50 protein-coding genes, 1 tRNA gene, 3 rRNA genes and 2 pseudogenes (2 of these 56 running past the window's edge) are annotated in these 57,671 nt (G+C 51.9%); 24 read left to right on the top strand and 32 right to left on the bottom strand.

Annotation, left to right across the window (positions count from 1 at the left end; all coding sequences use genetic code 11):
• From glmS to asnC, 15 genes are all read right to left on the bottom strand, one after another.
• Positions 1-395 carry the start of a glutamine--fructose-6-phosphate transaminase (isomerizing) gene (gene glmS / locus C5523_RS27095; RefSeq protein ID WP_039080009.1) on the bottom strand. It extends 1,435 nt beyond the left edge of the window, so 395 of the gene's 1,830 nt are visible here — the first part of the coding sequence; it begins with the start codon at positions 393-395; its stop codon lies off the left edge, out of view.
• Positions 396-566: 171 nt separating this feature from the next.
• Entirely contained in the window at positions 567-1,937 is a 1,371-nt protein-coding gene (gene glmU / locus C5523_RS27090; RefSeq protein ID WP_108702266.1) for a bifunctional UDP-N-acetylglucosamine diphosphorylase/glucosamine-1-phosphate N-acetyltransferase GlmU, read from the bottom strand.
• A 331-nt stretch (positions 1,938-2,268) separates the two neighbouring features.
• A complete protein-coding gene (locus tag C5523_RS27085; RefSeq protein WP_039080007.1) occupies positions 2,269-2,688 on the bottom strand; it encodes a F0F1 ATP synthase subunit epsilon in 420 nt (139 codons plus the stop codon).
• A gap of 20 nt (positions 2,689-2,708) precedes the next feature.
• Complete coding sequence (gene atpD, locus C5523_RS27080; RefSeq protein ID WP_039080006.1) at positions 2,709-4,091, bottom strand: F0F1 ATP synthase subunit beta; 1,383 nt, start codon at positions 4,089-4,091, stop codon at positions 2,709-2,711.
• Between the two features lie 31 nt (positions 4,092-4,122).
• A complete protein-coding gene (atpG, locus tag C5523_RS27075; protein ID WP_039080005.1) occupies positions 4,123-4,986 on the bottom strand; it encodes a F0F1 ATP synthase subunit gamma in 864 nt (287 codons plus the stop codon).
• A gap of 50 nt (positions 4,987-5,036) precedes the next feature.
• Positions 5,037-6,578, bottom strand: a complete 1,542-nt coding sequence (gene atpA / locus C5523_RS27070) for a F0F1 ATP synthase subunit alpha (protein ID WP_039080004.1) — start codon at positions 6,576-6,578, stop codon at positions 5,037-5,039.
• A gap of 12 nt (positions 6,579-6,590) precedes the next feature.
• Positions 6,591-7,124 carry a F0F1 ATP synthase subunit delta gene (atpH, locus tag C5523_RS27065; protein ID WP_039080003.1) on the bottom strand — a complete coding sequence of 178 codons (534 nt, stop codon included), beginning with the start codon at positions 7,122-7,124 and terminating at the stop codon, positions 6,591-6,593.
• A 14-nt stretch (positions 7,125-7,138) separates the two neighbouring features.
• Positions 7,139-7,609 carry a F0F1 ATP synthase subunit B gene (gene atpF / locus C5523_RS27060; protein WP_007369369.1) on the bottom strand — a complete coding sequence of 157 codons (471 nt, stop codon included), beginning with the start codon at positions 7,607-7,609 and terminating at the stop codon, positions 7,139-7,141.
• A gap of 59 nt (positions 7,610-7,668) precedes the next feature.
• Complete coding sequence (gene atpE / locus C5523_RS27055; RefSeq protein ID WP_004393045.1) at positions 7,669-7,908, bottom strand: F0F1 ATP synthase subunit C; 240 nt, start codon at positions 7,906-7,908, stop codon at positions 7,669-7,671.
• Positions 7,909-7,956: 48 nt separating this feature from the next.
• Entirely contained in the window at positions 7,957-8,775 is an 819-nt protein-coding gene (gene atpB, locus C5523_RS27050) for a F0F1 ATP synthase subunit A (protein ID WP_039080002.1), read from the bottom strand.
• A gap of 8 nt (positions 8,776-8,783) precedes the next feature.
• Complete coding sequence (gene atpI / locus C5523_RS27045; protein WP_108702265.1) at positions 8,784-9,164, bottom strand: F0F1 ATP synthase subunit I; 381 nt, start codon at positions 9,162-9,164, stop codon at positions 8,784-8,786.
• A 614-nt stretch (positions 9,165-9,778) separates the two neighbouring features.
• Positions 9,779-10,402, bottom strand: a complete 624-nt coding sequence (gene rsmG / locus C5523_RS27040; RefSeq protein ID WP_108702264.1) for a 16S rRNA (guanine(527)-N(7))-methyltransferase RsmG — start codon at positions 10,400-10,402, stop codon at positions 9,779-9,781.
• A gap of 112 nt (positions 10,403-10,514) precedes the next feature.
• The gene (gene mnmG, locus C5523_RS27035; RefSeq protein ID WP_039079999.1) at positions 10,515-12,404 is read right to left on the bottom strand and encodes a tRNA uridine-5-carboxymethylaminomethyl(34) synthesis enzyme MnmG; all 1,890 of its coding nucleotides are present in this window, start codon (positions 12,402-12,404) and stop codon (positions 10,515-10,517) included.
• A 373-nt stretch (positions 12,405-12,777) separates the two neighbouring features.
• Positions 12,778-13,227, bottom strand: a complete 450-nt coding sequence (mioC, locus tag C5523_RS27030; protein WP_039079998.1) for an FMN-binding protein MioC — start codon at positions 13,225-13,227, stop codon at positions 12,778-12,780.
• 99 nt (positions 13,228-13,326) lie between these two features.
• Positions 13,327-13,785, bottom strand: coding sequence for a transcriptional regulator AsnC (gene asnC, locus C5523_RS27025; protein WP_039079997.1), 459 nt, complete (start codon positions 13,783-13,785; stop codon positions 13,327-13,329).
• Between the two features lie 150 nt (positions 13,786-13,935).
• Between asnC and asnA the strand changes: the two genes are divergently transcribed.
• Positions 13,936-14,928 carry an aspartate--ammonia ligase gene (gene asnA / locus C5523_RS27020; RefSeq protein ID WP_108702263.1) on the top strand — a complete coding sequence of 331 codons (993 nt, stop codon included), beginning with the start codon at positions 13,936-13,938 and terminating at the stop codon, positions 14,926-14,928.
• On the opposite strand, the gene viaA is transcribed toward asnA, so the two are convergent.
• Positions 14,929-16,380 carry an ATPase RavA stimulator ViaA gene (gene viaA / locus C5523_RS27015; RefSeq protein ID WP_108702262.1) on the bottom strand — a complete coding sequence of 484 codons (1,452 nt, stop codon included), beginning with the start codon at positions 16,378-16,380 and terminating at the stop codon, positions 14,929-14,931.
• Positions 16,374-17,870, bottom strand: coding sequence for an ATPase RavA (gene ravA, locus C5523_RS27010; protein WP_108702261.1), 1,497 nt, complete (start codon positions 17,868-17,870; stop codon positions 16,374-16,376). The genes viaA and ravA overlap by 7 nt, the downstream gene beginning before the upstream one ends.
• Before the next feature lie 222 nt (positions 17,871-18,092).
• Here ravA and kup point away from each other — a divergent pair, with 222 nt between their 5' ends.
• The 7 genes from kup (at position 18,093) to rbsR (ending at position 26,016) form a co-directional block, all read left to right on the top strand.
• The gene (gene kup, locus C5523_RS27005) at positions 18,093-19,961 is read left to right on the top strand and encodes a low affinity potassium transporter Kup (RefSeq protein ID WP_039079993.1); all 1,869 of its coding nucleotides are present in this window, start codon (positions 18,093-18,095) and stop codon (positions 19,959-19,961) included.
• Positions 19,962-20,164: 203 nt separating this feature from the next.
• Entirely contained in the window at positions 20,165-20,584 is a 420-nt protein-coding gene (gene rbsD, locus C5523_RS27000; protein WP_039079992.1) for a D-ribose pyranase, read from the top strand.
• A 7-nt stretch (positions 20,585-20,591) separates the two neighbouring features.
• Positions 20,592-22,097, top strand: a complete 1,506-nt coding sequence (rbsA, locus tag C5523_RS26995; RefSeq protein ID WP_039079991.1) for a ribose ABC transporter ATP-binding protein RbsA — start codon at positions 20,592-20,594, stop codon at positions 22,095-22,097.
• A 5-nt stretch (positions 22,098-22,102) separates the two neighbouring features.
• The gene (gene rbsC / locus C5523_RS26990) at positions 22,103-23,068 is read left to right on the top strand and encodes a ribose ABC transporter permease (protein ID WP_039079990.1); all 966 of its coding nucleotides are present in this window, start codon (positions 22,103-22,105) and stop codon (positions 23,066-23,068) included.
• A 26-nt stretch (positions 23,069-23,094) separates the two neighbouring features.
• Positions 23,095-23,985 (top strand): ribose ABC transporter substrate-binding protein RbsB, encoded by an 891-nt coding sequence (gene rbsB / locus C5523_RS26985; RefSeq protein ID WP_039079989.1) that lies wholly within the window; start codon positions 23,095-23,097, stop codon positions 23,983-23,985.
• A 105-nt stretch (positions 23,986-24,090) separates the two neighbouring features.
• Positions 24,091-25,020 (top strand): ribokinase, encoded by a 930-nt coding sequence (gene rbsK / locus C5523_RS26980; RefSeq protein ID WP_071195161.1) that lies wholly within the window; start codon positions 24,091-24,093, stop codon positions 25,018-25,020.
• Positions 25,021-25,023: 3 nt separating this feature from the next.
• Positions 25,024-26,016: a ribose operon transcriptional repressor RbsR gene (rbsR, locus tag C5523_RS26975; RefSeq protein ID WP_108702260.1), complete on the top strand. Its 993-nt coding sequence runs from the start codon at positions 25,024-25,026 to the stop codon at positions 26,014-26,016.
• Here the strand turns inward: rbsR and mdtD are convergent.
• Positions 25,982-27,410, bottom strand: a pseudogene (gene mdtD, locus C5523_RS26970) (multidrug transporter subunit MdtD). The gene rbsR and the pseudogene mdtD sit on opposite strands and share 35 nt — an antisense overlap.
• An 11-nt stretch (positions 27,411-27,421) precedes the next feature.
• Positions 27,422-28,126, bottom strand: a complete 705-nt coding sequence (locus C5523_RS26965) for a FadR/GntR family transcriptional regulator (protein WP_039079986.1) — start codon at positions 28,124-28,126, stop codon at positions 27,422-27,424.
• A gap of 483 nt (positions 28,127-28,609) precedes the next feature.
• Between C5523_RS26965 and C5523_RS26955 the strand changes: the two genes are divergently transcribed.
• The 4 genes from C5523_RS26955 to rrf all read left to right on the top strand — a co-directional run bounded on the left by C5523_RS26955 (position 28,610) and on the right by rrf (position 33,581).
• Positions 28,610-30,149 (top strand): 16S ribosomal RNA (locus C5523_RS26955).
• 85 nt (positions 30,150-30,234) lie between these two features.
• A tRNA-Glu gene (locus C5523_RS26950) sits at positions 30,235-30,310 on the top strand.
• Positions 30,311-30,497: 187 nt separating this feature from the next.
• Positions 30,498-33,399: ribosomal RNA gene (locus tag C5523_RS26945) — 23S ribosomal RNA — on the top strand.
• A gap of 66 nt (positions 33,400-33,465) precedes the next feature.
• A 5S ribosomal RNA gene (gene rrf / locus C5523_RS26940) occupies positions 33,466-33,581 on the top strand.
• Together the 16S, 23S and 5S rRNA genes with 1 tRNA gene alongside form the textbook arrangement of a ribosomal RNA operon.
• A gap of 97 nt (positions 33,582-33,678) precedes the next feature.
• Here the strand turns inward: rrf and mobB are convergent.
• On the bottom strand, positions 33,679-34,182 hold the full coding sequence (gene mobB, locus C5523_RS26935; RefSeq protein ID WP_108702258.1) for a molybdopterin-guanine dinucleotide biosynthesis protein MobB: 504 nt from the start codon (positions 34,180-34,182) through the stop codon (positions 33,679-33,681).
• Positions 34,179-34,706 (bottom strand): molybdenum cofactor guanylyltransferase MobA, encoded by a 528-nt coding sequence (mobA, locus tag C5523_RS26930; protein WP_052249196.1) that lies wholly within the window; start codon positions 34,704-34,706, stop codon positions 34,179-34,181. The genes mobB and mobA overlap by 4 nt, the downstream gene beginning before the upstream one ends.
• 126 nt (positions 34,707-34,832) lie before the next feature.
• On the opposite strand from mobA, the gene C5523_RS26925 reads away from it, so the two are divergent.
• The 3 genes from C5523_RS26925 to dsbA all read left to right on the top strand — a co-directional run bounded on the left by C5523_RS26925 (position 34,833) and on the right by dsbA (position 36,818).
• Positions 34,833-35,102 carry a YihD family protein gene (locus C5523_RS26925; RefSeq protein WP_039077379.1) on the top strand — a complete coding sequence of 90 codons (270 nt, stop codon included), beginning with the start codon at positions 34,833-34,835 and terminating at the stop codon, positions 35,100-35,102.
• Positions 35,103-35,178: 76 nt separating this feature from the next.
• Entirely contained in the window at positions 35,179-36,165 is a 987-nt protein-coding gene (locus tag C5523_RS26920) for a serine/threonine protein kinase (protein WP_108702257.1), read from the top strand.
• A 29-nt stretch (positions 36,166-36,194) separates the two neighbouring features.
• Entirely contained in the window at positions 36,195-36,818 is a 624-nt protein-coding gene (dsbA, locus tag C5523_RS26915; RefSeq protein WP_039077377.1) for a thiol:disulfide interchange protein DsbA, read from the top strand.
• Between the two features lie 15 nt (positions 36,819-36,833).
• Here the strand turns inward: dsbA and C5523_RS26910 are convergent, their stop codons facing one another.
• Complete coding sequence (locus C5523_RS26910) at positions 36,834-37,742, bottom strand: acyltransferase (protein ID WP_039077390.1); 909 nt, start codon at positions 37,740-37,742, stop codon at positions 36,834-36,836.
• Between the two features lie 424 nt (positions 37,743-38,166).
• Between C5523_RS26910 and polA the strand changes: the two genes are divergently transcribed.
• A complete protein-coding gene (gene polA, locus C5523_RS26905; protein WP_108702256.1) occupies positions 38,167-40,953 on the top strand; it encodes a DNA polymerase I in 2,787 nt (928 codons plus the stop codon).
• A gap of 301 nt (positions 40,954-41,254) precedes the next feature.
• Here polA and yihA read toward each other — a convergent pair whose 3' ends face one another.
• On the bottom strand, positions 41,255-41,887 hold the full coding sequence (gene yihA / locus C5523_RS26900; RefSeq protein ID WP_103245895.1) for a ribosome biogenesis GTP-binding protein YihA/YsxC: 633 nt from the start codon (positions 41,885-41,887) through the stop codon (positions 41,255-41,257).
• A gap of 574 nt (positions 41,888-42,461) precedes the next feature.
• On the opposite strand from yihA, the gene yihI reads away from it, so the two are divergent.
• Both yihI and hemN read left to right on the top strand, forming a co-directional pair.
• Complete coding sequence (yihI, locus tag C5523_RS26895) at positions 42,462-42,974, top strand: Der GTPase-activating protein YihI (RefSeq protein WP_039077374.1); 513 nt, start codon at positions 42,462-42,464, stop codon at positions 42,972-42,974.
• Between the two features lie 185 nt (positions 42,975-43,159).
• A complete protein-coding gene (gene hemN, locus C5523_RS26890; protein ID WP_079498717.1) occupies positions 43,160-44,533 on the top strand; it encodes an oxygen-independent coproporphyrinogen III oxidase in 1,374 nt (457 codons plus the stop codon).
• Positions 44,534-44,608: 75 nt separating this feature from the next.
• Here hemN and C5523_RS27340 read toward each other — a convergent pair whose 3' ends face one another.
• The 4 genes from C5523_RS27340 to glnA all read right to left on the bottom strand — a co-directional run bounded on the left by C5523_RS27340 (position 44,609) and on the right by glnA (position 48,983).
• A complete protein-coding gene (locus C5523_RS27340; RefSeq protein WP_139153727.1) occupies positions 44,609-44,731 on the bottom strand; it encodes a YshB family small membrane protein in 123 nt (40 codons plus the stop codon).
• Positions 44,732-44,840: 109 nt separating this feature from the next.
• Positions 44,841-46,253, bottom strand: a complete 1,413-nt coding sequence (gene glnG, locus C5523_RS26885; protein WP_039077372.1) for a nitrogen regulation protein NR(I) — start codon at positions 46,251-46,253, stop codon at positions 44,841-44,843.
• Between the two features lie 8 nt (positions 46,254-46,261).
• Positions 46,262-47,311: a nitrogen regulation protein NR(II) gene (gene glnL, locus C5523_RS26880; RefSeq protein WP_071194771.1), complete on the bottom strand. Its 1,050-nt coding sequence runs from the start codon at positions 47,309-47,311 to the stop codon at positions 46,262-46,264.
• A 262-nt stretch (positions 47,312-47,573) separates the two neighbouring features.
• Positions 47,574-48,983, bottom strand: a complete 1,410-nt coding sequence (glnA, locus tag C5523_RS26875) for a glutamate--ammonia ligase (RefSeq protein ID WP_039077370.1) — start codon at positions 48,981-48,983, stop codon at positions 47,574-47,576.
• Between the two features lie 380 nt (positions 48,984-49,363).
• On the opposite strand from glnA, the gene typA reads away from it, so the two are divergent.
• From typA to fabY, 5 genes are all read left to right on the top strand, one after another.
• Positions 49,364-51,187 carry a ribosome-dependent GTPase TypA gene (gene typA / locus C5523_RS26865; protein ID WP_039077369.1) on the top strand — a complete coding sequence of 608 codons (1,824 nt, stop codon included), beginning with the start codon at positions 49,364-49,366 and terminating at the stop codon, positions 51,185-51,187.
• Positions 51,188-51,434: 247 nt separating this feature from the next.
• The gene (gene yihX / locus C5523_RS26860; RefSeq protein ID WP_039077368.1) at positions 51,435-52,034 is read left to right on the top strand and encodes a glucose-1-phosphatase; all 600 of its coding nucleotides are present in this window, start codon (positions 51,435-51,437) and stop codon (positions 52,032-52,034) included.
• Positions 52,028-52,897, top strand: coding sequence for a virulence factor BrkB family protein (locus C5523_RS26855; RefSeq protein ID WP_039077367.1), 870 nt, complete (start codon positions 52,028-52,030; stop codon positions 52,895-52,897). Before yihX ends, C5523_RS26855 begins: the two co-directional genes overlap by 7 nt.
• A complete protein-coding gene (gene dtd / locus C5523_RS26850; protein WP_071194773.1) occupies positions 52,894-53,331 on the top strand; it encodes a D-aminoacyl-tRNA deacylase in 438 nt (145 codons plus the stop codon). Before C5523_RS26855 ends, dtd begins: the two co-directional genes overlap by 4 nt.
• A 44-nt stretch (positions 53,332-53,375) precedes the next feature.
• Positions 53,376-54,317, top strand: coding sequence for a fatty acid biosynthesis protein FabY (gene fabY / locus C5523_RS26845; RefSeq protein WP_039077365.1), 942 nt, complete (start codon positions 53,376-53,378; stop codon positions 54,315-54,317).
• Positions 54,318-54,364: 47 nt separating this feature from the next.
• Here the strand turns inward: fabY and C5523_RS26840 are convergent, their stop codons facing one another.
• Both C5523_RS26840 and C5523_RS26835 read right to left on the bottom strand, forming a co-directional pair.
• Complete coding sequence (locus C5523_RS26840) at positions 54,365-54,703, bottom strand: nuclear transport factor 2 family protein (RefSeq protein WP_108702255.1); 339 nt, start codon at positions 54,701-54,703, stop codon at positions 54,365-54,367.
• 96 nt (positions 54,704-54,799) lie between these two features.
• On the bottom strand, positions 54,800-55,717 hold the full coding sequence (locus tag C5523_RS26835; RefSeq protein WP_079498722.1) for an alpha/beta hydrolase: 918 nt from the start codon (positions 55,715-55,717) through the stop codon (positions 54,800-54,802).
• Between the two features lie 150 nt (positions 55,718-55,867).
• Between C5523_RS26835 and C5523_RS26830 the strand changes: the two are divergent.
• Positions 55,868-56,026 (top strand): annotated as a pseudogene (locus C5523_RS26830) (PIN domain-containing protein); the annotation flags it as partial.
• A 36-nt stretch (positions 56,027-56,062) separates the two neighbouring features.
• On the opposite strand, the gene fdhE reads toward C5523_RS26830, so the two are convergent.
• The 3 genes in view from fdhE to fdxH are tightly spaced (each overlapping or abutting the next) and all read right to left on the bottom strand, a layout consistent with a single transcriptional unit that may run on beyond the window.
• A complete protein-coding gene (fdhE, locus tag C5523_RS26825; RefSeq protein WP_039077362.1) occupies positions 56,063-56,992 on the bottom strand; it encodes a formate dehydrogenase accessory protein FdhE in 930 nt (309 codons plus the stop codon).
• Positions 56,989-57,624: a formate dehydrogenase cytochrome b556 subunit gene (gene fdoI, locus C5523_RS26820; RefSeq protein ID WP_039077361.1), complete on the bottom strand. Its 636-nt coding sequence runs from the start codon at positions 57,622-57,624 to the stop codon at positions 56,989-56,991. Before fdoI ends, fdhE begins: the two co-directional genes overlap by 4 nt.
• Positions 57,621-57,671, bottom strand: the end of a protein-coding gene (gene fdxH / locus C5523_RS26815; protein ID WP_108702253.1) for a formate dehydrogenase subunit beta. 852 nt of this gene lie beyond the right edge of the window; only the last 51 of its 903 coding nucleotides appear in the window; its start codon lies off the right edge, out of view; it ends in the stop codon at positions 57,621-57,623. Before fdxH ends, fdoI begins: the two co-directional genes overlap by 4 nt.

The following is a 57,671-nucleotide window of genomic DNA, read 5'->3' as shown; positions in this document are numbered from 1 at the left end:
ACTAAGTGAGCAATCACTTCTGTATCGGTCTCAGACACAAAAGTGTAGCCACGCGCTTTCAGTTCTTCGCGCAGCGGTTCGTGGTTTTCGATAATGCCGTTGTGTACTACGACGATGTGTTCAGACACATGCGGGTGTGCGTTGCCTTCTGAAGGTTCCCCGTGGGTCGCCCAACGGGTGTGAGCAATACCGGTACCACCGTGTAACGGATGCTCTTCCGCAGCCTGAGCCAGCATCTGTACTTTACCGAGACGACGCAGACGGGTCATATGACCTTCTGCATCAACCACTGCCAGACCGGCAGAGTCATAACCACGGTATTCCAGACGACGTAAGCCTTCCAGAAGGATTTCAGCAATATCACGCTGCGCAACTGCGCCAACAATTCCACACATAGTTAGATTTCCTGATTATGGCATTGTGCCATGCGTTGTCGCTGACCTGTTTGCCCTTTACGGGCGCCCCGAGCCTTGTAGAGAGTGGGGTTATTTTTATAGTACTGCTTGTCGGGCGGGGGATTATGTTATCCCCTCATCCCTGGTTGCCGGATTACTCCGGCATGAAAATTACTTTTTCTTCACCGGGCGCTGCCAGCCTTTTTTATGGACCTGCGGCACACGGGTTAAGACCAGTTCGTTATCGGCGACATTGCGGGTAACCGTCGTACCTGCCGCAATGGTTGCCCCTTTACCCACGCTCACCGGCGCCACCAGTTGGGTATCGGATCCAACAAACACATCATCACCAATAATGGTCTTGTGTTTATTGGCGCCATCGTAGTTGCAGGTTATGGTTCCCGCGCCGATATTGACGTTGTCGCCAATTTCCGCGTCGCCAAGGTAAGTCAGATGACCCGCTTTCGAGCCTTTGCCCAGACGCGCTTTTTTCATCTCAACGAAGTTGCCTACGTGCGCGCCTTCCTGCAACTCAGCCCCCGGACGCAGGCGGGCAAACGGGCCAATCGTACAGGCGGCTTCAAGCGTGGCATCTTCCAGCACGCTATAAGGACTGATTTCACAGTCATCGCCAATGACGCTATTTTTGATGACACAGCCTGCGCCAATTTTCACGCGGTTGCCGAGTTTGACGTCACCTTCAATAATCACGTTAGCATCAATCTCAACATCCCGCCCATGCGTCAGCGTTCCACGCAGATCGAAGCGGGCCGGGTCGCGCAGCATCACGCCTGAGAGAAGTAATTTTTCAGCCTGTTCAGTTTGATATACACGTTCGAGGCGGGAGAGCTGGAGGCGGTTGTTCACGCCTTCCACTTCGCTCAGGCGCTGCGGATGGACGGCTGCGATTTCATGGCCTTCCTGATAAGCAAGAGCAATAATATCGGTGATGTAATATTCACCCTGCGCATTATTATTGGTGAGCTGACTCAGCCAGCGTTTCATATCGCCGCCGTTAGCTATCAAAATACCGGTGTTGATTTCCTGAATCTGGCGCTGCTGCTCAGTCGCATCTTTATGTTCAACAATGCCGGTTACTTTACCGTTCTCACGCGTGATACGGCCGTATCCACTTGGATCATCTAGCTTCACGGTGAGCAGACCAATGCCACCCTGCGGCTTCGCTTCACGCAGACGGGTAAGGGTATCGATCGATATCAGCGGCACATCGCCATACAGCATCAGGATATCTTCGTCGTCGGCGAAGAATGGCGCAGCCTGCTGCATTGCATGCCCGGTGCCCAGTTGTTCAGCCTGTAACACCCAGTTAAGTTTTTCGTCAGGCAGCGTTTGTTTTAACAGATCGCCGCCGTGCCCATAGACAAGGTGTACATGATCGGCGCCTAGATTATTCGCCACATCAATGACATGCTGAACCATCGCTTTCCCTGCAAGGGTATGCAGCACTTTCGGAAGATCGGAATACATGCGTGTGCCTTTGCCAGCGGCAAGGATCACCACACTCATTTTCGTGTTCAACATACGCGTCCTGACTTTAATTTGAGTGGAAGTTTTACTGTTTCACCTTGAAAATTCTACATTTTTTTCAACGCAAAATGGCAAGAAAGTAAAATGCACAACCTGCCTTACCAGATCGTAATTTAGGGCATTTTTTTGGCTTTTACATGGTACTTTATATTCAAAAATGGTGCTTCCTGCATGGGTATCGTGAGCAGGACAATGTTTTTGCTATTTTTTTTAGCCATGAATAAAGTCCTGAGCAAAACATTCATGTATCCAATAAAAGTACAGAATTTGCCCATAAAAAAAGCCAGCCTGATAATCAGACTGGCTTTTTGACTTTAAGCCGGTGTTACATCGCTTTTTTGGTCAACTCGATAACGCGCAGTTTCGCAATAGCTTTCGCCAGTTCGGCAGACGCCTGAGCGTAATCCACGTCGCCGTGCGAGCTCTTAATGTGCTCTTCGGCTTTACGTTTCGATTCCAGCGCTCGTGCTTCGTCGAGATCCTGGCCACGAATAGCGGTATCAGCCAGTACGGTCACGTTGCCAGGCTGCACTTCAAGAATGCCGCCGGACAGATAGATAAACTCTTCATGACCGTGCTGTTTCACGATGCGGATCATACCAGGCTTAATGGCGGTGAGCAGCGGCGCGTGACCAGGGTAAATCCCCAGCTCACCTTCGCTACCCGTTACCTGGATTTTCTCGACCAGACCAGAGAACATTTGTTGCTCTGCACTGACGACGTCCAGGTGGTAAGTCATTGCCATATCACCCTCCGATTAAGGCGTTAAAGTTTTTTGGCTTTTTCCACGGCTTCGTCAATGGAACCGACCATGTAGAACGCCTGCTCCGGCAGGTGATCGTATTCGCCTTCCATGATGCCTTTAAAGCCACGGATGGTGTCTTTCAGGGAGACGTATTTGCCCGGAGAACCGGTAAATACTTCTGCCACGAAGAACGGCTGGGACAGGAAGCGCTGGATCTTACGCGCACGTGCTACCACCAGTTTGTCTTCTTCTGACAGCTCATCCATACCCAGGATGGCGATGATGTCTTTCAGTTCCTGGTAACGCTGCAGGATAGACTGTACGCCACGCGCAGTGTCGTAGTGCTCCTGACCAACAACCAGAGGATCCAGCTGACGGCTGGTGGAGTCCAGCGGGTCAACGGCCGGGTAAATACCCAGAGACGCGATCTGACGGCTCAGTACCACGGTTGCATCTAAGTGAGCAAAGGTGGTGGCTGGTGACGGGTCAGTCAAGTCATCCGCAGGTACGTATACCGCCTGTACGGAGGTGATAGAACCGGTTTTGGTGGAGGTGATACGTTCTTGCAGAACACCCATCTCTTCCGCCAGAGTCGGCTGATAACCTACCGCTGAAGGCATACGACCCAGCAGTGCAGATACTTCTGTACCGGCCAGGGTGTAACGATAGATGTTATCGACGAACAACAGTACGTCACGACCTTCGTCACGGAATTTCTCTGCCATGGTCAGACCGGTCAGTGCAACGCGCAGACGGTTTCCCGGCGGCTCGTTCATCTGGCCATACACCAGGGATACTTTGTCGATAACGTTGGAGTCGGTCATTTCGTGGTAGAAGTCGTTACCCTCACGAGTACGTTCACCTACGCCCGCAAATACGGAGTAACCGGAGTGCTCGATCGCGATGTTACGGATCAGCTCCATCATGTTTACGGTTTTACCTACACCCGCACCACCGAACAGACCTACTTTACCGCCCTTAGCGAACGGACACATCAGGTCGATTACTTTGATACCGGTTTCCAGCAGTTCCTGAGAGTTTGACAACTCTTCGTAGGAAGGTGCTGCGCGGTGGATCGCCCAACGCTCTTCTTCACCGATGTCGCCTTTCATGTCTACTGGTTCGCCCAGTACGTTCATGATACGACCCAGTGTTGCTTTACCTACCGGGACTTCGATCGGGTGAGCCAGGTCTGTTACTTCCAGACCACGACGCAGACCATCAGAAGAACCCATTGCGATGGTACGTACAACGCCACCGCCGAGCTGCTGCTGAACTTCCAGCACCAGACGCTCTTCACCATTCTTTACCTCAAGTGCATCGTACACTCGTGGTACGGCATCCTGAGGGAACTCGACGTCCACCACGGCGCCGATTACCTGGATAATTTTTCCAGTAGCCATCTTGAATCCTCTACGAAATTCGTAAACCTGGTTAAACCGCGGCGGCCCCCGAGACGATCTCGGTGAGTTCCTGAGTAATGCTGGCCTGACGAGCTTTGTTGTAAACCAACTGCAGCTCTTTAATCAGGCTGCCGCCATTATCGGTCGCGGCTTTCATCGCCACCATACGTGCGGCCTGCTCGCTGGCCAGGTTTTCAACAACACCCTGATAAACCTGAGATTCCACATAACGACGCAGGAGAGTATCCAGCAGCGCCTTCGGATCAGGTTCATACAGATAATCCCAGGATTTACGCTTCAACTCTTCATCTTCTTCTGCCGGTAATGGCAGCAGTTGAGTGATGGTTGGAACCTGAGACATGGTGTTGATAAATTTGTTGCTGACAATATAAAGCTTGTCCAGACGACCTTCGTCGTAGGCCTGCAACATCACTTTAACCGAGCCGATCAGTTCGGACAGAGATGGGTTATCACCCATACCGGTCACCTGGGCGACAACGTTGCCACCAACGGAATTAAAGAAAGACACGCCTTTCGAGCCGATCATCGCGAGGTCGCTCTGAACGCCTTTATCGGACCATGCTTTCATATCCGCCAGTACTTTCTTGAACAGGTTAATGTTCAAGCCGCCACACAGACCACGGTCGGTCGACACCACCAGGTAGCCCACGCGCTTAACGTCGCGTTCTTCCAGGTAAGGGTGCTTATATTCCAGATTACCGTTCGCAAGGTGACCAATCACTTTGCGCATGGTATCTGCATAAGGACGGCTGGCCGCCATGCGATCCTGCGATTTACGCATTTTGGAAGCGGCGACCATTTCCATCGCTTTAGTGATCTTTTGCGTGTTCTGGACGCTTGCGATCTTACTACGTATCTCTTTTGCGCCGGCCATGAGCTTCTCCTCAATGCCTTGCGGCCTGCCCTAAGGCAGGCCACCAGACGTTACCAGGACTGGGTTGCTTTGAAGGAATCGAGGATGCCTTTCAGCTTGCCTTCGATTTCGTCGTTATAGCCACCGGACTGGTTGATCTCTTGCATCAACGGAGCGTGGTCACGGTCAACGTAAGCCAGCAGAGCGGCTTCGAAGCTACCGATTTTCGCCAGCTCTACATCCGCCAGATAACCACGTTCTGCTGCGAACAGAACCAGAGACTGCTGCGCAACGGACATCGGCGCATACTGTTTCTGTTTCAGCAGCTCGGTCACTTTCTGACCGTGGTCAAGCTGTTTACGGGTTGCATCGTCAAGGTCAGATGCAAACTGGGAGAACGCTGCCAGTTCACGATACTGCGCCAGCGCGGTACGGATACCACCGGACAGTTTCTTCATGATCTTGGTTTGCGCTGCGCCACCAACACGGGATACAGAGATACCCGGGTTAACCGCAGGACGAATACCGGCGTTAAACAGGTTGGTTTCCAGGAAGATCTGACCATCGGTAATCGAAATTACGTTGGTCGGAACGAACGCGGAAACGTCACCCGCCTGCGTTTCGATAATCGGCAGAGCGGTCAGAGAGCCGGTTTTCCCAGTCACTTCACCTTTGGTGAAGGCTTCAACGTATTCGGCGTTAACACGCGCAGCACGCTCCAGCAGACGAGAGTGGAGGTAGAATACGTCGCCCGGGAATGCTTCACGTCCTGGCGGACGACGGAGCAGCAGGGAAATCTGACGGTAAGCAACGGCCTGTTTAGACAGGTCATCATAAATGATCAGCGCATCTTCACCGCGGTCACGGAAGTATTCGCCCATTGCGCAGCCTGCATACGGAGCCAGGTATTGCAGTGCGGCAGATTCAGATGCGGTTGCAACCACAACGATGGTGTTAGCCAGCGCGCCGTGTTCTTCCAGTTTACGTACCACGTTAGAAATGGTGGACGCTTTCTGGCCGATGGCCACGTAGACGCACTTGATGCCGGAATCACGCTGGTTGATGATGGCGTCGATGGCCAGAGCGGTTTTACCGGTCTGACGGTCACCGATGATCAATTCACGCTGACCACGACCGATTGGGATCATGGCGTCAACGGATTTATAACCAGTCTGTACCGGCTGATCGACGGATTGACGTTCGATAACGCCCGGTGCGATAGCTTCAACAGCAGAGAAGCCGTCGTGCTCCAGCGGACCTTTACCATCAATCGGCGCACCCAGAGTGTTCACAACGCGGCCCAGCAGACCACGACCAACCGGAACTTCCAGGATACGACCCGTACATTTAACCTTCATGCCTTCGGCGAGGTCAGCATACGGACCCATCACAACTGCACCCACGGAGTCGCGCTCCAGGTTCAGTGCGATAGCGTAACGGTTACCCGGCAGGGAAATCATCTCACCCTGCATACAATCGGCCAGGCCGTGAATGCGGATAACACCGTCACTTACAGAAACAATAGTACCTTCGTTGTGAGCTTCACTCACAACACTGAACTGAGCAATGCGCTGCTTGATCAGTTCGCTGATTTCGGTGGAATTCAGTTGCATGCTCCAGTCCCCTTAAGACTGCAAGACGTCTGCGAGGCGTTCAAGACGGCCGCGTACGCTACCATCAATGACCATATCACCCGCACGGATGATAACACCTGCCATTACAGACTTATCGATTTTGCAATTCAGCTTAACTTTGCGTGACAGACGTTTTTCCATCGCGGCGCTGATTTTCGAAAGCTGTTCTTCACTCAGTGCGGTCGCAGAGGTCACTTCGACTTCTGCGATAGCCTCGCTGGCTGCACGCAATTGAACAAACTGCTCAAGAACATCAGGAAGCACTTTAAGACGACCATTTTCAGCCATCACCCGAATCAGGTTCTGACCGTTGTCGTCAAGTTGCTCCCCACAGACTGCGATAAACGACTCGGCAAGCGTTTCCGGCGCAATAGCACCGGAGAGAAGCTCTGCCATATGTTCGTTTTTCGTCACCTCGGCCGCGAACGCCAGCATATCCTGCCAGCGATCAACACCCTGGTGTTCGACAGCAAAGTCAAAAGCTGCTTTGGCGTAGGGGCGAGCTACCGTTACAAATTCAGACATCGGCCCCTCCCTCCTTACAGTTCAGCGACCAGTTTATTCACGATGTCGCTGTTAGCAGCTTCATCCACGGAACGCTCGATGATCTTCTCGGCGCCGGCAACAGCCAGCAGAGCCACTTGTTTACGCAGCTCTTCGCGAGCACGTTTACGCTCGGCGTCAATTTCCGCCTGAGCCTGCGCCACGATTTTGTTACGTTCCTGCTCGGCTTCTGCTTTCGCTTCGTCCAGGATCTGAGCGCGGCGTTTGTTCGCCTGCTCAATGATGACCTGAGCTTCTGCTTTCGCTTTTTTCAGCTGGTCGGTCGCATTGGCCTGTGCAAGGTCCAAATCCTTCTTAGCTCGTTCCGCAGAAGCCAAACCGTCAGCGATTTCTTTCTGACGTTTTTCAATGGCTGCCATTAATGGCGGCCATACATACTTCATGCAGAACAGAACGAACAGGACAAACGCGATGGCCTGGCCGAGGATTGTTGCGTTTAGATTCACAGCACAATGCCTCTTATCTGGTTAACGTTCTAAATACTTGCTGTAAAAAGCAACCCTTACTACGCGACAGCAAACATCACGTACAGACCCAGACCTACAGCGATCATCGGGATTGCGTCCACCAGACCCATAACGATAAAGAACTGAGTACGCAGAAGAGGAATCAGATCAGGTTGACGCGCTGCGCCTTCCAGGAATTTACCCCCGAGGATGCCGATACCGATCGCAGCACCGATTGCCGCCAGACCCATCATAATAGCGGCAGCCATGTACAGCAGATCCATATTCAGGTTTTCCATGACAGTCTCCAGATTGTTTCAGTTAAAACGTAGTAGTGTTGTTAAAAATCAATGCTCTTCAGACGCCATCGACAGATAGACGATCGTCAGAACCATGAAAATGAAGGCTTGCAGCGTAATAATCAGGATGTGGAAAATGGCCCATGGCACATTCAGGATCCACTGTGACCACCACGGCAACAGACCAGCAATCAGAATGAAAATCAACTCACCGGCATACATGTTGCCGAACAGTCGCAGACCGAGAGAAACCGGTTTGGACAGCAGGCTAACACCTTCCAGGATAAGGTTGACCGGGATAAACACCGGGTGGTTGAACGGCTGGAGTGTCAGCTCTTTAGCAAAACCACCCAGGCCTTTCATTTTGATGCTGTAGAACAGAATCAGGATAAATACGCCCAACGCCATCGACAGGGTGATGTTCACGTCCGCAGACGGCACCACGCGCAGCGCAGGCAGACCCAGTACATGCTCAGCAATGTACGGCAGCAGGTCGATAGGCAGCAAATCCATCAGGTTCATCAGGAATACCCAGACGAAAATCGTCAGGGCCAGTGGCGCGATAAGCTTGCTTTTGCCGTGGTACATGTCTTTCACGCTACCGTGGACAAAACCAATAACCAGCTCAATCGCGGTCTGGAATTTCCCCGGGACGCCGCTGGTGGCCTTTTTGGCTACGCTACGGAACATCACCAGGAACAACAGACCCAGAACCACCGAGAAAAACATGGAGTCAATGTTGAGAGTCCAGAAGGTGGCCGGGGGGTTATGCGGATCCACCAGCGAAAGCGTACGAAGGTCAATCTGAAGGTTATTCAGATGGTGGCCTATGTACTCTTGCGGTGTTGAGATTTCTCCTGCAGACATGATGCCTCTTACCCTTTGTTGTTAATTACAGCGGGTGCCAGTATCTGAACAACCAGCACCGAAACCCACGTGACTATCAGCGGTAAAAACACCGCCTTTAAAACTGCCAGCGCCACCACCAGCAACACGAATGTTGCTAACACCTTGAACACTTCGCCGAAGGCGAAGGACCTGGCCACTCGGCCTCTGGCTGGTGTATGCGCCTGATGACGCCAGGCAAAAATCATAAACAACATATTCGGCAGAAAGACTGCCATACCGCCGCACACGGCGGAAGTGCCCCAGAAGGGGTCTTTGAGGCTAAACAGCAATCCGCTTGCTATTACCGCCAGAAATTGAATAAGCAGAAGCCTGCGAGCAACATTTCGACCCAAGAGCGACACAGACATCACTTTTAACTCCTGCTCACTTCGAGGTAGGCCGCGTGTCGTATAAAACGTTCTTTAAGGCCCGGAGTCAAGCATCAAAAAGCGGTCAAATTATACGGTGCGGCCTCGTGATTTCAAACAATAAGTAGCGAAAAGGTGAATAAATGTTTAAATAATTTTCCCGAGGGCTATTTTTCAACTTTTAGCGAAACTGTGAACCATCAGACACAATGTTGAATAACGCGAAATACCTGTTGCTAAAGCGTGCACCAGATCACAAATTAAACATTTATGCGCTCGCCAAAATATTGCCATCAGGAATTTGCGCCTTTTCATCTTTTTGATATTACAGATGATTACTGACAACTCTTTTTAAAACAGCTCGGTATACAATAAAAACCTTTCATTGACATTTATAATAATTATTTAACATTCATCAATACGTGCGAATGTCGATTTTTAGCAGACTGATATTTTCGCTGTTGACTATTTTCATGGTTAAGCAAAATTACGGCGTTAAAACTTAGAAAAAACGAAGTGAAATATGCGTTAAATGTAACCGAACGTATCACTGTTTTTTACGCCGTTTTTTAACATTCAGAAAACAGCACGAATTCTACATTTTTTGATAAAAATTAAATTTTGTTTGCCTTAATGACCACGAGATGTCGGTCACCCTCAAGGTGAGGCACGTCTAATTTGACGATAGATTCTACTGAAAACTGAGCAGGCAGCGTGTCAATTTCATCATTTGGAATCAACCCTTTAAGGGCATAGAACTTGCCTTGTGTTCCAGGCAGATGCTGACACCAGTTCACCATGTCATTCAATGATGCGAATGCCCGGCTGATGACGCCATCAAAAGGCGGCTCGGCCGGAAAATCTTCGACGCGGCTCTGTACGGGAGTGACGTTCGGCAAATGAAGCTCATGCTGAACCTGGCGCAGAAAACGGACGCGTTTACCCAGGCTATCCAGCAGGGTGAAGTGTGCATCAGGAAGAACAATAGATAACGGGATTCCCGGCAGGCCTGGCCCCGTTCCTACATCGATAAACCGCTCCCCCAGCAAGTGCGGCGCAACCACGATGCTATCGAGGATATGGCGAATCAGCATCTCGTTCGGGTCACGTACGGAAGTCAGGTTGTAGGCTTTGTTCCATTTGTTGAGCATTTCGACATAGGCTACCAGCTGGTTTTTCTGGTGATCGGTGAGCGAAATACCTGCTTCATCGAGCAGACGAGAAAGTTTATTGAGCACGGTGATTACCTGTCTGAAAAATATACCCGGTGGCGTTAACGCTTACCGGGCTTTAAATCTGTTGTGCTGACAGACAACGCACTCTCTGTCAGCACATGTTGCGTGAAGAGTATCAGGCGCTACGGCGCAGCATACCCTGTTTTTTCAACCAGACCAGCAGAATGGAGATCGCGGCAGGTGTGATCCCGGAAATACGCGATGCCTGTCCGATGGAGGCCGGTTTGTGATCGTTTAGTTTCGCGATCACTTCATTCGACAGGCCGCTGACCTGACGGTAATCCAGCGATGCAGGTAACAGCGTATTCTCGTTACGCTGCTGTTTTTCAATTTCATCCTGCTGACGCGCGATATAACCCTCGTACTTCACCTGAATCTCAACCTGCTCAGCCGCCTGTTCGTCGCTCAGACCTGGAACGAACGGTGCCAGTTGTACCAGTTGGTCGTAAGTCATTTCCGGGCGACGCAACAGATCTTCACCGCTGGCTTCACGAGACAGCGGTGCCGTCAGGTTTTTATTCACTTCCGGCGCAGCTTCCGAGGTTGGGTTCACCCAGATAGATTTCAGACGCTGACGTTCACGTTCGATATTTTCGAGTTTCTCGTTGTAGCGCGCCCAGCGTTCGTCGTCCACGAGACCAAGCTCACGGCCAATTTCGGTCAGACGCAGATCGGCGTTATCTTCACGCAGCATCAGGCGATATTCGGCACGGGAGGTGAACATGCGGTACGGTTCTTTGGTACCCAGAGTGCAAAGATCGTCGACCAGTACGCCCAGATAAGCCTGAGAACGTGCCGGCGCCCAGCCCTCTTTCTCGGCAGAGAAGCGTGCTGCATTCAGACCAGCCAACAGCCCCTGGGCCGCTGCCTCTTCGTAGCCAGTGGTGCCGTTGATTTGGCCGGCAAAGAACAGTCCATGGATATATTTACTCTCCAGGGTCGGTTTCAGGTCACGCGGGTCGAAGAAATCGTACTCAATGGCATAGCCAGGGCGAACGATTTTGGCGTTTTCCATCCCCTCCATCGAGCGGACGATTTTCATCTGTACATCGAACGGCAGGCTGGTGGAGATACCGTTCGGGTAAATTTCGTTAGAGGTCAGCCCTTCCGGCTCCAGGAAGATCTGGTGCTGGTTACGATCGGCAAAGCGCATCACTTTGTCTTCGATCGACGGGCAGTAGCGTGGCCCGATCCCTTCGATCACGCCAGCATACATCGGGCTGCGATCGAGGTTATTGCGAATAACCTCATGGGTTTTCTCGTTGGTGTGGGTGATGTAGCACGGCACCTGACGCGGGTGTTGCGCGGCATTGCCCATAAACGAGAAGACCGGCATCGGATTATCGCCGTGCTGCTGCGCCAGGACGCTAAAATCAATGGTACGAGCGTCAATGCGCGGCGGCGTACCGGTTTTCAGGCGGCTTACGCGCAGCGGTAGTTCACGCAGACGACGAGAAAGGGGAATGGACGGCGGATCGCCTGCACGGCCACCGCTGTAGTTATCCAGCCCGATGTGAATCTTGCCGTCAAGGAATGTCCCGACGGTCAAAACGACCGCTTTAGCGCGGAATTTCAGGCCCATCTGGGTGACTGCACCCACCACTCGATCGTTTTCCACAATCAGATCTTCTACCGCCTGCTGGAAGATCATCAAATTTGGCTGGTTTTCCAGCGCGGTACGCACAGCCTGACGGTAAAGTACGCGATCTGCCTGTGCACGGGTCGCACGAACTGCCGGGCCTTTACTGCCGTTTAGTATCCTAAACTGGATACCCGCCTGATCGATCGCTTTTGCCATCAGACCGCCGAGTGCATCCACTTCTTTTACCAGGTGTCCTTTCCCAATACCGCCAATGGCCGGGTTGCAACTCATTTGCCCCAGCGTGTCGATATTGTGTGTCAAAAGCAGAGTCTGTTGACCCATACGCGCTGCGGCCATCGCGGCCTCAGTGCCTGCATGACCCCCGCCAATGATGATGACGTCAAAAGGATCCGGATAAAACATGGTGTATTGCCTCGCGTAAAGCGGTTAGAAAGTGGATTGATGCCTGGGCCGTGGATTCTACTCAACTTTAGCTCAGTGAGAAAGCATCAGGATCCCGGGTATTAAAAAGAAGATCTTTATATAGAGAGATCTGTTTTACTATGATCTCTTATTAGGATCGCCTTGTCTTGTGGATAACCCGGATCCTGATATGAAGATCATGATGTTAGCCTGGATCATTAGCTGTGAATGATCGGTGATCCTGGTCAGTATAAGCTGGGATCAGAATGGGTAGTTATACACAACTCAAAAACTAAGCGACGGTTATACTTTGGATAACTACCGGTTGATCAACGCTTTTAAGCATAGTTATCCACACTCGATCGCGCGATCTTTAATCGATATTGAGTAAATTAATCCAGGATCCGAGCCAAATTTCAGCCGGATCTTCAGGAATGTCATGATCAAGGATGTTGATCTTCGCTGTTTCACCTAGCTGTTTTGCCCCACAGGCTTTCAATGAAACCTCGAGTTTTTCAATCGCACCGCAAAAGGTGTCATATTCGCGGCTACCGATACCAATCGCGCCAAAGCGTACGGCAGAAAGGTCAGGTTTTTGTTCATTAAGATCGTCATAAAACGGCTGGATGTTATCCGGCAGATCGCCTGCGCCATGGGTAGAACTTACCACCAGCCAGGTTCCTGACTGCGGCAGATCTTCCAGTAACGGGCCGTGCAGGGTTTCGGTTGTAAAGCCTGCTTCTTCCAGTTTTTCCGCCAGGTGTTCCGCTACATATTCTGCGCCACCCAGAGTACTGCCACTAATAAGTGTAATATCTGCCATCAGGTCCACTCCGGTTATGAGCTGCGTATTGTACGCTGTGAATGGGCTGGGATCTACCTGTGGACAATATGGGTATTAACGGTGGGGTAAAACGCCCTGTTACGGGCGGATCGTACGCATGATGGGGTTTTGCAAAGAGATCAGCGTTTCAGTGGACTGGATTTCATCAATTGTTTGGATCTTGTTGATAAGCACCTGTTGCAGAGCATCGATCGAGCGGCACATGACTTTAATAAAAATGCTGTAGTGGCCGGTGGTGTAGTAGGCTTCTGTCACCTCTTCCAGGCTTTCCAGGCGCGCCAGCGCGGAGGGGTAGTCTTTTGCGCTTTTAAGGATAATGCCGATAAAGCAGCAGACGTCATAACCTAATTGTTTGGGGCTGACGTCAATTCGCGCGCCGGTAATAATCCCCGCCTGCTTCATTTTCTCTACGCGAACGTGAATTGTCCCCGGGCTTACACCGAATTGCTTGGCAAGCTCAGCGTAAGCAGTACGCGCATTCGCCATTAAGGCGTCAAGGATGCCTCGGTCCAGATTGTCGATCTGATAATTTTCCATAGGTTTTTCTTATGATGAATAAACATTCTTCCTATTTTAGCGGCTCATTTTAACGAATCAAAACCCTCTCCGGCTTTTTTGTTGTTGATTATTGAATAAAGGCGAGATTTTGTTGCTTAATCGTTTGCAACAGAACAAAGGAGTTAAAAAATGAAATCCGCTTACATCAGCAAACAACGTCAGATCGTATTCGTGAAGTCGCATTTTTCCCGCCAGCTTGAAGAAAAACTGGGGCTAATTGAAGTTCAGGCACCGATTCTAAGCCGTGTAGGAGATGGGACTCAGGATAACCTGTCGGGCTGTGAAAAAGCGGTACAGGTAAAAGTCAAAAACCTGCCGGATGCGCAATTTGAAGTTGTCCACTCGCTGGCCAAATGGAAACGTCAGACGCTGGGACAACATGATTTCAGCGCTGGCGAAGGGCTGTACACGCACATGAAAGCCCTGCGTCCGGATGAAGACCGCCTCTCCCCAATCCATTCTGTTTATGTTGATCAATGGGACTGGGAACGCGTACTGGGTGATGGCGAACGCCACACCGGCACGCTGAGATCGACGGTTGAAGCCATCTATGCCGGAATCAAAGCAACCGAAGCGGCAGTGAGCAAAGAGTTTGGCCTGACGCCCTTCCTGCCAGCGCAGATCCACTTTGTGCACAGCGAAGAGCTACTGAGCCGTTATCCGGGGCTGGACGCAAAAGGGCGTGAACGCGCAATAGCCAAAGATCTGGGCGCAGTCTTTCTGATGGGGATTGGCGGGAAACTCAGCGATGGTCAGCGACACGATGTCCGTGCACCGGATTACGACGACTGGAGTACGCCCGGTGAGACAGGTTTGCACGGCCTGAACGGTGATATCCTGGTATGGAACCCGGTACTGGAAGATGCGATTGAACTCTCTTCTATGGGGATCCGCGTAGATGCTGATGCACTGAAACGTCAGCTTAACATCACGGGTGATGAAGATCGTCTGCGTCTCGACTGGCACCAGGCGTTGTTGCGCGGTGAGATGCCGCAAACGATCGGTGGTGGTATTGGCCAGTCTCGTTTGACGATGCTGCTACTGCAACTGCCGCACATCGGCCAGGTTCAGTGTGGCGTATGGCCAGCACAGGTTCGCGAGAGCGTCGACGCATTGCTGTAATTAGCGGCGCCAGCGCCTGAGCAGACGGCTTCTCATCCCGGTATCAAAGCGCCAGATATGATCGAAGATGCGCATGATGCCGGGTTTTCCGTGTGCTGACATCGCAACGGCGTGAAAACGGTGCTGGTGTACAGCCTGTAGTTCCTTGACCTTGCCTATTACATCGTCCGGCAGGCGCTGGGCGATAAAGTCAGAGATAACCACCGCGTCGGCGTCATACCACTCTCCGCCCTGCATGCGTTCAATAATGGCGCGAAAACAGCTCGCTAAATCCGTACCGCCGCGAAAACGCTGGCTCAGAAAGCGGATAGCGTGCTCCAGCCCTTGCTGGCAGGTCAGCTCATAACGCACGACCTCGCTGGAAAACAGCATAATAAAGCAGCGTCGTTTGTCTGCCAGCGCCACGCGCATCAGCGCCAGGCAGAAGGCTTTTGCACACTGTTCATTGAACCCGCCCATCGAACCGGATGTGTCCACACACACAATAAACGGCCCGCGCGGCTGTTCATCGAAATCCTGATGAATAACCGGGCGCTCAACTTCTCTTTCCCGCCAGGCATCGCCATGCAGGCGGTAGGTCAGCAGTTGTTTCTCTACCAGCCGACGGTAGAACTCATATTCCAGCTCGGTAATACCCAGCGTCGCCAGTTCCGGCGGCAACAGACGCAGGATATCGTCACTTTGATGCAGCCCGTCAACCTGCTCCGGCACGGTAGAGGGTTCGCGCACCAGCATACGGAAGGTTTCCATGGGGGCATCTTTGCGCGGAACGGATTTTGCCTCACGGGATCGCCCAAGTTGTTCCGCCAGTTGCTTGAGTTCCGGCTGCTCGGTCAGGAAGTCACCGTATTGCACGATAAGTCGATAATCGCCGCGCTTAATTTGCCCGGCGCTCATATCCCATAACCGCCCGGCGGCATTTTCGTTTTCAATCAGTACCGGTTCAAGCTGGCCGCTTAGGGTCATGCGTTCCTGTACTTCACTGAGTAACTGCTCGCGTTCCTCTTCCAGGAGTTGCTGATTAAACGCGGTTGTCTGTACCACCAGACTTAACCGCCAGCGCTGTAAGAAAAGCGTTTGTAACGCCGGGGTAAAGGTCGGGTTGTCCTTCACCATGGTGTTTGCCTGCGCGGCAAACGGCGAGCGAAGCTTATCCAGAAGCGTCAGAATTTGCGGCAACTGAACGACGAACTGTGAAGTGGAAAGCAACTGACTCTGCTGATAGCAGAGCACTTCTTCGGCAAGTTCTGGCGGCACCTGTGTCTCTTTCAGGTGATTTTTCAGCGCTTCGCGCCAGCGGGGGACATCTTCGGTAATGACGTGCTTGAGTTTGGGGAATTTTTCAAAGAAAACAGCCAACTGGGGGGAGGCCAGTAAGGCGACGATAAGCTCTTCAACTATCGTCTCCTCACTGATAGCCAGCAGGGCATTTAGTGCATCCAGCGTCAGCATTGAAGCGCCTGTTGTATCTGCGCGCGCACGTCCTGCAGGCTGGCTTCAATGCGACCCAACCAGTCGCCAGGAATGAACAGGCATTTTTGCTGTTCGCTAAAACGGGTGTGCTGCTGATGCCAGAGCGTGTAGAGCGCTTCCAGTTGCTGCTTTATTTCTTCCGGCACATGGGTTGCCGTTCCACCTGGTAAAGCAAGACGGGAACCCTGCAGGCTGATATCGCGGATCAACAGATGCAAACTGGTGTCGACTTCAAGGTTAAGGATCTGCGCGAAGCCAATGCCGTTAAGTTTGCCACGGATCTCCCCGCCTTTTGCCAGCCACTGGGCCAGCGCGGCGCGTTCGATAGTCACATGAATGACCTGCATGTCATGTAATTTTAACGGTTGCTGGAGCAACAATGTCAGCGTACTGTCTTGCAGATCTTCCGGCAAATCGTAATGCGGACGACGGCTGAACATGCCGCCCTGGCGCGAAACTTTTAGGGCCGTTTTGTCGCTGTGCTGCTGCTGAAGCTGGATGTTGCGCTGCGCAATCGCGCCCAGTTGCGTCAGCATGGATTGCTGCTGCCACGCGTGCCCGGTCATCAATATTTCCAACTGATTTTGCATCAGACGCATGCTTTCAGCGTCATGCCACAGGCAGTCTTTCAGCAAGATCAAATCCACAGGGGCCACAGCATCGCGTCCGCTGAAAAAGGCGCTGGCCTGAAGCAGACGAATGGCCTTTTTCCAGCGACGGTCAGAGACATAAGGCGCAGTAGGTAAGTTATCAAGCTGCTGGCGTAGCATGAAAATCAGCTCAAAAACGGCGTCGGGTAGCTTCACCTGCACGATTTCCTGCTGCCAGCGCGCATAATCCTCATCGCTGATTTGCAGATCAGCAGGCACCGGATTATCGCTTTCATCCTGCTGGCTGATGAGCATCGAGCGGAAGTTACTCTTATCCTGCACTTTATCGAGCCACAGGCGAATCAGCATGCGGTCATAGAGTGCTTCGAGGCTGCTGTCAGCCTCGGGCAGTTCGTTAGATGCCGCCACCAGCAAACGCATGGGGATTTTCTCTTCCAGCGCGCCGTTGCGAAAGCGACGTTCGTTAATGGCGGTTAATAGCGTATTCAGGATCGCCGGGCCGGCTTTCCAGATTTCGTCCAGAAACACAATCTCCGCTTCCGGCAGATAGCCATGTGTTAAACGTTCATAACGCCCTTCATCTTTCAGCGCCTGAATAGAAAGAGGACCAAACACCTCTTCGGGTGTGGAGAAGCGGGTCATCAGATATTCAAAAGCGCGGGCATTTTTAAAGGCGAATTTCAGGCGGCGGGCGATCAGGCTTTTGGCGATACCCGGCGGGCCGAGCAGAAAGACGCTTTCACCACTTAACGCGGCCAGCAGGCACAGGCGAATAGCGTGGCTACGCTCAAAAAGACCTTTTTCCAGCGCGCTACTTAAGCGGGAAATTCTTTCTGCTAATAAATGTGAGTGAGCCATAATTGATTTGCATCCTTTCGCCGCGATTCCGGCTTGCAACTGCGAGTATAGACGTTTCGATAAAGGCTTGTAATAGACTGAACAACGGCATCATTTTCTTTGCGCCAGGTTAATACGGTCGCAATTAGGGGGTACGATTTCATAAATAATCGTGCATACTGTGCGCTTTTTGTGGGCCAAGGGACTAAGCACACATTTGTCATTCAAACAAAAGATTAGTCTATGAGCACTGATAATAAGCAATCGTTGCCCGCGATAACACTCGCGGCTATTGGGGTTGTCTACGGTGATATCGGCACCAGCCCGCTTTATACACTTCGTGAATGTTTGTCAGGTCAATTTGGTTTTGGGGTTGAACGCGACGCCGTCTTCGGCTTTTTGTCGCTCATCTTCTGGCTGCTGATACTGGTCGTCTCGGTTAAATACCTAACTTTTGTCATGCGTGCAGATAACGCGGGTGAAGGTGGGATCTTAACGCTGATGTCGCTGGCAGGACGCAATACCTCCGCCAGAATGACCTCCGTGCTTGTTATCATGGGGCTTATTGGCGGCAGTTTCTTCTATGGTGAAGTGGTCATTACTCCCGCCATCTCAGTGATGTCGGCTATAGAAGGGCTCGAAATCGTTGCACCATCGCTGGATACGTGGATTGTTCCGTTGTCCATTTTGGTGCTCACGCTGCTGTTTATGATCCAAAAGCACGGCACAGGGCTGGTGGGCAAACTCTTTGCTCCCATCATGCTGGCCTGGTTTTTGATTCTGGCGGTGCTGGGTGCGCGCGGTATTATCAGCAACCCTGAAGTGCTGCAGGCGCTTAACCCGGCCTGGGCGGTCAATTTCTTCCTTCAATACAAAGCCGTCTCGTTTGTTGCGCTGGGCGCGGTGGTACTTTCTATCACCGGGGTAGAGGCGTTGTATGCGGATATGGGCCATTTCGGTAAGCTGCCCATTCGCCTTGCGTGGTTTATCGTGGTATTGCCATCACTGGCGCTGAATTACTTTGGTCAGGGGGCGTTGCTGCTGAAAACCCCGGAAGCGATCAAAAACCCGTTCTTCCTGCTGGCTCCAGAATGGGCTCTGATTCCGATGTTGATCATCGCAACGCTGGCGACGGTCATTGCGTCTCAGGCGGTTATCTCGGGCGTGTTCTCTCTGACACGCCAGGCAGTGCGCCTGGGTTATCTCTCGCCAATGCGCATTATCCATACGTCGGAGATGGAATCCGGGCAGATCTACATTCCCTTTATTAACTGGCTGCTCTACTTCGCGGTTGTTATCGTGATCGTGAGTTTTGAACACTCCAGTAACCTGGCGGCGGCTTATGGTATTGCGGTGACCGGTACAATGGTGCTGACATCGATTCTTTCTATGACCGTGGCGCGCAAGAACTGGCACTGGAACAAAATGGTTGTCGGTCTGTTGCTTACCATGTTCCTGTGTATAGATGTGCCGCTTTTCTCGGCTAACCTCGATAAGTTGCTGTCCGGTGGCTGGTTACCGTTGAGTCTGGGTCTGGTCATGTTCATCGTGATGACCACATGGAAGAGCGAGCGTTTCCGCCTGCTGCGGCGTATGCATGAGCACGGCAACTCACTGGAAGCGATGATTGCCTCGCTGGAAAAATCGCCGCCGGTGCGAGTTCCGGGTACGGCGGTATATATGTCCCGCGCGCTGAATGTGATTCCGTTTGCTATGTTGCATAACCTGAAACATAACAAAGTACTGCATGAACGTGTGATCCTGCTGACGCTACGTACAGAAGATGCGCCCTATGTGCACAATGTGCGTCGTGTGCAGATTGAGCAACTCTCGCCGACGTTCTGGCGTGTGGTAGCCAGCTATGGCTGGCGTGAAACGCCAAATGTGGAAGAGGTGTTCCACCGCTGCGGTCTGGAAGGGCTCAGTTGCCGCATGATGGAGACATCCTTCTTTATGTCGCATGAGTCGCTGATTGTGGGTAAACGGCCCTGGTATCTACGGCTGCGTGGCAAGTTATACCTCCTGTTGCAACGCAATGCGCTGCGTGCGCCGGACCAGTTTGAAATCCCACCCAACCGGGTTATCGAACTCGGTACGCAGGTTGAAATTTAACGCCTTTTAAAACCCCTCTTCGAGAGGGGTTTTTGCTATTTATCTCCCGCAATTTTATTTAAGTAAGATAACTTGTGTTTTCTTTCTGCAACGCGCGCGAAACGTTTCGATTTCGATCACAATTCTGTAATGCCATGGTGGTTTTCTGAACATTCTCAGGTCTAAACTGAGATCAGCGAAACGTTTCGCTAATGGAGCATAAAATGAAAAAAGGTACTGTTCTCAACGCTGAAATCTCGTCGGTCATCTCCCGTCTTGGGCATACCGATACGCTGGTGGTTTGTGATGCAGGCTTGCCTGTGCCGAAAAGCACCGCGCGTATTGATATGGCATTAACCCAGGGGGTTCCATCCTTTATGCAGGTACTGGAGGTGGTCACCGCCGAGATGCAGGTTGAAGCAGCTATCCTCGCGTCGGAAATCGAACAGCAGAATCCACAGCTCCACGAAACGTTGCTCAATCACATTGAGCAGCTGCAGCAACACCAGGGGAATACCATAGAAGTTCGTTATGTTTCACACGAACAATTTAAAAAACACACCGCGGACAGTCAGGCGGTGATTCGCAGCGGGGAATGTTCCCCGTATGCGAATATCATTCTCTGTGCTGGCGTCACCTTCTGAGGCCATCATGGACGCATTACTGCAACTCAAAGGGATCGATAAAGCGTTCCCGGGCGTGAAAGCCCTGTCTGGCGCCGCGTTAAATGTTTATCCCGGCCGCGTCATGGCGCTGGTCGGCGAAAATGGCGCGGGCAAATCCACGATGATGAAAGTCCTGACCGGCATCTATACCCGTGATGCCGGTTCATTACTATGGCTGGGTAAAGAGACCACCTTTACCGGACCGAAATCCTCGCAAGAAGCCGGCATCGGCATTATTCACCAGGAACTCAACCTGATCCCCCAGCTCACCATTGCCGAAAATATCTTTATCGGCCGTGAATTCGTTAACCGCTTTGGCAAAATCGACTGGAAAAAGATGTATGCCGAAGCTGATAAGCTGCTGCTTAAACTGAATCTCCGTTTTAAAAGCGACAGGCTGGTGGGTGAGCTTTCCATTGGCGATCAACAGATGGTCGAGATTGCGAAGGTCCTGAGTTATGAGTCGCAGGTCATCATTATGGATGAACCGACCGATGCCCTGACCGATACCGAAACTGAATCCCTTTTCCGCGTCATTCGCGAATTGAAAGCGCAAGGGCGCGGGATTGTCTATATCTCTCACCGTATGAAAGAGATCTTCGAGATTTGCGATGATGTGACCGTGTTCCGCGACGGCCAGTTTATCGCCGAGCGTGAAGTTGCAACGCTGACCGAAGATACGCTTATCGAAATGATGGTTGGACGCAAACTGGAAGATCAATACCCGCGCCTCGATAAAGCGCCGGGCGATATCCGTCTGAAAGTAGATAACCTGTGCGGTCCAGGCGTGAACAATGTGAGTTTTACCCTGCGCAAAGGGGAGATTCTGGGCGTGGCGGGCCTGATGGGCGCCGGGCGTACCGAACTTATGAAAGTGCTTTATGGCGCGCTGCCGCGCACCAGCGGAAGCGTCACGCTGGATGGCCATGAAGTTGTTACCCGTTCACCGCAGGATGGCCTGGCGAACGGTATCGTCTACATCTCCGAAGACCGCAAGCGCGATGGTTTAGTGCTGGGTATGTCGGTTAAAGAGAACATGTCGCTGACGGCGCTGGGTTATTTCAGCCGTCCGGGTGGCAATTTAAAACATAAAGAAGAGCAGCAGGCGGTGAGTGACTTCATTCGTCTGTTCAATGTCAAAACGCCATCAATGGAACAGGCTATTGGCCTGCTTTCTGGTGGTAACCAGCAGAAAGTGGCTATCGCACGCGGTTTGATGACGCGCCCGAAAGTGCTGATCCTCGATGAGCCGACCCGCGGCGTTGACGTTGGGGCGAAAAAAGAGATTTATCAGCTTATTAACCAGTTCAAGGCCGACGGCCTGAGTATCATTCTGGTGTCATCGGAGATGCCAGAAGTCTTAGGTATGAGTGATCGCATCATGGTGATGCATGAAGGGCATCTCGGCGGTGAATTCACGCGCGAGCAGGCCACTCAGGAAGTATTGATGGCTGCCGCAGTGGGCAAGCTTAATCGTGTGAATCAGGAGTAAAAAAGATGACTACCCAGGCTGTTTCTGGTCGCCGCTATTTCACCAAAGCGTGGTTGATGGAACAAAAATCGCTGATCGCCTTGTTGGTGCTGATTGCCATTGTGTCGACCATGAGTCCGAACTTTTTTACCGTCAATAACCTGTTGAATATCCTGCAGCAAACCTCTGTGAACGCCATTATGGCGGTTGGCATGACGCTGGTTATTTTAACTTCCGGGATCGATCTGTCCGTCGGTTCTCTGCTGGCGTTGACCGGTGCGGTTGCCGCGTCGCTCGTCGGTATGGAAGTAAATGCGCTGGTAGCTGTCGCCGCCGCTCTGGCGCTGGGGGCTGCTATTGGCGCGGTAACCGGGACTATCGTGGCGAAAGGGCGAGTGCAGGCATTTATCGCAACCCTGGTCATGATGCTCTTACTGCGCGGTGTGACGCTGGTGTACACCAACGGGAGCCCGATCAACACCGGTTTTACGGATAATGCAGATATCTTTGGCTGGTTTGGTATTGGTCGCCCGCTGGGGATCCCGACACCAGTATGGCTCATGGCAATTGTCTTTATCGCCACCTGGTACTTACTGCATCACACCCGTCTGGGACGCTATATCTATGCGCTCGGGGGAAATGAAGCCGCAACACGCTTGTCCGGTATTAGCGTCGATAAAGTCAAAGTGATTGTCTACTCTTTGTGTGGGCTTTTGGCGTCACTGGCGGGCATTATTGAAGTTGCGCGCCTCTCCTCAGGGCAACCGACTGCAGGTACCGGCTATGAGCTGGATGCTATCGCTGCGGTGGTGTTGGGCGGTACCAGTCTTGCAGGCGGTAAAGGGCGCATCGTTGGGACATTGATCGGCGCATTGATTCTCGGCTTCCTGAATAATGGATTGAATTTGTTAAGTGTTTCCTCCTATTACCAGATGATCGTTAAAGCAGTGGTGATTCTGCTGGCGGTCTTGGTAGACAACAAAAAGCAGTAATTACCTACACTACAGGACATCATGATATGAACATGAAAAAACTGGCTACTCTGGTTTCTGCTGTTGCACTGAGCGCCACCGTAAGCGCGAACGCGATGGCGAAAGACACGATTGCATTGGTTATTTCCACGCTGAACAACCCGTTCTTCGTTAGCCTTAAAGATGGCGCGCAAAAAGAAGCGGACAAACTGGGTTACGATCTGGTTGTGCTGGATTCACAAAATAACCCGGCAAAAGAGCTGGCTAACGTTCAGGACTTAACGGTACGCGGTACCAAACTGCTGCTTATCAACCCGACTGATTCCGACGCTGTAGGTAACGCCGTGAAGATGGCGAATCAGGCAAATATTCCGGTTATCACCCTTGACCGTGCTGCTGCGAAAGGCGAAGTGGTAAGCCACATCGCTTCGGATAACGTGCTGGGCGGTAAAATTGCTGGCGATTACATTGCCAAGAAAGCCGGTGAAGGCGCGAAAGTTATCGAATTGCAGGGTATTGCGGGGACATCTGCTGCCCGTGAGCGTGGCGAAGGCTTCCAGCAGGCTGTTGCCGCCCATAAATTTAACGTCCTGGCGAGCCAGCCGGCTGACTTTGACCGTACAAAAGGCCTGAACGTTATGCAGAACCTGCTGACGGCGCACCCGGATGTACAGGCGGTGTTTGCACAGAACGATGAAATGGCGCTGGGTGCGATGCGCGCCCTGCAAACTGCCGGTAAAACAGATGTGATGGTGGTTGGGTTTGACGGTACGCCTGATGGCGTAAAAGCCGTAAATGACGGCAAAATGGCGGCGACGATTGCTCAGCTTCCGGAAATGATTGGCGCGAAAGGCGTAGACACCGCAGCGCAGGTGCTGAAAGGTGAAAAAGTTCACGCGAAGATCCCGGTAGACCTGAAACTGGTTATCAAACAATAAAAATCGTCAGGCTATCTCACCGGGATAGCCTGAAAAAAAGCATCAAGAAAAGCAGAGCTCGCGCCACCCGCTGGCGGGTGGCGCATTTTAATGGACAAGCTCATCATGAAAACCACAGGCAAACTTGTTGTCCTCGGTAGTATTAATGCCGATCACATTCTTAACCTTGAATCATTCCCAACCCCCGGGGAGACCGTTACCGGCACGCAATATCAGATTGCATTCGGCGGTAAAGGTGCAAACCAGGCGGTGGCTGCCGGGCGCAGCGGTGCGGATATAGCCTTCATTGCCTGCACGGGTGATGACGACACCGGTGAACGTGTCCGCCAGCAACTAATTAGCGACAACATTGATGTGGCGCCTGTTAGCGTGATTGCTAATGAGTCGACCGGCGTGGCGCTGATTTTTGTTAATGGCGAAGGTGAGAATGTCATCGGTATTCATGCGGGCGCGAACGCAGCGCTCTCCCCGGCACTTGTTGATGCACAGCAGGAGCGTATTGCCCAGGCTTCCGCGCTGTTAATGCAACTGGAATCCCCGGTAGAAAGCGTTCTGGCCGCAGCGCGTATTGCCCATGCAAACCAGACCATTGTGGCGCTCAACCCCGCTCCGGCACGTGAGCTTTCTGATGAGTTGCTGGCGCTGGTGGACATCATCACACCGAATGAAACCGAAGCCGAAAAACTGACGGGTATTAATGTTGCCAGCGATGAAGATGCGGCGCGCGCGGCGCAGGTACTACACGCCAAAGGCATTGATACGGTCATCATTACGCTGGGAAGCCGTGGTGTCTGGGCTAGCGTGAAAGGCGACGGTCGTCGTGTTCCGGGTTTTAAAGTGAAAGCCATTGATACCATTGCAGCCGGGGATACCTTTAATGGTGCTCTGATGACCGCACTGCTGGAAGATCTCGCGCTGGATGATGCTATTCGTTTTGCTCATGCGGCGGCGGCCATTGCTGTCACTCGCAAAGGCGCGCAACCGTCTGTTCCGTGGCGCAAAGAAATTGACGATTTCCTGGCTGAGCAGGGGTGATGATTGGCTACGATGAAGGATGTGGCCCGGATGGCGGGCGTATCGACGTCAACCGTTTCGCATGTCATCAATAAAGATCGCTTTGTCAGTGAAGCCATCCGCGAAAAGGTGGAGTCCGCGATCAAGGCGCTCAACTATGCGCCGTCTGCGCTGGCGCGCAGCCTGAAAATCAATCAAACCCGCACTATCGGGATGTTGATTACCGCCAGTACCAACCCTTTCTACTCTGAACTGGTACGTGGCGTGGAGCGTAGCTGCTTTGAGCGCGGTTATAGCCTGGTGTTATGCAACACCGAAGGGGATGAGCAGCGCATGAACAGCAATCTGGAAACGCTGATGCAAAAGCGTGTCGATGGTCTGCTGCTTTTATGTACGGAAACGCATCAGCCTTCCCGGGAAATTCTGCAGCGTTACCCCTCGGTGCCCACGGTGATGATGGACTGGGCTCCGTTTGATGGGGACAGTGACCTTATTCAGGATAATTCTCTGCTCGGCGGCGACATGGCGACGCAGTACCTGATCAATAAAGACCATACCCATATTGCCTGTATTGCTGGCCCGCTAGATAAAACGCCTGCCCGCCTGCGCCTCGAAGGTTATCGTGATGCGATGGCCCGCGCGGGCCTGACCATCCATGACGGTGATGAAATTATTGGCAACTTTGAGTTCAGCGGCGGCTTTGAAGCAATGCAGATGCTGCTGGCACTGGAAGCGCGCCCGCAGGCGGTATTTATTTGTAATGATGCGATGGCTGTCGGGGCTTACCTGGCACTGTATCAGGCCGGGCTGCGTGTGCCGCAGGATATTGCCATTGTCGGTTATGACGACATTGAACTGGCGCAGTATATGACGCCACCGCTCACCACCATTCATCAGCCGAAAGATGAACTGGGGGAGCTGGCGATCGATGTGCTGATTCACCGTATCTCTGACCCTACGCAACAACAACAGCGGCTACAGCTTACGCCGGTGTTGATGGAGCGTGGCTCAGCGTAGTATTAATGCTTTTCTTTTATCAGGTTACGACCATCTTTCGGCTTTAACAGCATAAAGGTCAGGGCGGATACCAGGGTGATGGCACCCATCGTCACAAAGGTATAGTGAAACTGTTCCACGGTATTCGCGCTGTCAAACCCTTCGTAAAACCGCAAAACTGCCGCACTGACGGCGACACCAAGGCTGATGGAGAGCTGTTGCGTTACGGCAAGCACACTATTCCCGCTACTGGCGTTTTCGTCAGTCAGGTCGGCAAGCGTAATGGTATTCATGGCGGTGAATTGTGTGGACATGGCCATCCCCAGGATGAACAGCGGTAATATCAGCAGCCACACTTCCATTGACGGTGATTGCAGAGAAAATTGCGCAATCATCAAACCGATAAACAGGGTAATGGCTACCAGGGTTTTCCTGTAACCCAGGCGGCGCAATACCTGGGTGACCATAGATTTTGCCAGAATGGACCCTATTGCCGTCGGCGCCATCATGCATCCGGCAATCAGTGCAGGATAGCCAAACCCAACCTGTAGCATCAGCGGCATCAAAAATGGCACACAGCCCGTCCCCAGTCGCGAAGCAATATTTCCGATAATGCCCACAGAGAAGGTGCGTGTCTTAAACAGATTGAGCGAGATGAGCGGCGTGGGGTGACGGCGCGCGTGGCGAATATAAAGAAGAAATAACAGCACGCCGCTCAGTATCACGGCCGATGCCAGCCAGCTTGCGACAATTTTCTCGCCAAACAACTCCATGCCACTGGAAAACAGGACCAGGCTCAGGCCGAAGAAGAAAAAGCCGCCGGTATCGAAGCCTTTACGCGGTGTGGTGAAGTTCGGCATATATTTACGCGCATATAAAATCCCGGCTATGCCAATCGGAATATTAATAAGAAAGATCCAGTGCCAGCTTGCCCAGGTCACCAGCACGCCACCCAATACCGGGCCGAGAATGGGACCTACCAGGCCTGGCATAGTGACAAAGTTAAGTACCGGTAGAAGCTCGCTGCGCGGATAGGCGCGCAGCAGCGCCAGACGTGCAACTGGCATCATCATTGCGCCGCCTATTCCCTGAATCACGCGAAAGCAGACCAGCGCCCCGAGCGACGTCGAGAGTGCGCAGGCCAGTGAACCCAGCGTAAAGAGGGTGACGGCCAGCATGAAGACACGCCGGGTGCCAAAACGGTCCGCCAGCCAGCCGCTTGCCGGAATCAACATGGCGACCGTCAGGGTATAACTGATAATGGCGGACTGCATCGCAAGAGGAGAACGATCAAGGCTTTGTGCAATAGCGGGTAGTGCGGTGTTCAGAATGGTGGCGTCCAGCGCCTGCATAAAGAAGGCCATGGCCGCAATCCACGGCAATCCGGCCATACTGCGAGCTTTCTTTTCAGTCATTCTTTGTCCTGTTATTTTGCCGTTGGCGCGTTTGGCGTCTTCAACAGAGTCTGGCAGGCCTGAAAGGCACTATCCCCATCACTTTCCTGAATCGCATCAACAATAGCCTGATGCAGATCGAGCTTTATGGCCTGGTCCTGAGTGATGGAAGTAAAGTAGGTATGGTATATAGAATGGAACAGCGTAGCGAAAGAGATAAGAAAAGGATTAGCACTCATCGTATAAATATGTTCGTGCCAGGACATATCAACTTCAATCCAGCGATCACGGTTAAAGTGCTTTTTCAGATACACCATCTCTTCCATTAATGTATTGAGGTGTGCTTTTTGTTCCGCGCTGCCTAATTGTGCTGCCAACTGGCAAGCTTGTGGTTCGAGACTGTTACGCATAATAAGGAAGTGCTGGATGACTTCATGAAAGTTATCCTCGCTCATCCACCAGACCAGTAATTCTTTATCAAGGAAATTCCAGTTCTCTTTGGGCATAACCCGGGTCCCGATGCGCGGGCGAGGAAGCACCATACCTTTCGCCGTTAATGTCTTTACCGCCTCCCTGACCGCCGTGCGGCTTACACCGAACTGTTCACCCAACTCTATCTCGCCAGGCAAAATGCAGCCCGGGGCGTATTCGCCTCTCAGAATTTGTTGTGCCAGTTTCTCCGCCAGCACCCATGAGAGGTTTTTTTGCGCGGCAAGCTGTTGTGCGTTCAAAGACATTTATCGCTTCCTTTTATTCTTATTCACTCTTTAGTATGCCACCGGGGCTATTCCTGTGGTGGCAAAAACAGCAAAACAGGCCTTTTACGGTGCTTTTTACCGCGTCTTGTTGAAAAAAGAGACGGTTAAAAACTTTTTTGAAATTTATGCTTGTCACTTCACAAGAACTCCCTATAATGCGCCTCCACTGACACGGAACAACGGCAAACAAGCCGCCGGGTCAGCGGGGTTCTCCTGAGAGTCCCGGCAGAGAAAAGCGAAAATAAACGCTTGACTCTGAAAGAGGAAAGCGTAATATACGCCACCTCGCAACGGTGAGCGAAAGCCGCGTTGCACTGCTCTTTAACAATTTATCAGACAATCTGTGTGGGCACTCAAAGTGACATGGATTCTTAATGTCTTCGGACACTAAATGAATACCAAGTCTCATAGAGTGAACACGTAATTCATTACGAAGTTTAATTCTACGAGCATCAAACTTTTAAATTGAAGAGTTTGATCATGGCTCAGATTGAACGCTGGCGGCAGGCCTAACACATGCAAGTCGAACGGTAGCACAGAGAGCTTGCTCTCGGGTGACGAGTGGCGGACGGGTGAGTAATGTCTGGGAAACTGCCCGATGGAGGGGGATAACTACTGGAAACGGTAGCTAATACCGCATAATGTCGCAAGACCAAAGAGGGGGACCTTCGGGCCTCTTGCCATCGGATGTGCCCAGATGGGATTAGCTAGTTGGTGAGGTAATGGCTCACCAAGGCGACGATCCCTAGCTGGTCTGAGAGGATGACCAGCCACACTGGAACTGAGACACGGTCCAGACTCCTACGGGAGGCAGCAGTGGGGAATATTGCACAATGGGCGCAAGCCTGATGCAGCCATGCCGCGTGTGTGAAGAAGGCCTTCGGGTTGTAAAGCACTTTCAGCGGGGAGGAAGGCAATACGGTTAATAACCGTGTTGATTGACGTTACCCGCAGAAGAAGCACCGGCTAACTCCGTGCCAGCAGCCGCGGTAATACGGAGGGTGCAAGCGTTAATCGGAATTACTGGGCGTAAAGCGCACGCAGGCGGTCTGTCAAGTCGGATGTGAAATCCCCGGGCTCAACCTGGGAACTGCATTCGAAACTGGCAGGCTTGAGTCTTGTAGAGGGGGGTAGAATTCCAGGTGTAGCGGTGAAATGCGTAGAGATCTGGAGGAATACCGGTGGCGAAGGCGGCCCCCTGGACAAAGACTGACGCTCAGGTGCGAAAGCGTGGGGAGCAAACAGGATTAGATACCCTGGTAGTCCACGCCGTAAACGATGTCGACTTGGAGGTTGTGCCCTTGAGGCGTGGCTTCCGGAGCTAACGCGTTAAGTCGACCGCCTGGGGAGTACGGCCGCAAGGTTAAAACTCAAATGAATTGACGGGGGCCCGCACAAGCGGTGGAGCATGTGGTTTAATTCGATGCAACGCGAAGAACCTTACCTGGTCTTGACATCCACGGAATTTGGCAGAGATGCCTTAGTGCCTTCGGGAACCGTGAGACAGGTGCTGCATGGCTGTCGTCAGCTCGTGTTGTGAAATGTTGGGTTAAGTCCCGCAACGAGCGCAACCCTTATCCTTTGTTGCCAGCGGTCCGGCCGGGAACTCAAAGGAGACTGCCAGTGATAAACTGGAGGAAGGTGGGGATGACGTCAAGTCATCATGGCCCTTACGACCAGGGCTACACACGTGCTACAATGGCATATACAAAGAGAAGCGACCTCGCGAGAGCAAGCGGACCTCATAAAGTATGTCGTAGTCCGGATTGGAGTCTGCAACTCGACTCCATGAAGTCGGAATCGCTAGTAATCGTGGATCAGAATGCCACGGTGAATACGTTCCCGGGCCTTGTACACACCGCCCGTCACACCATGGGAGTGGGTTGCAAAAGAAGTAGGTAGCTTAACCTTCGGGAGGGCGCTTACCACTTTGTGATTCATGACTGGGGTGAAGTCGTAACAAGGTAACCGTAGGGGAACCTGCGGTTGGATCACCTCCTTACCTTAAAGAACCTGCCTTTGTAGTGCTCACACAGATTGTCTGATGAAAAGTAAAAAGCAAGGCGTCTTGCGAGCGAGACTTAAGTGTCCCCTTCGTCTAGAGGCCCAGGACACCGCCCTTTCACGGCGGTAACAGGGGTTCGAATCCCCTAGGGGACGCCACTTGCGCGGTAATGTGTGAAAGGCGTTGCCACCGATATCTCAAAACTGACTTTCGAGTCATGTTTGAGATATTTGCTCTTTAAAAATCTGAATCAAGCTGAAAATTGAAACGACACACGAAAGTGTGTTCGAGTCTCTCAAATTTTCGCGACACGATGATGTTTTACGAAACATCTTCGGGTTGTGAGGTTAAGCGACTAAGCGTACACGGTGGATGCCCTGGCAGTCAGAGGCGATGAAGGACGTGCTAATCTGCGAAAAGCGCCGGCGAGGTGATATGAACCTTTGACCCGGCGATGTCCGAATGGGGAAACCCAGTGCAATTCGTTGCACTATCGTTTGATGAATACATAGTCAAACGAGGCGAACCGGGGGAACTGAAACATCTAAGTACCCCGAGGAAAAGAAATCAACCGAGATTCCCCCAGTAGCGGCGAGCGAACGGGGAGCAGCCCAGAGCCTGAATCAGCTTGTGTGTTAGTGGAAGCGTCTGGAAAGTCGCGCGATACAGGGTGACAGCCCCGTACACGAAAGCACACAGGTTGTGAGCTCGATGAGTAGGGCGGGACACGTGGTATCCTGTCTGAATATGGGGGGACCATCCTCCAAGGCTAAATACTCCTGACTGACCGATAGTGAACCAGTACCGTGAGGGAAAGGCGAAAAGAACCCCGGCGAGGGGAGTGAAAAAGAACCTGAAACCGTGTACGTACAAGCAGTGGGAGCCTCTTAATGGGGTGACTGCGTACCTTTTGTATAATGGGTCAGCGACTTATATTCTGTAGCAAGGTTAACCGAATAGGGGAGCCGAAGGGAAACCGAGTCTTAACTGGGCGTTAAGTTGCAGGGTATAGACCCGAAACCCGGTGATCTAGCCATGGGCAGGTTGAAGGTTGGGTAACACTAACTGGAGGACCGAACCGACTAATGTTGAAAAATTAGCGGATGACTTGTGGCTGGGGGTGAAAGGCCAATCAAACCGGGAGATAGCTGGTTCTCCCCGAAAGCTATTTAGGTAGCGCCTCGTGAATTCATCTCCGGGGGTAGAGCACTGTTTCGGCTAGGGGGCCATCCCGGCTTACCAACCCGATGCAAACTACGAATACCGGAGAATGTTATCACGGGAGACACACGGCGGGTGCTAACGTCCGTCGTGAAGAGGGAAACAACCCAGACCGCCAGCTAAGGTCCCAAAGTCATGGTTAAGTGGGAAACGATGTGGGAAGGCACAGACAGCCAGGATGTTGGCTTAGAAGCAGCCATCATTTAAAGAAAGCGTAATAGCTCACTGGTCGAGTCGGCCTGCGCGGAAGATGTAACGGGGCTAAACCATGCACCGAAGCTGCGGCAGCGACACTAAGTGTTGTTGGGTAGGGGAGCGTTCTGTAAGCCTGCGAAGGTGTGCTGTGAGGCATGCTGGAGGTATCAGAAGTGCGAATGCTGACATAAGTAACGATAAAGCGGGTGAAAAGCCCGCTCGCCGGAAGACCAAGGGTTCCTGTCCAACGTTAATCGGGGCAGGGTGAGTCGACCCCTAAGGCGAGGCCGAAAGGCGTAGTCGATGGGAAACAGGTTAATATTCCTGTACTTGGTGTTACTGCGAAGGGGGGACGGAGAAGGCTATGTTAGCCGGGCGACGGTTGTCCCGGTTTAAGCATGTAGGCTGGTTATCCAGGCAAATCCGGATAATCAAGGCTGAGGTGTGATGACGAGTCACTACGGTGATGAAGTAACAAATGCCCTGCTTCCAGGAAAAGCCTCTAAGCATCAGGTAACATCAAATCGTACCCCAAACCGACACAGGTGGTCAGGTAGAGAATACCAAGGCGCTTGAGAGAACTCGGGTGAAGGAACTAGGCAAAATGGTGCCGTAACTTCGGGAGAAGGCACGCTGATATGTAGGTGAAGCCCCTGCGGGTGGAGCTGAAATCAGTCGAAGATACCAGCTGGCTGCAACTGTTTATTAAAAACACAGCACTGTGCAAACACGAAAGTGGACGTATACGGTGTGACGCCTGCCCGGTGCCGGAAGGTTAATTGATGGGGTTATCCGTAAGGAGAAGCTCTTGATCGAAGCCCCGGTAAACGGCGGCCGTAACTATAACGGTCCTAAGGTAGCGAAATTCCTTGTCGGGTAAGTTCCGACCTGCACGAATGGCGTAATGATGGCCAGGCTGTCTCCACCCGAGACTCAGTGAAATTGAACTCGCTGTGAAGATGCAGTGTACCCGCGGCAAGACGGAAAGACCCCGTGAACCTTTACTATAGCTTGACACTGAACATTGAGCCTTGATGTGTAGGATAGGTGGGAGGCTTTGAAGCGTGGACGCCAGTCTGCGTGGAGCCAACCTTGAAATACCACCCTTTAATGTTTGATGTTCTAACGTGGACCCGTGATCCGGGTTGCGGACAGTGTCTGGTGGGTAGTTTGACTGGGGCGGTCTCCTCCCAAAGAGTAACGGAGGAGCACGAAGGTTGGCTAATCCTGGTCGGACATCAGGAGGTTAGTGCAATGGCATAAGCCAGCTTGACTGCGAGCGTGACGGCGCGAGCAGGTGCGAAAGCAGGTCATAGTGATCCGGTGGTTCTGAATGGAAGGGCCATCGCTCAACGGATAAAAGGTACTCCGGGGATAACAGGCTGATACCGCCCAAGAGTTCATATCGACGGCGGTGTTTGGCACCTCGATGTCGGCTCATCACATCCTGGGGCTGAAGTAGGTCCCAAGGGTATGGCTGTTCGCCATTTAAAGTGGTACGCGAGCTGGGTTTAGAACGTCGTGAGACAGTTCGGTCCCTATCTGCCGTGGGCGCTGGAGAATTGAGGGGGGCTGCTCCTAGTACGAGAGGACCGGAGTGGACGCATCACTGGTGTTCGGGTTGTCATGCCAATGGCACTGCCCGGTAGCTACATGCGGAAGAGATAAGTGCTGAAAGCATCTAAGCACGAAACTTGCCCCGAGATGAGTTCTCCCTTGTCCTTTAAGGACACTAAAGGAACGTTGAAGACGACGACGTTGATAGGCCGGGTGTGTAAGCGCAGCGATGCGTTGAGCTAACCGGTACTAATGAACCGTGAGGCTTAACCTTACAACGCCGAAGATGTTTTGGCGGATTGAGAAGATTTTCAGCTTAGATACAGATTAACAGAATTTGCCTGGCGGCTTTAGCGCGGTGGTCCCACCTGACCCCATGCCGAACTCAGAAGTGAAACGCCGTAGCGCCGATGGTAGTGTGGGGTCTCCCCATGTGAGAGTAGGGAACTGCCAGGCATCAAACAAGTAAGAAGCCCATCCTCACGGATGGGCTTTTTGCGTTTTCACGCTTTAATTTATTACCAGACACTTTTCCTCCTGATGGTAACCTTCCTTATCGCCCTAACCAGCGCATAACAAATGCCGAAATCTGCGCTATATCATTGATATCTAAAAGCGGAACATCCACGGCCAGCGGGACATCACTGGCGATAGCGATGACATGTTTATCGATAATAAGTTCTTCTTCTCTGTGTCCGCAGCCCTGACGAAACAGTAAGATCTTAGCGACTGCTTCGTGCTTAAAGCCCTCAACGAGCACCAGATCCAGCGTAGAAGCATCCATTCGGCTGACCAGATACGCTAAATTAAGCTCCGGCTCATCCGGCGTTTCGGTCATTAAGGCCCAGCGTTGCGAACTGGCCACAATCGTTTGTGCTGCACCGGCTTTACGTAACTCGTAACTGTCCTTACCGGGCTTATCAACGTCCATATTATGATGGGTATGCTTAATCAGACCGGGGCGGATCCCTTGCTCGCATAATGCAGGAATCAGCTTTTTTAGTAGCGTCGTCTTTCCGGTACCACTCCAGGCGGCAATAGCCAGTACGGGTATCATACTTTCTCCTGCCAGCGCGCCAGATCTTCTGGTGTATTCACATTCACAAAGCTTTCCTTTGTATCGCTAAAGTCGACGGAATGCCCTCCGACTTCACGCATAAAAACCATGACCCGGCGTTCTCCTCGGTTAAGGTAGTCTTGCAGTTGCGGCGCGTTGATACGGTTCACCAGGGCAATCGTTGGATGGTCACGTTCACCATCATGCACCCACACCGGATTTGTGCTCTTACATTCTGCACTTAATCGCTCGAGCAGATTGTCCGGAATGTAAGGTGTGTCGCAAGGAGAGAACAGAAACCACTCACTCTCGCACTGCTGCATAACAGACAGCATACCTGCCAGTGGACCGGGGAAATCAACCATCTGATCCTGGTACACGGGTAAGCCGCTTGCCCGGTAGCTTTCCAGATTACGGTTTGCACTGATCACAATGTGCCCCACCTGAGGCGCCATCGCGTGTGCGACGTATTCCCACAGCGGTTTTCCTTTTAGCACCAGTAATCCTTTATCCTGACCTCCCATCCGCGAGGCTTTACCGCCTGCGAGTATCACACCTGTTACCACACCCTTTTTAATCAACCTTATCGCCTCTTTTATTGTGGGTTTGACCCTGATAACGTGTCTGTACCAAGAGTAAGGAGCACCACCATGAAATGTAAACGCCTGAATGAAGTTATCGAACTCCTCCAGCCTGCGTGGCAGAAAGAACCAGAATTAAGTCTGATGCAATTTTTACAGAAACTGGCGAATGAATCAGGTTATGAGGGAGAGCTTACCGATTTAAGTGACGACATTCTGATTTATCACCTGAAAATGCGTGACTCAGATAAAGATGCGGTAATTCCGGGTATTAAGAAAGATTATGAAGAAGATTTTAAAACTGCTTTGCTCCGCGCACGTGGCGTAATTAAAGAGTAAAAGCTTGTAAGTGAAGCCACCGAAAGCGCAGTGAAATGATATCCTCAATCATTCGGCTTTATTTGCGGATAATGGGATGAACCATAACGCTTTTACTTTCCAGACTCTCCATCCTGACACGATCATGGATGCGTTGTTTGAGCGGGGAATTCGGGTCGACTCCGGTCTTACTCCTCTTAACAGCTATGAGAACCGTGTTTACCAGTTTCAGGACGAAGACCGTCGCCGTTATGTGGTGAAGTTCTACCGTCCTGAACGCTGGTCCGCAGAACAAATCCAGGAAGAACATCGATTTGCGCTGGATCTTCTGGGTGATGAAGTTCCTGTTGCCGCACCGCTCGCCTTCGACAATCAAACCTTACTGACCCATCAGGGGTTTTATTATGCGGTTTTCCCGAGCGTCGGGGGGCGTCAGTTCGAAGCGGATAATCTGGATCAAATGGAATGGGTTGGCCGCTATCTTGGTCGCCTGCATCAAACCGGCCGTAAGGCACTATTCGTCCACCGTCCGGATATGGGGGTGAAGGAGTATCTTCTTGAGCCTCGTCAGGTCTTTGAAGATTCTGCGCTTATCCCAGCCTCGTTGAAAGACAGTTTCTTACGTGCCGCCGATCGGCTTATCGAAGCCGTCATGGCGCACTGGCATAATCGTTTTACCAATCTGCGCTTACATGGCGACTGTCATGCCGGGAATATACTCTGGCGCGATGGTCCACTGTTTGTGGATCTGGATGACGCCCGTAATGGCCCGGCGATTCAGGATCTCTGGATGTTGTTGCATGGCGACAAAGCCGAGCAGCGCATGCAACTTGAGATGATTATCGAGGCCTATGAAGAATTCTGCGAATTTGATACGGCCGAACTCAGCCTTATTGAACCGCTTCGCGCTATGCGCCTGGTTTACTATCTGGCGTGGATTATCCGTCGCTGGGATGATCCTGCTTTTCCCAAAAACTTCCCGTGGTTAACTGGGGAAGATTACTGGCGCGATCAGACGGCGACTTTTCTTGGGCAGGTAAAGGCGTTGCAAGAACCGCCTCTACAATTAATGCCGATTTACTAATGTGTGACACATCCTGGAGAGATTTAATCATGAAGAAAATTTGGCTGGCGCTGGCAGGAATGATTCTGGCTTTTAGCGCTTCGGCAGCACAATTTACCGATGGTAAACAGTACATTACGCTCGATAAACCGGTTGCTGGCGAACCACAAGTCCTGGAGTTTTTCTCATTCTATTGCCCGCACTGTTACGACTTTGAACATGTGTGGCATGTTGCGGATGCTGTAAAACAGAAGCTGCCGGAAGGCACTAAAATGACGAAATACCATGTTGAGTTCCTTGGCCCGTTAGGCAAAGAGATGACTCAGGCATGGGCTGTTGCAATGGCCCTTGGCGTGGAAGACAAAATCACCGCACCGATGTTTGAGGCCGTGCAGAAAACACAAACCGTTCAGTCTGTTGCTGATATCCGTGATGTCTTCATCAAAGCCGGCGTTAAAGGTGAAGAGTACGATGCGGCGTGGAATAGCTTTGTTGTGAAATCACTGGTTGCACAACAAGAGAAAGCGGCTGCTGACTTGCAGTTACAGGGTGTTCCGGCCATGTATGTTAACGGCAAATATCAGTTGAATATGCAAGGCATGGATACCAGCAGCATGGATATCTTCGTACAGCAGTATGCTGACACTGTTCGATACCTTGTCGAGAAGAAGTAATACCATCAACGCCGGTCACTGACCGGCGTTGTTATATTCACGTTTGATTGCGTCAATTTGCTGGTCTTTCTCGCTCCATAACGCATTTAGCCACTGCTGAAAACCACGCTTAAAATTCTTATCGTTAACGTAATCGCCATGCAAATCTTCGTTAACCGATAACAAATTTACGCGAACAACAATGCGCGTTAACTTCCCGCTTAGCATATCAAAAAACGGTTTTTTGTCGTTTTCCGGATAGCAGAGCGTAACATCAAGCAATTTATCGAATTGCTTGCCCAAAACGCCGAGAGCCATCGCTATCCCTGCTGCTTTAGGGGGGAGCAGGTTATTGAATGCCGATCGTGTCTCGATACGTTTTTCATCGGTAAAGCGTGAACCTTCAACGAAATTCACAATGGTTGTCGGATGGAGACGAAACTTCTCGCAGGAACGGCGCGTGGTCTCTACATCTTTACCGCGCCGCTCGGGATGGCGTATCAGATAACCCCGCGAATAGCGACGCATAAACGGCATATCCAGAGCCCAGCAGGCCAGCCCAATAAAGGGAACCCAGGCCAACTGTTGCTTAAGAAAGTACTTATTCATCGGGATATGTTTGCGGAAAAGCACGCACAGCACCACGATATCTGCCCAGCTATGGTGGTTGCAGATAAGCAGGTACCAGTTCTTTTTGTTCAGCCCTTCCAGGCCTTCAATATCCCACTGGAGATGCGGGTTAAGGTGCAGCAGCCAGGCCAGTCCTTCACACCAGCAATACATCATAAAATTACAAAATGCAGAGATAGCGCGCCACAGTACCGGAATCGGCAGTAATAGCTTAAGAATACCGGCGATAATGATCGGTACAGAACAGAAGATAGTCACCAGGATGGTGAGTATGACACTCAATACCAGAGTGCATACAACGAGCAGTCTCGACATAGTTAATTTATTCAAATGGTTAATCACAGCATGCACATCATGGCGCATGCAAGGCGCTGATCTTATCAGAAAACACTTCATATGATTGGGTAAAGGTTAGCCTTAGTGTGCGGTCGTAAGGTGTTGTGCTAAATCAAATTACTTTTTCTTATATCCACATGGAGCAAATTGTCACCAAAAGGCAATAATGATCGTTTCTCTTTTTTTAATCTCTTGAAAAATAAGGATACTTACTTTTCTGCGATCGGGAAAAATGCACAATAATCCAGTCCTTAAGAAATAATTCACAAACTTATCCACAGGAATGTATGGGAAGCGATCCCGCAGATCGTGAAATCTTTTTCGGCAAATGCGGTGAAAAACTGATGTTTTCGCCCGTCTGTGGCATCCTTTAGCCATAAATTGATAAACAGGCACGGACATCATGGTTCAGATCCCAGAAAACCCACTTATCCTTGTTGACGGCTCTTCCTATCTCTACCGCGCATACCATGCGTTTCCGCCGCTGACTAACAGTGCAGGCGAGCCTACTGGCGCTATGTACGGCGTCCTGAATATGCTGCGCAGTCTGATCCTGCAGTATCAGCCGACACATGCCGCAGTGGTGTTTGATGCGAAGGGCAAAACGTTCCGTGACGAACTGTTTGAGCACTATAAATCTCACCGTCCGCCAATGCCGGACGATCTGCGCGCGCAGATCGAGCCATTGCATGAAATGGTCAAAGCGATGGGACTACCGCTGCTGGCCGTTTCGGGCGTAGAGGCTGACGATGTTATCGGCACGCTGGCGCGCGAAGCCGAAAAAGCAGGGCGTCCGGTCCTGATCAGTACCGGCGATAAAGACATGGCTCAGTTGGTAACGCCAGGTATTACGCTTATCAACACCATGACCAATACTGTCCTGGGGCCAGAAGAGGTCGTAACCAAATACGGCGTGCCGCCGGGGTTGATCATCGATTTCCTCGCTTTAATGGGCGACTCTTCAGATAACATTCCCGGTGTTCCGGGCGTGGGCGAAAAAACCGCACAGGCGTTATTACAAGGGCTTGGTGGCCTGGATACGCTGTACGCCGAGCCGGAAAAGATTGCCGAACTCTCTTTCCGTGGCGCCAAAAATATGGCGGCGAAGCTGGAGCAAAATAAAGAGGTGGCTTACCTCTCTTATCAACTGGCGACCATTAAAACGGATGTTGAGCTGGAGCTGACCTGCGAACAATTGGAAGTTCAACAACCGATAGCGGATACGCTACTCAACCTATTTAAAAAATATGAATTTAAGCGCTGGATTACAGATCTGGAAGGCGGTAAATGGCTCCAGGCAAAAGGTGCTAAACCGGCGACGAAGCTGCAAGAGACGGTTGTTGTCGAAGCTGAGGCCGAAGTGTCTGCTGCGGTCCTGTCGTTTGATGACTACGTCACCATCCTTGATGAGGACGTGTTAAACGAGTGGATTGCGAAACTCAAAAAAGCGTCAGTGTTTGCCTTCGATACCGAAACGGACAGTCTGGATAACATCAGCGCTAATCTGGTGGGGCTCTCGTTTGCGACCGAACCTGGGGTAGCCGCTTATGTCCCGGTCGCGCATGACTACCTGGATGCACCAGCCCAGATTTCTCGCGATCGGGCGCTCGAATTACTGAAAGACCTGCTTGAAGATGAGAAGGTCCAAAAAGTGGGTCAGAACCTCAAATATGACCGTGGCATTTTGCAGAATTATGGCATTGAGCTGCGTGGCATTGCCTTTGACACCATGCTGGAATCCTACACGCTGGATAGTGTCGCCGGTCGTCATGATATGGACAGTCTGTCTGATCGCTGGTTAAAGCATAAAACCATTACATTTGAAGAGATTGCGGGTAAAGGCAAAAACCAACTGACCTTTAATCAGATCGATCTGGAGCAGGCCGGGCGTTATGCTGCGGAAGATGCGGACGTCACGCTGCAACTGCACCTGAAGATGTGGCCGGAATTGCAAAAGAATGCTGGCCCTTTAAATATCTTCCAGAACATAGAGATTCCTCTGGTACCGGTGCTTTCCCGCGTAGAGCGTAATGGCGTTAATATCGATCCTGCGGTGCTGCACAAACATTCGGAAGAAATTGCCCTACGTCTGGCGGAATTAGAGAAGAAGGCCCATGAAATCGCAGGCGAGCCTTTTAACCTTTCCTCAACCAAACAGCTACAGACGATTCTTTTTGAAAAACAGGGCATCAAACCGCTGAAGAAGACACCGGGCGGCGCACCGTCAACCTCCGAGGAAGTTCTGGAAGAACTGGCGCTGGATTACCCTTTACCCAAAGTCATTCTTGAGCACCGTGGTTTGTCGAAACTGAAATCGACTTACACCGATAAGCTGCCGCTGATGATCAATCCAAAGACCGGGCGCGTACACACTTCCTATCACCAGGCTGTCACGGCGACCGGGCGTCTGTCCTCCACCGATCCCAACTTACAAAACATTCCGGTGCGCAATGAGGAAGGCCGACGTATTCGCCAGGCGTTTATCGCGCCAAAAGACTACGTCATTGTTTCCGCTGACTACTCGCAAATTGAATTGCGCATTATGGCGCATCTGTCGCGGGATAAAGGCCTGCTCTCTGCCTTTGCCGAAGGGAAGGATATCCACCGTGCAACGGCGGCCGAAGTGTTTGGTTTACCGCTGGAAAGCGTGTCTAACGAACAGCGACGCAGCGCGAAAGCTATCAACTTCGGTCTGATTTATGGCATGAGCGCGTTTGGTTTATCCCGCCAGCTCAATATTCCGCGTAAAGAGTCGCAGAAGTATATGGATCTCTACTTCGAACGCTATCCGGGTGTACTGGATTATATGGAGCGCACCCGCGCACAGGCGAAAGAGCAGGGCTATGTTGAAACCCTGGAAGGGCGTCGTCTCTATCTGCCGGACATCAAATCCAGTAACGCAGCGCGTCGGGCCGGTGCAGAGCGTGCGGCTATCAACGCACCCATGCAGGGCACGGCAGCAGACATTATCAAACGCGCAATGATTGCTGTTGATGCGTGGCTGCAAACGGAAAAACCGCGCGTGAAAATGATCATGCAGGTACACGATGAACTGGTATTTGAAGTGCATAAAGACGATGTGGATGCGGTATCGCAAAAGATCCACGAGTTGATGGAAAGCAGTACCAAACTGGATGTGCCGCTGCTGGTGGAAGTCGGTAGTGGGCAAAACTGGGATCAAGCGCACTAAGTACTGGTCACATAAGCTTCTTTTTCTGTAAGTAAGCAACATAACCAGTACATTTTGTGACGATCATTAGAATTCCCTATGTAAAGGTTGAAAAAAAACTACAAAAAGTGCTTTGTGCGAAAACGAAAAGGGAGTAGAGTTAAACACGTAGGGTACAGAGGTAAGATGTTCTATCTTTCAGACCTTTTACTTCACGTAATCGGATTTGGCTGAATATTTAGCCGCCCCAGTCAGAAATGACTGGGGCGTTTTTTATTGGGCGAAAGAAAGAAAAAGCGCGAACGGATGCCGCGCTTAAGGGTCATTCTTCGGTGGTTTGCTCGGTAATCGGCGCAATGGTGTTAAACCAGTTATCCAGCTTCTCGCGCAATTTATCTACGCCCTGCTTCTTCAATGACGAAAACGCTTCTACCTGCACGTCACCATTAAAGGCAACCACTGCTTCGCGCACCATATTAAGCTGCGCCTTACGCGCACCGCTGGCGAGCTTGTCTGCTTTCGTCAACAACACCAGAATCTGCACATTGCTCTCGACCGCCCACTGGATCATCTGCTGATCGAGATCTTTAAGCGGATGACGGATATCCATCAGCACAACCAGGCCTTGCAGGCACTGGCGCTTCTCAAGATATTCCCCTAAGGCACGCTGCCACTTGAGCTTCATCTCTTCTGGCACTTCTGCGTAACCGTAACCTGGTAAGTCCACCAGGCGTTTGCCTTCGGCCACTTCGAACAGGTTAATCAGCTGAGTACGTCCGGGTGTTTTGGATGTACGAGCCAGGCTTTTCTGATTTGTCAGCGTGTTAAGTGCGCTGGATTTCCCTGCATTGGAGCGGCCGGCAAAAGCCACTTCTATACCAGTGTCGGCGGGTAAGTGGCGAATATCAGGCGCACTAGTGACAAAATGCGTCTGTTGGTAGTTCCAGTTAGTCAAAATGGTCGTCTCCGTAATCTCGGGCATGGGGGGATTATACCTGAACCCACGTAAAAGGCTGTTTTTCTCGTCAACGGATATCTGCCAGAGAATACCCCTGTTGTTTGTAGGATATTTGCCATAAAGCTTATGCGAATTTTCAGAGAAATTGCAGGGTCATAAAAATGTAAGCTAATGAATAAAAAGGTTTTGTTATTAGAGAATTTTCTGAATTTGTGTTTTTGGGGCGTTTTGTTACTTGTGAGTTTAAATTAAGCAGGTAAAGTATTTGTAAAGGCGAGGAAGCCTGCGGGATGAAGACTTAAGGATGAGGGGTCAGGAGCGCCAGGAGGCGAAGACCAGGAAACTGTCCGGATGACAGTCTTAAAAGGGAATAAAAGGACCACAACACGGAACGTGACATGCTAAGGGAAAAACAGGGTGTGTTGTAAGCAAACAGGGAACGTTGTACCCATTGAGGGTTGAGGGTCAGAAAAAAAGGCGACAGATTACTCTGTCGCCTTTTTTCTTTGCTTGCTTTCTGCTAGATTCCGCCGCAATTCTATACTGAATAAAACCATCTAAGCCGATTATCATGAAAAAACCTTCAACCACTCCGCGCGGCAAAACACCTGGCAAAGCGCACCGTAAATCACGTGAAGAACTCAACCAGGAAGGGCGTGACCGTAAGCGCGATAAAAAACACCGTGGCAATGCGGCTGGTAGCCGTGCAAGCGGTGCGAGCGCGTCTTCTGGCTCAGGAAAAGGCGCTTCTCAGGCCGATCCACGCGTTGGCAGCAAGAAACCGATCCCACTGGGTGCGACCGAGCCCCAGGTCAAAAAGCAGCACAAACCAAAGAGCGAGAAACCTATGCTTTCACCGCAAGCTGAACTGGATCTGCTGGAGAACGATGAGCGCCTGGACGCGCTGCTGGAACGACTTGAAGAGGGCGAAACCCTGAGCGCTGAAGAGCAAAGCTGGGTAGACGCTAAACTTGACCGCATTGATGAATTAATGCAGCAACTGGGCCTCTCCTACGACGATGACGAAGAAGAAGAGGAAGAAGGCCGGGAAGATATGATGCGTCTACTCAAAGGCGGCAATTAACGGTCAGGTATGGGCCTGGCTGTCCTGCTTATAACCCTTCCGGTTATATGTTATCTGGTGTGGTTATTCGTTAAACTACAGCGGTTGTCGCGGCGCAAACTGTGGCTGCGCAACCGGCTTATGACCCGAAATGAGGTCAGGCCGGGCCGCCGTACCCGCCAGCGGCGTTATCGGAAGGAGTGAGCATGTCTGAGCAACGAATTGACTGGGATCTGGCCCTTATCCAGAAATATAACTATTCCGGGCCGCGCTACACGTCATACCCCACCGCTCTGGAATTTTCCGCTGACTATGGCGAAGAAAATTTCCGTAGTGCCGTCGCACGTTATCCAGGGCGACCGTTGTCACTGTATGTGCACATTCCGTTTTGCCATAAGCTTTGTTATTTCTGCGGCTGCAATAAGATTGTTACGCGCCAGCAGCATAAAGCTGACCAATATCTGGATGCCCTGGAACAAGAGATTATCCACCGTTCGCCGCTATTCACTGACCGTCGTGTCAGCCAGCTTCACTGGGGTGGTGGTACGCCAACCTACCTGAATAAGGCGCAAATTAGCCGCCTGATGAGCTTACTGCGTGGTCATTTTCAATTCGAGGCCAATGCAGAAATCTCCATTGAAGTTGATCCGCGTGAAATTGAGCTGGATGTCCTTGATCATTTACGATCGGAGGGCTTTAACCGCCTGAGCATGGGCGTGCAGGACTTTAATAAAGAGGTCCAGCGGCTGGTTAACCGTGAGCAAGACGAGGCCTTCATCTTTGCGCTGATTAAACGTGCGCGCGACATTGGCTTCACCTCGACCAATATTGATTTGATTTATGGTTTGCCAAAACAGACGCCGGAAAGTTTTGCCTTTACCCTGAGTCGGGTGGCTGAGCTGAGCCCGGACCGCCTGAGCGTATTCAACTACGCGCATCTTCCCTCCCTGTTTGCGGCCCAGCGTAAAATCAAAGATGTGGATCTGCCGTCCGCTCAACAAAAGCTGGATATCCTGCAGCAGACCATTGTCTCGCTGACTGATGCGGGTTATCAGTTCATCGGCATGGACCATTTTGCCCGCCCCGATGACGAGCTGGCGGTGGCTCAGCGCGATGGTGTTCTCCACCGTAACTTCCAGGGCTACACCACCCAGGGCGATACCGATCTGTTGGGGATGGGCGTTTCGGCCATCAGTATGATTGGCGACAGTTACGCGCAGAATCAGAAAGAGTTAAAAGCGTATTACCAACAGGTGGACGAAACCGGCAATGCCTTGTGGCGGGGAATCTCACTGACCCGTGATGACTGTATTCGTCGTGATGTGATTAAAGCGCTTATTTGCCACTTCCGTCTCGATTTCAGCAGCATTGAGAATCAATGGGATTTGCGCTTTAACGACTACTTTGCCGAAGACCTGAAATTGCTTAAGCCACTGGCGACTGATGGGCTGGTGGAGATTAACGAGCAAGGTATTGAAGTAACGGCGAAAGGGCGTTTATTAATTCGCAACATCTGCATGTGCTTTGACGTGTACCTGCGCCAGAAAGCGCGGATGCAGCAGTTCTCAAGAGTCATTTAAACGGTTTCCCCGGCGGCGATGCGCTGGCCGGGGATATCAGACCGTGACCTGATAAGCGAAGCGCCTGCTGGCGCTTTAGCTAAAAAGCCCAAACAGCGCGGCGCACAATACGGCAGCGACGGCGGCTTGTGGCGTATGGCTGGCAGCGGCACTAACGCCTGCGCTGCTCGACACGATATTGATGAGTGATTCCAGCATGATGACCTCCCCGTGGACGGGCAAGATCATACTGAACTCATCGGAACAGTAAAGCGCAAAATTGCAGCAATTTGCGCTCGCTATTCAATCTTTACATTTAGCTGGATGACTACTCCATCCCCAACTCTTTCAGCTTACGCGTCAGGGTGTTACGTCCCCATCCCAGCAAGCGTGCTGCTTCTTGTTTGTGCCCCTGCGTGTGACGTAATGCAGTGGTCAACAAGGTCCGTTCCATCTCTGGTTGTGCTTCGGAAAGCAGGTTTTGATGACCGGAACGTAGCGCTCTGTCTGCCCATTGCGCCAACAGCGTTGCCCAGCTATCCGGCAGCGACTGTCCCGTGCTGCTTTCCGGGATCGTGGTTTCAAACAATTCAGCCGGTAAATCCTGAATCAGGACCTCCTGCCCGGCAGCCATCACGGTTAACCAGCGGCAGGTATTCTCCAACTGGCGCACGTTACCCGGCCAGGCCAGGCGAGTGAGCGCCGCTTCGGTTTCCGGATGCAACTGCTTTGCTTCCACGCCCAGTTCGCGTGCGGCGACCTGCAGAAAATGGCGCGCCAGACGGGGAATATCTTCGCGACGTTCACGCAGCGGCGGAAGGTGCACGCGGATAACGTTCAGGCGGTGGAATAAATCCTCGCGGAATTTCCCTTCCTGCACCCGCATTTCCAGGTTTTGGTGCGTTGCGGCGATGATGCGAACATCGACCTTCACCGGCGCATAGCCACCGACACGGTAGAACTGTCCATCGGCCAGAACACGCAGCAGACGAGTCTGTACATCCAGTGGCATATCACCGATTTCATCGAGAAACAGCGTACCGCCATCGGCCTGTTCGAAACGCCCCTGACGAATGGTATTGGCGCCGGTAAACGCCCCTTTCTCATGGCCAAACAGTTCGGATTCGATCAAATCTTTTGGGATGGCCGCCATGTTCAGCGCAATGAAAGGTGCTTTCACACGCGGGCTATGGCGATGCAGCGCGTGGGCGACCAGCTCTTTACCGGTACCGGACTCACCGTTAATCAATACGCTAATAGACGAGCGCGACAGCCGGCCAATGATGCGAAAGACATCCTGCATGGCTGGCGCTTCACCAATAATATCGGTGGTTGGCCCACTTACCTGCACATTACGCGGTTGCTGCTGTTCCTGATAATGGCTGATGGCGCGCTCAACCAGCGCCACCGCTTCGTCGATATCAAATGGCTTTGGCAGATAATCAAACGCCCCTTGCTGATACGCGCTGACTGCCGCATCCAGATCGGAATGCGCGGTCATAATGATGACCGGAAGCATCGGGTGGCGCTGTTTGATTTGCTTTAACAGGGCAAGACCGTCCATACCGGGCATGCGAATATCTGACAGCAGCACGTCCGGCGTTTTGGTGGTAAGCGCATCAAGCACTTCATTTGCGTTTTCAAACGTTGTACAGCTCAAGCCAGCCCCGGTGAGCGCGCGTTCAAGCACCCAACGGATGGAGCTATCGTCATCAACGATCCAGACTATCCCTCGTTGCATAAACACCTCTATTTCCGAATAGGCAGGAACACCGAGAACTCGGTATGGCCTGGCCAACTGGTGAATTCAATTTTGCCAGAGTGTTGATCAATCAAACTTCGTGCGATAGATAACCCTAAGCCAGTACCGCCTTCACGCCCGCTCACCATCGGGTAAAACAGCGTGTCCTGCAGGTTTGACGGAATACCAGGCCCGTTATCTTCCACATCAATACGTGCCGCAAGGCGGTAGCGAACGCCGTGCAGCGTGAGCTGAAACGCGGTGCGGGTACGCAGAATAATTTCGCCGCCCTCGGGTCCCAGCGCCTGGAGTGCGTTGCGAACAATGTTCAGTAGCACCTGTTCAATCTGGTCGGGATCGTGTGCCAGCTCCGGCAGGCTCGGATCATAGTCGCGCACCAGGGTGACGTTTTCGGGTAATTCCATCGACACCAGTTTCACGACACGTTCAGCGACTTTATGAATGCTTTCTGTTACGTGCATACCGGGCTGTTGTGGCCCAAGTAGTCGGTCCACCAGGTTACGCAGACGGTCGGCCTGCTCAATGATGACTTTGGTGTATTCCAGCAACGAAGGGTCAGGCAGGGCTTTGCTTAATAGCTGCGCCGCGCCACGTAAGCCTCCGAGCGGGTTTTTGATTTCATGCGCCAGGCCGCGTACCAGATCGCGCGCTGCCACTTGCTGGGCGTGCTGGAGCTGTTCCTGGCTCAGGCGTCGCTGATTGTCCATCGGTGCCATCTCCAGAAGGATGAGGCCCTCAGGCAACCGTTGCGCCGTTAACGAGAGAATATGTGAACGTCCGTCGATAACGAGGGTGACTTCATTGTCCGTAAAGCCTTGTCCGGCATCGAGACTTTCCCGCATCAGGACGATATTGAGCGAGAAATAACTCAGCAGGTCCGGCAAAGGCGTACCGAATAATTTACGGGAACTTTGCGCCAGAAGTTGTTGTGCCGCCGGGTTGGCGTAATGTACCGCCAGCTCGTCATCAACCAGCAAGATGCTGTTGATTAAAGAATTGAGGATCTGCCCAGCATCGGGCAACGAGCCACTTGCCATCCAGCAGTCTCCCAAAGAATGCACTATTTTAGTGCAGTATAGCGTTTTATAAGTAAATAAGGCGGTAATTCAGGTTGTTGGTGGAGAAAAAAGCCCATCTAGGATGGGCTGAAAGTTTCCACGGCAACAAAATATCCTATGTCTTTCTCGCTACAGCGGCGTTGGCTTCCTTCGCTTACCCCGGTCACATAGATCTCTATGCTCCCGGGGATTCACTCAATCGCCGCCTTGCTGTAACAAGAAATCCCTCGGATTTAAATTATTAAACGCTGTAGTACAGCTCGAACTCTACCGGGTGCGGCGTCATGCGTACGCGGTCGTTTTCTTCGATACGCAGAGCGATGTAAGCATCAATTGCGTCGTCGGTGAATACGCCACCCGCAGTCAGGAACTCGCGGTCTTCGTTCAGGCAGTTCAGTGCTTCTTCCAGAGAGCCTGCAACCTGCGGGATTTCTTTCGCTTCTTCAGCTGGCAGGTCATACAGGTTTTTGTCCATCGCTTCGCCCGGATGGATTTTGTTCTTGATGCCATCAAGACCAGCCATCAGCAGCGCTGCGAAGCACAGGTACGGGTTAGCAGCCGGGTCCGGGAAACGCACTTCAATACGACGCGCTTTCGGAGATGCAACCACCGGAATACGGATGGAAGCTGAACGGTTACGGGCAGAGTAAGCCAGCATGACCGGTGCTTCGTAACCCGGGACCAGACGTTTGTAGGAGTTGGTGGTCGGGTTGGACAGGGCGTTGATCGCTTTAGCGTGTTTAATAACGCCGCCGATGTAGTACAGCGCCTGCTCAGACAGACCAGCATATTTGTCGCCAGAGAACAGGTTTACGCCGTTCTTGGACAGAGACATGTGGCAGTGCATACCGGAACCGTTATCACCGAACATCGGTTTCGGCATAAAGGTTGCGGTTTTACCGAAGCGGTGAGCAACGTTGTGAACCACATATTTGTAGATCTGAATTTCGTCTGCTTTTTTGGTCATGGTATTGAAGCGGGTTGCCACTTCGTTCTGACCAGCAGTTGCAACTTCGTGGTGATGAGCTTCAACAACCAGGCCCATCTCTTCCATTACCAGACACATAGTGGAGCGCAGGTCTTGTGCGGAGTCCACTGGCGGAACCGGGAAGTAACCACCTTTAACAGCCGGACGGTGACCTTTGTTACCGCCTTCGTATTTGGTGGAGGAGTTCCATGCGCCTTCGATATCATCGATAGCAACGTGGGAACCGGAAATAGAGCTGCCGAAACGTACGTCGTCGAACAGGAAGAACTCTGGCTCAGGCCCGAACAGAACGGTGTCTGCGATGCCTGTTGCGCGCAGGTATTCTTCAGCGCGTTTTGCGATGGAGCGCGGGTCGCGATCGTAGCCCTGCATGGTGCCCGGCTCGAGGATATCGCAACGGATGATCAGAGTCGGTTCTTCGTAGAACGGGTCAATGACAGCGGTAGAGGCGTCCGGCATCAGTACCATGTCAGATTCGTTAATGCCTTTCCAGCCACCAATCGAGGAGCCATCAAACATTTTGCCTTCTTCAAAGAAGTCAGCATTTACCTGATGAGCTGGGATCGTGACGTGCTGCTCTTTACCTTTAGTGTCGGTGAAGCGCAAATCAACAAACTTGACTTCGTGCTCGTTCAGCATCGTCAAAACGTGTTCAGCGGACATACTTAAACTCTCCCGGATTTATCATTGTCGTCGTGGTAACGAGGTCTACAATTACGGCGCTAACCTGTCGTTGTTGCCATGAAAAAGATAAAGCGAAATCTATGCCAACTTTTAAATGTCACTAAAAAGGCGCTATTATGCGCACCATAGTGCAAAAGGGCTGCACCACAATGGTTATGTTGCACCAATTCAGTGCTTGCATGTGAACATTGAGCACCGAATTGGTGCAATTTTAGTTGAGCAGCCCGATTTCGCTTCGTGAAAATGATCACAAAGCAACCCTGCAATACTTGTTTGCGGGGGATGTTTGTGATCCTGTTTTGTAGTGCGATTAATCCGTGTACAATAACGCGCTATTTCTAAATGCCTGAGGCAAAGTTGTGATCGAAAATCTGCGTAACATCGCCATCATCGCGCACGTTGACCATGGTAAAACTACCCTGGTTGATAAGCTGCTGCAGCAATCCGGTACGTTTGATGCGCGTGCCGAAACTCAAGAGCGAGTGATGGACTCCAACGATTTGGAGAAAGAGCGTGGGATTACCATCCTGGCTAAAAACACCGCTATCAAATGGAATGATTACCGTATCAACATCGTTGATACCCCGGGGCACGCCGACTTCGGTGGTGAAGTTGAACGTGTCATGTCCATGGTAGATTCCGTTCTGTTGGTCGTTGATGCAATGGATGGTCCGATGCCGCAGACGCGCTTCGTGACCAAAAAAGCCTTTGCTCATGGCCTGAAACCGATTGTTGTTATCAACAAAGTCGACCGTCCGGGCGCACGTCCTGACTGGGTTGTCGATCAGGTATTCGACCTGTTCGTAAACCTTGACGCTACCGACGAACAGCTGGACTTCCCTATCGTTTACGCCTCTGCGCTGAACGGTATCGCGGGTCTGGATCACGAAGATATGGCGGAAGACATGACCCCGCTGTATCAGACCATCGTTGATCGCGTACCGGCACCAAACGTAGACCTTGATGGCCCGCTGCAGATGCAAATCTCCCAGTTGGACTACAACAACTACGTTGGCGTCATCGGTATCGGCCGTATCAAACGCGGTAAAGTGAAACCGAACCAGCAGGTCACTATCATTGATAGCGAAGGCAAAACCCGTAACGGTAAAGTCGGTAAAGTTCTGACCCACCTGGGTCTGGAGCGTATCGAGAGCGATATCGCAGAAGCGGGCGATATCATCGCGATCACCGGTCTGGGCGAGCTGAACATCTCCGACACCATCTGCGATACGCAGAATGTTGAAGCACTGCCGGCACTGTCTGTTGATGAGCCGACCGTAACCATGTTCTTCTGCGTAAACACCTCTCCGTTCTGTGGTAAAGAAGGTAAGTATGTTACCTCTCGTCAGATTCTTGACCGCCTGAACAAAGAGCTGGTACACAACGTTGCGCTGCGCGTAGAAGAAACCGAAGACGCTGATGCATTCCGCGTTTCCGGTCGTGGTGAGCTGCACCTGTCTGTACTGATCGAGAACATGCGTCGTGAAGGTTTCGAGATGGCGGTTTCCCGTCCGAAAGTTATCTTCCGCGAAATCGACGGCCGTAAACAAGAGCCGTTCGAAAACGTCACGCTGGACGTCGAAGAGCAGCACCAGGGTTCTGTGATGCAGGCACTGGGTGAGCGTAAAGGCGACCTGAAAAACATGAATCCAGATGGCAAAGGCCGCGTACGTCTCGACTACGTGATCCCAAGCCGTGGCCTGATCGGCTTCCGTTCAGAGTTCATGACCATGACCTCTGGTACGGGTCTGCTGTACTCCACGTTCAGCCACTACGACGACATTCGTCCGGGCGATGTGGGTCAGCGTCAGAACGGCGTACTGATCTCCAACGGTCAGGGGAAAGCGGTTGCGTTTGCGCTGTTCAGCCTGCAGGACCGCGGTAAGCTGTTCCTGGGCCACGGCGCAGAAGTTTACGAAGGTCAGATCATCGGTATTCACAGCCGTTCTAACGACCTGACTGTAAACTGCCTGACCGGTAAGAAACTGACCAACATGCGTGCGTCCGGTACTGACGAAGCAACGGTTCTGGTTCCGCCGGTTAAGATGACCCTGGAGCAGGCTCTTGAGTTCATCGATGATGACGAACTGGTAGAAGTTACCCCGACCTCTATCCGTATTCGTAAACGTCACCTGACGGAAAACGATCGTCGTCGCGCTAACCGTGGTTCTAAAGAAGACTAATCTTCTTTTTAACCAGATACGTGATGCCGGGCGGGCGTAATAGCCAGCCGGAAAAAAAGCCGCTGCTCTCAGCGGCTTTTTCTTTTGCTGAGTGCGTACCACCTGATGAATGGGGAGGCTTTTTTCATCATCGTTTGTCCGGGAACCTCTACCCATCACAATCCTGTTGCTCGCCAGCGCGGGCAAACTATTCAACTTCTGACTTTCCCGCTACAGTTAACTTTCCACGGAAAATAAGGAGAGAGAGATGCTCTATATCTTTGATTTGGGTAACGTGATCGTTGATATCGACTTCAATCGGGTGCTGGGCGTATGGAGTGACTTTAGCCGTGTGCCGCTTGCGACACTCAAACAGAGTTTCACGATGGGCGAGACGTTCCAGCTTCATGAGCGGGGTGAAATCAGTGATGAAGATTTTGCCAAAGCGCTCTGTGAAGAGATGTCTATGTCGTTAAGCTTTGAGCAGTTCGCAACGGGCTGGCAGGCGGTTTTTGTCTCCCTGCGTAAGGACGTTATCAGCATCATGCAAAAACTGCGTGAGCAGGGGCACCGCGTGGTCGTGCTCTCCAATACCAACAGTCTTCATACCACGTACTGGCCGGATCAATACCCGGAAATTTTGGCTGCCGCCGACCATATTTATCTTTCGCAAGATATGGGGATGCGTAAGCCGGAAGTACGCATCTACCAACGTGTTCTCGAACTGGAAGGCTATAGCGCTGATAATACTGTCTTTTTCGATGATAATGCCAATAATATAGAAGGGGCTAACCAGTTGGGGATCACCAGTATTCTGGTGACGGGTAAGAACACCCTCCCTGACTATTTTGCGAAGCAGTTATGCTGAAATTTATTCGCCATAAAACGAAACACCATACGCGACCCATTTGGTCGTGGCTGAAATTACTCTGGCTGCGTATTGATGAAGACCACATGACAACACTGGCGGGAAATCTCGCCTATGTTTCGTTGCTTTCATTGGTGCCACTCATTGCCGTTATCTTTGCGTTATTTGCCGCTTTTCCGATGTTTTCTGAGGTTAGCATCCAACTGCGTCACTTTGTTTTTGCTAATTTTATTCCGACTACCGGCGATGTGATTCAACGCTATATCGAACAGTTCGTTGCCAATTCAAGCAAAATGACTGCCGTTGGAGCATGTGGGCTGGTGGTCACCTCATTACTGTTGATGTACTCCATCGACAGCGCCCTCAATTCTATCTGGCGCAGTACGCGCGTGCGTCCGCGGATATACTCCTTTGCTGTCTACTGGATGATTTTGACGCTGGGGCCGCTGCTTGCCGGTGCAAGCCTGGCGATAAGCTCTTACTTGCTCTCTCTGCGCTGGGCCAGCGGGCTCAATGGCGCGATAGATAATATGCTGCGCGTTTTCCCGCTCATTTTGTCGTGGATCTCTTTTTGGTTGTTGTACAGCATTGTGCCAACCACCCGCGTGCCCAACCGTGATGCAGTGATTGGTGCTTTTGTCGCCGCTCTATTGTTTGAAGCGGGGAAAAAAGGGTTTGCGCTTTATATCACCACATTTCCTTCTTACCAGCTCATTTATGGCGTGCTGGCGGTGGTCCCGATTTTGTTTCTGTGGGTCTACTGGACATGGTGTATCGTCTTGCTTGGCGCTGAAATAACTGTCACTCTCGGTGAATATCGACGATTAAAAAAAGCCGCAGAACAAGAAGAAGACCAACCATGATTGCATTGATACAACGTGTATCCCAGGCCAGCGTTACCGTGGAGGGTGAAGTGACGGGTGAAATCGGTCCGGGACTTTTGGTGTTGTTAGGTGTCGAAAGGGAAGATGACGAGCAAAAAGCGAACCGCCTGTGCGAGCGCGTACTGGGGTATCGTATTTTCAGTGACGCTGACGGCAAGATGAACCTCAATGTTCAGCAGTCCGGCGGCAGCGTGCTGGTGGTGTCACAATTTACGCTGGCGGCGGATACCGAACGTGGCATGCGTCCTGGCTTTTCCAGAGGGGCCGCGCCGGAAAAGGCGGAGGCGCTGTATGACTATTTCGTCAGTCGCTGCCGTAGCCAGCAGATAGAAACACAGACCGGACGATTCGCCGCAGATATGCAGGTATCGCTGGTTAATGACGGCCCCGTAACGTTCTGGTTGCAAGTATGAGCCAGCTTGCGGAGTTGCCACGGGTAACAAGAGAGAATACAGCTATGTATCACCTTCGCGTACCGCAAACAGAAGAAGAGCTAGAGCTTTACTACCAGTTCCGTTGGGAGATGCTGCGCAAGCCATTGCATCAGCCGAAAGGCTCCGAACGTGACGCCTGGGATGCCATGGCCCATCATCAAATGGTTGTGGATGAAGAAGGCGAAATCGTTGCCGTTGGTCGGTTATATATCAATGCTGACAATGAGGCTTCGATCCGTTTTATGGCCGTCCACCCCTCCGTGCAGGATAAAGGGCTCGGCACGCTGATGGCGATGACGCTGGAGTCTGTCGCGCGCCAGGAAGGTGTGAAGCGGGTGACCTGTAGCGCACGTGAAGATGCGGTAGAGTTCTTTGCAAAGCTGGGTTTTATCAATGAGGGCGAAATCACCGCCCCGCAAACCACCCCGGTGCGCCATTTCCTGATGATCAAACCCGTGGCGACGCTGGATGATATTCTGCATCGCGGCGACTGGTGTGGGCAGTTGCAGCAGGCCTGGTATCAGCATATTCCACTCAGCGAAAAGATGGGTGTGCGCATTCAGCAGTACACCGGTCAGAAATTTATCACCACCATGCCGGAGACGGGCAACCAGAACCCGCACCATACGCTGTTCGCCGGAAGCCTGTTTTCGCTGGCGACGCTAACGGGCTGGGGGCTTATCTGGTTGATGCTGCGTGAGCGGCATCTGGGCGGGACGATTATTCTTGCCGATGCGCATATCCGTTACAGCACGCCAATCACGGGTAAACCGAGCGCAATTGCCGATCTCGGCTCTCTGAGCGGTGACCTCGACAGACTGGCTCGCGGGCGTAAAGCACGTGTTCAGTTGCAGGTTGAACTGTTTGGCGACGATAAACAGGGTGCCTTGTTTGAGGCGGTTTATATCGTATTACCCGCTAAACCTTATGGCGCCTATGAAGAAGGCGGCAACGAAGAAGAGTGATTAGCGAGTCCGGCGCCAGCGCCGGGCTCAACCCAGGCAAAATAAAGCTATTCGGCAAAGTAAAACCACGCGGTTTTAATCAAACCATCCTGAATCTCATACACCGCCATATTCTCGATAACCTGCTCGCCGATGCCATAGATTTTTTCGTGATCGAACACCTTATTTCCCATCACGGTGCGGCTAAGCAACTCCGCCCTCAGCGCCGGGTTGTTAAAACGATGCTGGCTGTAAAATGCGCGCAGCGCTTCCCGACCACGGGTGGAAGGGGATGTGGCGGGCATACGCCATGCGGTAAAATCTTCGCTAAAACAGGCCACGAACATCTCAATGTCATGGGCGTTATAAGCGGCAAATTGTTTTTCGACGGGCGCAACGATGGACATGGTGTTTCCTTGCTTCGTTAAGGGGTGTTTCTTCCTTTCAGCTATCTCTTGCAGCGCTAATGAACCTTCACCGCTACGCAAACCTTCCTGAAGTTCTCAATGTGGTAATGCTCTCAACCGCCATGCCACATCTCTTATCGCCCCGCGAGCTGTTTTGCTGATGCCAGCAAGCTGAAAGAAACCGTGAATCACCCCAAGATGGTGCTGGCAGGAACATGCCACCCCTTGCTCGGTCAGCCGTTGAAACAATGCTTCGCCTTCATCGCAGAGCGGGTCATATTCGGCAGTAAGAATATGCACCGGAGGAAGACCGTTAAAATCATCGCGCCAGAGCGGGCTGGCTTCCGGATGCATGGGATCCGTGTCACCGAGATATAGCTCATAGCCACTGAGCAGCGCGTCACGGGTAATCACATAGTCCTCGCCGTTGCTGGTATAGCTTTCAAAATAGGCGGTCGCATCGAGCATGGGATAAATCAGGATCAATTGAGCGGGTTGCCATACCTGCGCGGCTTTAAGACGAAGTGCCGTAACCAGCGCCAGATGACCACCCGCGCTGTCTCCTGCGAGGGTAACTTTTTGCCGATCCACGCCCAGCTCATCGGCGTATTGCCAGATAATTTCTGCCCCTCTGTACGCGTCATCATGCGCGGCAGGAAAGGGATGTTCCGGGGCCAGACGATATTGCACCGCAATCACCCGACAGCCGCTATGAAAAGCGAGCTGGCGTAACTGGTTGTCATGGGTGGCAAACTCGCCGCTGATAAAGCAGCCGCCGTGGTAATAGACAAGCGTTGGCAATGGGCCGGTTGCCTCAAGCGGGGAGATAACGCGAAACGCCATACCATCGAGATGCACATCTTCTACGTTTACCCGGGTTTCCGTTTCGCCCGCCAGCACGGTACTGGCGATGTAGCCCGCCCTCCGTTCATCAATACTTTTATCTCGCGAGGATGGCCGCCCGGCGGCAATAAACTCCCTGACCAGCTCTGCAATTCCGATTTCCAGCGCCATTACCACATCTCCATTCTGTATATATATCCAGTGTTATAACCTGGATTGACGTCGGTGGGAAAGGTGATTTTCAGGAGGCGAGTGAATCTGGAAAGCGTCTCGCAAAGATGAAATACAGGCAGAAAGGCGCCTTATTCATGCACAGGTTAGATTGCAGAGCGGAGCGGTAAACTGCGGCAAGAATATGGCATGACGCAGCCAGACGCCATAATCCTGGCGACAGCGCAGCTTCATCGCCGTGAATGGGTGACACGAAATACCCGTGATTTTGCCGGTGTAGCGGGAGTGATCACACCGTATCAACTGTAGCCGGGCGCATGGGCAACCCGGCACAGTTAATGGCGCTTACTCCCCTTCGCCCGGGAAGAGGAATGGATTGATGGAACTGCGGGCGAACCCTTCCTGTTCCATACGGGCATCAAGCACCAGTGAAGCTAAATCATCGGCAACAGGCTCCACATTCGGATCTTTTTCCTGATACAGAATCTTCAGATAGGTGCCGCAATCGCCACAGCTTTCGGCTTTGATTGCCGCCTTCTCGTTGTCCAGCGACCAGTAGTGTAAGTCGCGAGTCTGCTCGCAGTTGCTGCATTTGACGCGCACCACGTGCCACTCGGTTTCACAAAGATTGCAGTGCAGATAGCGCAACCCCTGGGTGGTGCCGATATGCACAACGCTTGAAACAGGTATCGATCCGCATACCGGGCAGAACTGACGTTGCTCGCCATATTCCGCACGGGCTTTGCCGGGGATCAGGCTGGCCATTTGCGACCAGTAGAGAGAAAGCGCAGCCCAAATAAACGGCGCTTTATCGCTACTCACCGCGCTAAAATCAGACGCAAACAGCGCGCTGGCCATCTGCTCCAGCTCCTGTTCGGAGGATTTTTCCAGATTTTCAATGACGGCCAGCGCAGGTCCACTCATTTCCGGTTTGAGTTCGGCAATGAGGGAGTGCAGCAGCCGGTGCCAGTGCTTATCGCGCGGCAGGACATGGATATCCAGCGGCGGCTTGCCCTCAGCGGCGGCCTGTTTGATACGTGCTGTCAGATCGATTTCCAGCGGATGGTCGTACAGCACCACCTCCTGGGCATGGGCGATCAGCGCGGCAAAACGCAGGTAATCACCCAGCGGATTGTGCTCTGCTAACGCGCGCAGGCGTTCTGCCCGGCGGTTATAGAGATTTTTCAGTCTGGGGAATAATAACGGCGGAATCACTTCCGCCGTGCGTTTCTCGCTCTTCTCCAGCTCGTCTTGCGGGATTATGCGAATACTCATTCCGTCGTTTTTTCCTCTTTCTGGCGGACTTCACGGTACCAGCGCGGGTGATGTTTCTTCGCCCACGTTTTGGTTACCCAGCCTTCCACCATGGCGGTTATCGTGCCCTTCACCCATAGTGCGGCGTAGATATGCACCATAATAACCACAATTAACGCTACTGCGGCAAACGAATGAACCATAATCGCAATTCGAATGACCGGGATAGAGAAAACGGGTGCGAAGTACGGACGCCACATGATGATGCCGCTCACCAGCAACAACACCAGGAAGAGAATCGCCGCCCAGAACACACATTTCTGGCCGAAGTTATAGCGCCCGGTATCACCCACTTCCTCGTTGACGACGATCTTACGAATATTCTTCGCCCAAAAGATATCATCCCGATTGATTAGGTTGTGATGCCAGTAGCGGAAGAACATGATGATGAACGACGCGAACATCACCACCCCAACAAACGGGTGCAGAATACGCGCTAACTGCGGCGTACCCAGAATGTGCATCAGCCAGTTAAAGGACGGGAAGAAAAAGCCCAGCCCGCTCACCGCCGCCAGCACGAAGCAGAAGGCGGTGACCCAATGGTTGATGCGTTCCGGCGCCGTGTAGCGCACGATGGTGTCACGTCTTTTCATTTGCGCACCTCGTCTTTTTCTTCATGCAGATTGTCGTCTTCTTCCTC

This window comes from Phytobacter sp. SCO41 (genome assembly GCF_003073275.1).
Lineage (GTDB): Bacteria > Pseudomonadota > Gammaproteobacteria > Enterobacterales > Enterobacteriaceae > Phytobacter > Phytobacter diazotrophicus.
The sequence above is the reverse complement of the archived record's forward strand: the minus strand, read 5'-3'. Positions and strand labels throughout refer to the sequence as shown.

Bases quoted from the DNA above. Each gene is read 5' to 3' on its own strand.
- yihX (WP_039077368.1), top strand. From the start codon at position 51,435: ATGCTCTATATCTTTGATTTGGGTAACGTGATCGTTGATATCGACTTC.
- C5523_RS26920 (WP_108702257.1), top strand. From the start codon at position 35,179: ATGAACCATAACGCTTTTACTTTCCAGACTCTCCATCCTGACACGATC.
- C5523_RS26840 (WP_108702255.1), bottom strand. From the start codon at position 54,703: ATGTCCATCGTTGCGCCCGTCGAAAAACAATTTGCCGCTTATAACGCC.
- fabY (WP_039077365.1), top strand. From the start codon at position 53,376: ATGTATCACCTTCGCGTACCGCAAACAGAAGAAGAGCTAGAGCTTTAC.
- fdhE (WP_039077362.1), bottom strand. From the start codon at position 56,992: ATGAGTATTCGCATAATCCCGCAAGACGAGCTGGAGAAGAGCGAGAAA.
- dtd (WP_071194773.1), top strand. From the start codon at position 52,894: ATGATTGCATTGATACAACGTGTATCCCAGGCCAGCGTTACCGTGGAG.
- hemN (WP_079498717.1), top strand. From the start codon at position 43,160: ATGTCTGAGCAACGAATTGACTGGGATCTGGCCCTTATCCAGAAATAT.
- rbsK (WP_071195161.1), top strand. From the start codon at position 24,091: ATGAAAACCACAGGCAAACTTGTTGTCCTCGGTAGTATTAATGCCGAT.
- atpG (WP_039080005.1), bottom strand. From the start codon at position 4,986: ATGGCCGGCGCAAAAGAGATACGTAGTAAGATCGCAAGCGTCCAGAAC.
- C5523_RS27085 (WP_039080007.1), bottom strand. From the start codon at position 2,688: ATGGCAATGACTTACCACCTGGACGTCGTCAGTGCAGAGCAACAAATG.
- atpI (WP_108702265.1), bottom strand. From the start codon at position 9,164: ATGTCTGTGTCGCTCTTGGGTCGAAATGTTGCTCGCAGGCTTCTGCTT.
- atpH (WP_039080003.1), bottom strand. From the start codon at position 7,124: ATGTCTGAATTTGTAACGGTAGCTCGCCCCTACGCCAAAGCAGCTTTT.
- fdoI (WP_039077361.1), bottom strand. From the start codon at position 57,624: ATGAAAAGACGTGACACCATCGTGCGCTACACGGCGCCGGAACGCATC.
- yihI (WP_039077374.1), top strand. From the start codon at position 42,462: ATGAAAAAACCTTCAACCACTCCGCGCGGCAAAACACCTGGCAAAGCG.
- glnA (WP_039077370.1), bottom strand. From the start codon at position 48,983: ATGTCCGCTGAACACGTTTTGACGATGCTGAACGAGCACGAAGTCAAG.
- C5523_RS26835 (WP_079498722.1), bottom strand. From the start codon at position 55,717: ATGGCGCTGGAAATCGGAATTGCAGAGCTGGTCAGGGAGTTTATTGCC.
- kup (WP_039079993.1), top strand. From the start codon at position 18,093: ATGAGCACTGATAATAAGCAATCGTTGCCCGCGATAACACTCGCGGCT.
- ravA (WP_108702261.1), bottom strand. From the start codon at position 17,870: ATGGCTCACTCACATTTATTAGCAGAAAGAATTTCCCGCTTAAGTAGC.
- C5523_RS26855 (WP_039077367.1), top strand. From the start codon at position 52,028: ATGCTGAAATTTATTCGCCATAAAACGAAACACCATACGCGACCCATT.
- rbsA (WP_039079991.1), top strand. From the start codon at position 20,592: ATGGACGCATTACTGCAACTCAAAGGGATCGATAAAGCGTTCCCGGGC.
- C5523_RS26910 (WP_039077390.1), bottom strand. From the start codon at position 37,742: ATGTCGAGACTGCTCGTTGTATGCACTCTGGTATTGAGTGTCATACTC.
- atpA (WP_039080004.1), bottom strand. From the start codon at position 6,578: ATGCAACTGAATTCCACCGAAATCAGCGAACTGATCAAGCAGCGCATT.
- dsbA (WP_039077377.1), top strand. From the start codon at position 36,195: ATGAAGAAAATTTGGCTGGCGCTGGCAGGAATGATTCTGGCTTTTAGC.
- glmU (WP_108702266.1), bottom strand. From the start codon at position 1,937: ATGTTGAACACGAAAATGAGTGTGGTGATCCTTGCCGCTGGCAAAGGC.
- C5523_RS27340 (WP_139153727.1), bottom strand. From the start codon at position 44,731: ATGCTGGAATCACTCATCAATATCGTGTCGAGCAGCGCAGGCGTTAGT.
- mobB (WP_108702258.1), bottom strand. From the start codon at position 34,182: ATGATACCCGTACTGGCTATTGCCGCCTGGAGTGGTACCGGAAAGACG.
- glnL (WP_071194771.1), bottom strand. From the start codon at position 47,311: ATGGCAAGTGGCTCGTTGCCCGATGCTGGGCAGATCCTCAATTCTTTA.
- rbsC (WP_039079990.1), top strand. From the start codon at position 22,103: ATGACTACCCAGGCTGTTTCTGGTCGCCGCTATTTCACCAAAGCGTGG.
- asnC (WP_039079997.1), bottom strand. From the start codon at position 13,785: ATGGAAAATTATCAGATCGACAATCTGGACCGAGGCATCCTTGACGCC.
- C5523_RS26925 (WP_039077379.1), top strand. From the start codon at position 34,833: ATGAAATGTAAACGCCTGAATGAAGTTATCGAACTCCTCCAGCCTGCG.
- atpB (WP_039080002.1), bottom strand. From the start codon at position 8,775: ATGTCTGCAGGAGAAATCTCAACACCGCAAGAGTACATAGGCCACCAT.
- atpD (WP_039080006.1), bottom strand. From the start codon at position 4,091: ATGGCTACTGGAAAAATTATCCAGGTAATCGGCGCCGTGGTGGACGTC.
- mnmG (WP_039079999.1), bottom strand. From the start codon at position 12,404: ATGTTTTATCCGGATCCTTTTGACGTCATCATCATTGGCGGGGGTCAT.
- asnA (WP_108702263.1), top strand. From the start codon at position 13,936: ATGAAATCCGCTTACATCAGCAAACAACGTCAGATCGTATTCGTGAAG.
- polA (WP_108702256.1), top strand. From the start codon at position 38,167: ATGGTTCAGATCCCAGAAAACCCACTTATCCTTGTTGACGGCTCTTCC.
- rbsB (WP_039079989.1), top strand. From the start codon at position 23,095: ATGAACATGAAAAAACTGGCTACTCTGGTTTCTGCTGTTGCACTGAGC.
- viaA (WP_108702262.1), bottom strand. From the start codon at position 16,380: ATGCTGACGCTGGATGCACTAAATGCCCTGCTGGCTATCAGTGAGGAG.
- glnG (WP_039077372.1), bottom strand. From the start codon at position 46,253: ATGCAACGAGGGATAGTCTGGATCGTTGATGACGATAGCTCCATCCGT.
- mobA (WP_052249196.1), bottom strand. From the start codon at position 34,706: ATGGGAGGTCAGGATAAAGGATTACTGGTGCTAAAAGGAAAACCGCTG.
- atpE (WP_004393045.1), bottom strand. From the start codon at position 7,908: ATGGAAAACCTGAATATGGATCTGCTGTACATGGCTGCCGCTATTATG.
- C5523_RS26965 (WP_039079986.1), bottom strand. From the start codon at position 28,126: ATGTCTTTGAACGCACAACAGCTTGCCGCGCAAAAAAACCTCTCATGG.
- rbsD (WP_039079992.1), top strand. From the start codon at position 20,165: ATGAAAAAAGGTACTGTTCTCAACGCTGAAATCTCGTCGGTCATCTCC.
- mioC (WP_039079998.1), bottom strand. From the start codon at position 13,227: ATGGCAGATATTACACTTATTAGTGGCAGTACTCTGGGTGGCGCAGAA.